This is a genomic window from Bacteroides sp. AF34-31BH, from assembly GCF_003602795.1.
Lineage (GTDB): Bacteria > Bacteroidota > Bacteroidia > Bacteroidales > Bacteroidaceae > Bacteroides > Bacteroides uniformis.
The window spans coordinates 1-57,671 of record NZ_QTLV01000010.1; the positions used below are offsets into that span (position 1 = coordinate 1).

At 45.5% G+C, this 57,671-nt stretch carries 45 protein-coding genes and 1 pseudogene (1 of these 46 running past the window's edge); 13 read left to right on the plus strand and 33 right to left on the minus strand.

Going from position 1 to position 57,671, the window contains the following annotated elements; all coding sequences use genetic code 11:
* The 19 genes and pseudogenes from DWZ67_RS14350 to DWZ67_RS14445 all read right to left on the minus strand — a co-directional run.
* Positions 1-554: pseudogene (locus DWZ67_RS14350) on the minus strand (hypothetical protein); the annotation flags it as partial.
* Positions 536-1,438, minus strand: coding sequence for a signal peptidase I (gene lepB / locus DWZ67_RS14355; protein WP_120139141.1), 903 nt, complete (start codon positions 1,436-1,438; stop codon positions 536-538). The pseudogene DWZ67_RS14350 and the gene lepB (DWZ67_RS14355), both read right to left, overlap by 19 nt.
* A 7-nt stretch (positions 1,439-1,445) precedes the next feature.
* Complete coding sequence (locus DWZ67_RS14360) at positions 1,446-3,446, minus strand: hypothetical protein (protein WP_120139143.1); 2,001 nt, start codon at positions 3,444-3,446, stop codon at positions 1,446-1,448.
* Between the two features lie 12 nt (positions 3,447-3,458).
* Positions 3,459-4,355, minus strand: coding sequence for a signal peptidase I (gene lepB / locus DWZ67_RS14365; protein WP_120139145.1), 897 nt, complete (start codon positions 4,353-4,355; stop codon positions 3,459-3,461).
* Entirely contained in the window at positions 4,352-6,253 is a 1,902-nt protein-coding gene (locus DWZ67_RS14370; RefSeq protein WP_035450051.1) for a hypothetical protein, read from the minus strand. Before DWZ67_RS14370 ends, lepB (DWZ67_RS14365) begins: the two co-directional genes overlap by 4 nt.
* Before the next feature lie 35 nt (positions 6,254-6,288).
* Positions 6,289-7,161, minus strand: a complete 873-nt coding sequence (locus DWZ67_RS14375; RefSeq protein WP_016274093.1) for a DUF1573 domain-containing protein — start codon at positions 7,159-7,161, stop codon at positions 6,289-6,291.
* A 27-nt stretch (positions 7,162-7,188) separates the two neighbouring features.
* A complete protein-coding gene (locus tag DWZ67_RS14380) occupies positions 7,189-8,190 on the minus strand; it encodes a hypothetical protein (protein WP_133302946.1) in 1,002 nt (333 codons plus the stop codon).
* Positions 8,180-9,178 (minus strand): hypothetical protein, encoded by a 999-nt coding sequence (locus tag DWZ67_RS14385; protein WP_016274095.1) that lies wholly within the window; start codon positions 9,176-9,178, stop codon positions 8,180-8,182. Before DWZ67_RS14385 ends, DWZ67_RS14380 begins: the two co-directional genes overlap by 11 nt.
* A gap of 119 nt (positions 9,179-9,297) precedes the next feature.
* Positions 9,298-9,558, minus strand: coding sequence for an NVEALA domain-containing protein (locus DWZ67_RS14390; protein ID WP_016274096.1), 261 nt, complete (start codon positions 9,556-9,558; stop codon positions 9,298-9,300).
* 154 nt (positions 9,559-9,712) lie between these two features.
* Entirely contained in the window at positions 9,713-10,585 is an 873-nt protein-coding gene (locus DWZ67_RS14395) for a DUF1573 domain-containing protein (protein WP_016274097.1), read from the minus strand.
* 16 nt (positions 10,586-10,601) lie between these two features.
* Entirely contained in the window at positions 10,602-11,690 is a 1,089-nt protein-coding gene (locus DWZ67_RS14400) for a DUF4221 domain-containing protein (RefSeq protein WP_230469233.1), read from the minus strand.
* Between the two features lie 59 nt (positions 11,691-11,749).
* Positions 11,750-11,992, minus strand: coding sequence for an NVEALA domain-containing protein (locus DWZ67_RS14405; protein WP_016274099.1), 243 nt, complete (start codon positions 11,990-11,992; stop codon positions 11,750-11,752).
* A gap of 209 nt (positions 11,993-12,201) precedes the next feature.
* Entirely contained in the window at positions 12,202-13,257 is a 1,056-nt protein-coding gene (locus tag DWZ67_RS14415) for a BF3164 family lipoprotein (RefSeq protein ID WP_410492081.1), read from the minus strand.
* Complete coding sequence (locus DWZ67_RS14420) at positions 13,241-13,477, minus strand: NVEALA domain-containing protein (protein WP_117866960.1); 237 nt, start codon at positions 13,475-13,477, stop codon at positions 13,241-13,243. Before DWZ67_RS14420 ends, DWZ67_RS14415 begins: the two co-directional genes overlap by 17 nt.
* 148 nt (positions 13,478-13,625) lie before the next feature.
* Positions 13,626-14,717 (minus strand): transcriptional regulator, encoded by a 1,092-nt coding sequence (locus tag DWZ67_RS14425; protein ID WP_243635171.1) that lies wholly within the window; start codon positions 14,715-14,717, stop codon positions 13,626-13,628.
* A 187-nt stretch (positions 14,718-14,904) separates the two neighbouring features.
* Positions 14,905-16,470 carry an ATP-binding protein gene (locus DWZ67_RS14430; protein ID WP_120139151.1) on the minus strand — a complete coding sequence of 522 codons (1,566 nt, stop codon included), beginning with the start codon at positions 16,468-16,470 and terminating at the stop codon, positions 14,905-14,907.
* Between the two features lie 465 nt (positions 16,471-16,935).
* Entirely contained in the window at positions 16,936-17,748 is an 813-nt protein-coding gene (gene nagB, locus DWZ67_RS14435; protein ID WP_005823882.1) for a glucosamine-6-phosphate deaminase, read from the minus strand.
* Positions 17,749-17,791: 43 nt separating this feature from the next.
* On the minus strand, positions 17,792-18,991 hold the full coding sequence (locus DWZ67_RS14440; RefSeq protein ID WP_016274104.1) for an FprA family A-type flavoprotein: 1,200 nt from the start codon (positions 18,989-18,991) through the stop codon (positions 17,792-17,794).
* A gap of 62 nt (positions 18,992-19,053) precedes the next feature.
* Complete coding sequence (locus DWZ67_RS14445) at positions 19,054-19,983, minus strand: TIGR01212 family radical SAM protein (RefSeq protein WP_117713609.1); 930 nt, start codon at positions 19,981-19,983, stop codon at positions 19,054-19,056.
* Between the two features lie 315 nt (positions 19,984-20,298).
* On the opposite strand from DWZ67_RS14445, the gene DWZ67_RS14450 reads away from it, so the two are divergent.
* From DWZ67_RS14450 to DWZ67_RS14475, 6 genes are all read left to right on the plus strand, one after another.
* Positions 20,299-21,258: an ROK family protein gene (locus tag DWZ67_RS14450; protein ID WP_005823887.1), complete on the plus strand. Its 960-nt coding sequence runs from the start codon at positions 20,299-20,301 to the stop codon at positions 21,256-21,258.
* Positions 21,251-22,402: an MFS transporter gene (locus tag DWZ67_RS14455; protein WP_016274106.1), complete on the plus strand. Its 1,152-nt coding sequence runs from the start codon at positions 21,251-21,253 to the stop codon at positions 22,400-22,402. The genes DWZ67_RS14450 and DWZ67_RS14455 overlap by 8 nt, the downstream gene beginning before the upstream one ends.
* A 31-nt stretch (positions 22,403-22,433) precedes the next feature.
* Positions 22,434-23,195 carry a sugar isomerase domain-containing protein gene (locus tag DWZ67_RS14460; protein WP_005823892.1) on the plus strand — a complete coding sequence of 254 codons (762 nt, stop codon included), beginning with the start codon at positions 22,434-22,436 and terminating at the stop codon, positions 23,193-23,195.
* A 201-nt stretch (positions 23,196-23,396) separates the two neighbouring features.
* Entirely contained in the window at positions 23,397-25,610 is a 2,214-nt protein-coding gene (locus DWZ67_RS14465; RefSeq protein WP_120139153.1) for a S9 family peptidase, read from the plus strand.
* Entirely contained in the window at positions 25,610-26,491 is an 882-nt protein-coding gene (lipA, locus tag DWZ67_RS14470; protein WP_005835250.1) for a lipoyl synthase, read from the plus strand. The genes DWZ67_RS14465 and lipA overlap by 1 nt, the downstream gene beginning before the upstream one ends.
* Positions 26,492-26,537: 46 nt before the next feature.
* A complete protein-coding gene (locus DWZ67_RS14475) occupies positions 26,538-27,656 on the plus strand; it encodes a hypothetical protein (RefSeq protein WP_008665606.1) in 1,119 nt (372 codons plus the stop codon).
* Here the strand turns inward: DWZ67_RS14475 and DWZ67_RS14480 are convergent.
* Genes DWZ67_RS14480 through DWZ67_RS14490 form a run of 3 tightly spaced genes read right to left on the minus strand, consistent with a single transcriptional unit; the run spans position 27,622 to position 29,425 of the window.
* Positions 27,622-28,326, minus strand: coding sequence for an SAM-dependent methyltransferase (locus DWZ67_RS14480; RefSeq protein WP_005835246.1), 705 nt, complete (start codon positions 28,324-28,326; stop codon positions 27,622-27,624). The two genes, DWZ67_RS14475 and DWZ67_RS14480, sit on opposite strands and share 35 nt — an antisense overlap.
* Positions 28,326-29,183, minus strand: a complete 858-nt coding sequence (locus DWZ67_RS14485) for an enoyl-ACP reductase (protein WP_120139155.1) — start codon at positions 29,181-29,183, stop codon at positions 28,326-28,328. The genes DWZ67_RS14480 and DWZ67_RS14485 overlap by 1 nt, the downstream gene beginning before the upstream one ends.
* 8 nt (positions 29,184-29,191) lie before the next feature.
* Entirely contained in the window at positions 29,192-29,425 is a 234-nt protein-coding gene (locus tag DWZ67_RS14490; RefSeq protein WP_225987841.1) for a hypothetical protein, read from the minus strand.
* Between the two features lie 141 nt (positions 29,426-29,566).
* Here DWZ67_RS14490 and DWZ67_RS14495 point away from each other — a divergent pair, with 141 nt between their 5' ends.
* Positions 29,567-30,220: an HAD family hydrolase gene (locus DWZ67_RS14495; protein ID WP_120139157.1), complete on the plus strand. Its 654-nt coding sequence runs from the start codon at positions 29,567-29,569 to the stop codon at positions 30,218-30,220.
* Between the two features lie 153 nt (positions 30,221-30,373).
* On the opposite strand, the gene DWZ67_RS14500 is transcribed toward DWZ67_RS14495, so the two are convergent.
* The 5 genes from DWZ67_RS14500 to DWZ67_RS14520 form a co-directional block, all read right to left on the minus strand.
* Positions 30,374-31,537, minus strand: a complete 1,164-nt coding sequence (locus tag DWZ67_RS14500; RefSeq protein WP_120139159.1) for a metallophosphoesterase — start codon at positions 31,535-31,537, stop codon at positions 30,374-30,376.
* Between the two features lie 18 nt (positions 31,538-31,555).
* Positions 31,556-33,022 (minus strand): RagB/SusD family nutrient uptake outer membrane protein, encoded by a 1,467-nt coding sequence (locus DWZ67_RS14505; protein WP_117866950.1) that lies wholly within the window; start codon positions 33,020-33,022, stop codon positions 31,556-31,558.
* A gap of 20 nt (positions 33,023-33,042) precedes the next feature.
* A complete protein-coding gene (locus tag DWZ67_RS14510) occupies positions 33,043-36,399 on the minus strand; it encodes a TonB-dependent receptor (protein WP_005823925.1) in 3,357 nt (1,118 codons plus the stop codon).
* Positions 36,400-36,417: 18 nt separating this feature from the next.
* The gene (locus DWZ67_RS14515; protein ID WP_120139161.1) at positions 36,418-37,593 is read right to left on the minus strand and encodes a FecR family protein; all 1,176 of its coding nucleotides are present in this window, start codon (positions 37,591-37,593) and stop codon (positions 36,418-36,420) included.
* A 104-nt stretch (positions 37,594-37,697) separates the two neighbouring features.
* The gene (locus DWZ67_RS14520) at positions 37,698-38,264 is read right to left on the minus strand and encodes an RNA polymerase sigma-70 factor (RefSeq protein ID WP_005835234.1); all 567 of its coding nucleotides are present in this window, start codon (positions 38,262-38,264) and stop codon (positions 37,698-37,700) included.
* A gap of 467 nt (positions 38,265-38,731) precedes the next feature.
* Here DWZ67_RS14520 and DWZ67_RS14525 point away from each other — a divergent pair, with 467 nt between their 5' ends.
* The 3 genes from DWZ67_RS14525 to DWZ67_RS14535 all read left to right on the plus strand — a co-directional run bounded on the left by DWZ67_RS14525 (position 38,732) and on the right by DWZ67_RS14535 (position 42,739).
* Entirely contained in the window at positions 38,732-40,123 is a 1,392-nt protein-coding gene (locus tag DWZ67_RS14525; protein WP_005823931.1) for a PTS galactitol transporter subunit IIC, read from the plus strand.
* A gap of 27 nt (positions 40,124-40,150) precedes the next feature.
* A complete protein-coding gene (gene kduI / locus DWZ67_RS14530) occupies positions 40,151-41,107 on the plus strand; it encodes a 5-dehydro-4-deoxy-D-glucuronate isomerase (protein ID WP_005835232.1) in 957 nt (318 codons plus the stop codon).
* A 141-nt stretch (positions 41,108-41,248) separates the two neighbouring features.
* Complete coding sequence (locus DWZ67_RS14535; protein WP_034523103.1) at positions 41,249-42,739, plus strand: MFS transporter; 1,491 nt, start codon at positions 41,249-41,251, stop codon at positions 42,737-42,739.
* 321 nt (positions 42,740-43,060) lie between these two features.
* Here the strand turns inward: DWZ67_RS14535 and DWZ67_RS14540 are convergent, their stop codons facing one another.
* The 6 genes from DWZ67_RS14540 to DWZ67_RS14570 all read right to left on the minus strand — a co-directional run bounded on the left by DWZ67_RS14540 (position 43,061) and on the right by DWZ67_RS14570 (position 52,574).
* Positions 43,061-46,492, minus strand: coding sequence for a DEAD/DEAH box helicase (locus DWZ67_RS14540; protein WP_165852483.1), 3,432 nt, complete (start codon positions 46,490-46,492; stop codon positions 43,061-43,063).
* Positions 46,492-47,313: a twin-arginine translocase subunit TatC gene (gene tatC, locus DWZ67_RS14545; RefSeq protein ID WP_005835227.1), complete on the minus strand. Its 822-nt coding sequence runs from the start codon at positions 47,311-47,313 to the stop codon at positions 46,492-46,494. Before tatC ends, DWZ67_RS14540 begins: the two co-directional genes overlap by 1 nt.
* A 185-nt stretch (positions 47,314-47,498) precedes the next feature.
* Positions 47,499-47,714 (minus strand): twin-arginine translocase TatA/TatE family subunit, encoded by a 216-nt coding sequence (locus DWZ67_RS14550; RefSeq protein WP_005823939.1) that lies wholly within the window; start codon positions 47,712-47,714, stop codon positions 47,499-47,501.
* Between the two features lie 111 nt (positions 47,715-47,825).
* The gene (locus DWZ67_RS14555; protein ID WP_120139165.1) at positions 47,826-50,342 is read right to left on the minus strand and encodes a bifunctional UDP-N-acetylmuramoyl-tripeptide:D-alanyl-D-alanine ligase/alanine racemase; all 2,517 of its coding nucleotides are present in this window, start codon (positions 50,340-50,342) and stop codon (positions 47,826-47,828) included.
* Positions 50,318-51,307 (minus strand): GSCFA domain-containing protein, encoded by a 990-nt coding sequence (locus tag DWZ67_RS14560; protein ID WP_120139167.1) that lies wholly within the window; start codon positions 51,305-51,307, stop codon positions 50,318-50,320. Before DWZ67_RS14560 ends, DWZ67_RS14555 begins: the two co-directional genes overlap by 25 nt.
* A gap of 169 nt (positions 51,308-51,476) precedes the next feature.
* Entirely contained in the window at positions 51,477-52,574 is a 1,098-nt protein-coding gene (locus DWZ67_RS14570; protein ID WP_120139243.1) for a hypothetical protein, read from the minus strand.
* 570 nt (positions 52,575-53,144) lie between these two features.
* On the opposite strand from DWZ67_RS14570, the gene dxs reads away from it, so the two are divergent.
* From dxs to DWZ67_RS14585, 3 genes are all read left to right on the plus strand, one after another.
* Positions 53,145-55,052, plus strand: coding sequence for a 1-deoxy-D-xylulose-5-phosphate synthase (gene dxs / locus DWZ67_RS14575; RefSeq protein ID WP_044468467.1), 1,908 nt, complete (start codon positions 53,145-53,147; stop codon positions 55,050-55,052).
* An 88-nt stretch (positions 55,053-55,140) separates the two neighbouring features.
* On the plus strand, positions 55,141-56,481 hold the full coding sequence (trkA, locus tag DWZ67_RS14580) for a Trk system potassium transporter TrkA (RefSeq protein ID WP_057088557.1): 1,341 nt from the start codon (positions 55,141-55,143) through the stop codon (positions 56,479-56,481).
* 57 nt (positions 56,482-56,538) lie between these two features.
* Positions 56,539-57,671, plus strand: the 5' portion of a protein-coding gene (locus DWZ67_RS14585) for a TrkH family potassium uptake protein (RefSeq protein WP_120139171.1). Its footprint extends 319 nt past the window's final position; only the first 1,133 of its 1,452 coding nucleotides appear in the window; its start codon is at positions 56,539-56,541; its stop codon lies off the right edge, out of view.

Here is a 57,671-nt window from a genome sequence, read left to right on the forward strand (position 1 = left end):
CATGCCGAACGGCTCATTCCTGCCGGAAGCACACAAAGGATAAGCAGCATCACACCACCAGCGACCATAGTTCCAGCCTTATCCATCACCTTTTTCCATCTTCTTCCATCATTCCGGTCAGAGCAGAGAATCTCCCCCCTCTTGGTCAGCCATTGATGCAGACAGACCGGAAGTATCATGGCCAAATAGCCGGAATAAGGCCCCGGATTGAAGAAAGAACCTGTCAATACATACAAGGAATGGTTGGACACAGCATAACCATAAAGCTGCCTCAATCCCCAAACAGCCTCAATGCCAGCCCAAACAACCAATGTCCAGGAAATCACAGAATCCAACGTTATCAAACGATTGCGAGTCATAAAGAAAAATACCAGCAGAATACATCCTGTCCCCCAAAGAGAAGTCTTGTCAAAGTGCACCCATTGCCCGACTGTTTCTCCCGGAAGGAGACCGGAGGCATCAAAGCCAACCAATGAAAATAAGGTCATAGAGACCATCCAAAGCATCACCCATACAGTTATCTGCCTAACTTCACTCAATCTATTTCCTTCCATACCCGTTCCCATTTTATACTTCCTGACCTATCATCCTTCGATTTCCAAATGCGTAGAGCCCTGCCTACAATAAAAGGTTCAGGCAACAATCCCCAATAGCGTGAGTCTTTCGAGTTCTCCATCTTGTCACCGGATACGAAATAATAATTCTCACGGAAACAGTATCTGCTTATAACACTGTCTCCCAATAATACAGTATCCCTCCTGAACGTCAGTTTCTCCTTCTGTTCCCATTCTATCAGATTTCTATAAAGCATCCGGTTCAGTGAATCCATCTCTACCACACTTCCCTTAGCCGGTATATACAATGGTCCAAATTCCGCAATGCTCCAGCCCAGTTCTTTATTAAAAGGATAACTTTCAACCACTATTCCCCTATTCACAAATTCCTCGGAGTCAAGTAATTTTTGCAATTTATCTTGTGCAGCAGTATTCCCCAAGTATCCGTCATGCCCTTTCACCCTATAATGGCAGTCCTTGATTTCCAAAGTGTCTCCCGGAACTGCTATACAACGCTTTACATAATATGACATTACATCAAAGGCAATGCTGTCCCATCTTCCCGGATAAGGGAAATTGAATACAAGCACATCATTCCTCTTGAATTTCCTCCACCCAGGCATACGGTGAATTTTCACCTCCTTCTTTTCCAATGCGGCAAACACATCGAACAGCCTCGCTCCTTTTGAACATTTATCTACCAATATACAATCACCCGTCTGCAAAGACGGTTCCATCGAATCGGAAGGAATCTTGAAGGAAGTAACTATAAAGACTCCTGATACCAAATATACCACAAACAACATACAAAAGAAGAAGATCATATTCAACAATCTGCCTCCCCACACTTTCAACCAACTTTTCTGTCTATCGTTCGTCTCCATTTTCTTTTTACATCAACAACATTTCTCCATCTTTATAAACAAAAATCCGGCCAGTATATTCCTTACCATTTCCCATGTGTCTGTCCAACCTGAACAACCCATTTCCCGGCACATTTTCAAAGAATAAAACGCCACACTTATCCCCTTCCCGTTCTTCCAACAGTTGCCAACCGCTTTCTTTCCATATATACAGCCCATATACACTGTCGTCAGTTATCTGCGACGTCACATAAGGGACTATCACCACCGACGTCAACCGGCATGTTTCTCCCAAGTCTATCTCCAGAACTTTCTCCTTTACTTTTGCCCGAAAACAAGTGGCAGTAAACCTATCGAACACAGTTTCCATCCTGGTTTCCGACAAAGGCTCCAGAGCAGACGAAATACGCGGATTCTTCACCCGTCCCTCCCGGGTATAAAAAGCGAGTTCTCCCAATGCCATGCTATCCGTCGGCAGATGCATCTTGAGAAAACGCACCCCGGAATCATGACATATATCGTATACCATACGCCTTGCCGGAAGTTCTCTGTCAAAATTACACAACGTGTCTTCTTTTCCGTCCTCAGCCTGTACCGTGATACTTGCATCTCTCAGACATTTGGCGTACCTGCTATTCCAATAAGGTGTCAACATCATATTCCTTACTGCCAATGTGTCTTCTCCCGGAGTCTTGCCATCCAGCAATACCGTCTCCCCATCCGCCTTCAACCACAAAGGTGGAGCGGCAGGCAGTATACATCCTTTCCTATAATAAGCAGGTAAGTACACTATGTTCCGCCCCATATCCCTGAACACAGCTTTTCTACCCTCTATTTTTCCAAATTGTACCGGAGCCCATCCTTTAGAATCAGATACACACAGATAGGCATATTCAGCATCTTCCGGTGTGCCCTCTGTCAGCTCCACCTCTACGTCAGTCCCTTCAAAGTATTGTGCCGAAACATCTATCATCTTGAAATTCCTAAACAACGAAGGGATATCCTCCATCACAACCCCTTTGTCCAGCAAGGTAGCCTCTACATGTGTGGCATAAGTCTTCCTATACACTTTTGGACAGCGAAATTCTCCCAACCCAAACATCGCATGTAGCCCCAGATTAGCGTAAAGCCGATTGTGGAACCAATTCCGATGTGTCACAAAGGGATCAAAAGCATAATGTTTCCCATTCATCACCAGCACATTCCACGAATGCTCGCCCGCCCTATTTCCCCACAATGGTACAAAATCGACTGTTATAGGCATACCTAAAGCAGAAAACAACAAAGAGTTGAATACCCCTTTTTCGACACATGTCCCACCACCCATTTTTTGCAGCGCTCCACAACTGACAGCCGGCACATTCGCCCCATTAAAAGAAGAAAAAGCGATCTTTGCTTGCAGACGCATCAACGAGTCCACATCGGCATTGAATGTACTGTTATTGCGGGAAAAGAATCCTTTATACTCATTTGCAAAATCAGCACGCGATCCGTCCAGCACAAAACTGCCTCGATAGAAAGGAAGTATGTACTCACAAAACTCCTCGAAAGGGCAATCCCGTGAATATACATTCTCTTTCCAAACACGAAAGGCAAGGTCAATCTCGGCTATCATCTGGCGTGCCGTCACCACCTGCAAAAGAGGTACAGTACTGATGTCGACATTCCTTCCATCCCGAAAAGCACTCCACAAACTATCCACCCCATTCACCCAACGCATCCGCTGCTTGTCCTTGTAAAGCTCCCGCAAGGTGTCGCATTGTTCATAGAAAGGAGCAAGCCGTTCTTGCACAGCAGAATCCACGACATAAATACCTACCATATTTGCTATCAGAAATTCAGCAGCCTCACGCTTCTCCGCACTGTCTACATAATGCTCCAGCACTTTCTCCAATTCCGCACGATTACTACCCGACAAGGCAAGCATTTCTTCCACTCTGGCTGGATACCGGCTGCACGATGCCACCATGAAACATATCAGCAAACATTTCGTAATCCATCTCCCTATGTAAAAATCCTTATTCTGCATTTCCCGTTTGCCTTATTCTATTTTCTTCCATACCCGTCCCCATTTTATACTTCCTGACCTATCATCCTTCGATTTCCAAATACGTAGAGCCCTGCCTACAATAAAAGGTTCAGGCAACAGTCCCCAATAGCGTGAATCTTTCGAGTTTTCCATCTTGTCACCGGATACGAAATAATAATTCTCACGGAAACAGTATCTGCTTATAACACTGTCTCCCAATAATACAGTATCCCTCCTGAACGTCAGTTTCTCCTTCTGTTCCCATTCTATCAGATTTCTATAAAGCATCCGGTTCAGTGAATCCATCTCTACTACACTTCCTTTAGCCGGTATGTACAATGGCCCAAATTCGGCAATGCTCCAGCCCAGTTCTTTATCAAAAGGATAACTTTCAACCACTATTCCCCTATTCACAAATTCCTCGGAGTCAAGTAATTTTTGCAATTTATCTTGTGCAGCAGTATTCCCCAAGTATCCGTCATGCCCTTTCACCCTATAATGGCAGTCCTTGATTTCCAAAGTGTCTCCCGGAACTGCTATACAACGCTTTACATAATATGACATTACATCAAAGGCAATGCTGTCCCAACTTCCCGGATAAGGAAAATTGAATACAAGCACATCATTCCTCTTGAACTCCCTCCATCCGGGCATACGATGAATCTTAACCTCTTTCCTTTCCAATGCGGCAAACACATCGAACAGCCTCGCTCCTTTTGAGCACTTATCAACCAGAATATAGTCTCCTGCCAACAAGGAAGGTTCCATCGAATCAGAAGGAATCTTAAAGGAAATGGCAAGCAACAACTGAGCCAACAGTCCCCCAAAAGCCACAAAACACAATCCATTGACTAAATTAATGCCCCAAGCCAACAACTTACGCAAGAATAAATTATTCCGAAACCTCATTTCCCAAAATTTGATATGAAAACCTGCTTTCCGTTCTCAATCCGAAATACTTGCTCCTCTTTGCCACGTGTGATGTCATGAAGATAAAAAAGTGCGCCCCTAGGCATGTTGTCATACACCAAAAAAGTATCGGTAGCCTTTTTCTGTCCCAACGAAATCCATCCATCTTTTCCCCCATGATAAAACAACTCATAAACATCGCCTATACGGACAAAATTATCATCATTTCTGGGCATATACATCAATTCATTGAAACATATCTCCTTACCAAAATCAATCACCATAGAAGCACCTCCCTTTTTAGGTAAATAGTAAGTAAGCACGTCACCGTCAATAATATTATCTATTTTAAGATACTTATTTTCCGAAACATCTCCTTCTATTTTCAGAGGATTCACCTTCACTCCATCATAACTGAAAGACAACTCGGCCAATTCAATACGTATATCTTTTGGCGTAGAGAACCTAACATACCGTCCTTTCACCGGTTCTGGCAAATGTATAAAAGTACGGTTGGTATGTGGGGTATCGCAAATACAATAAAATGGTTCATTCCCTGAAAAATCTTTTCTATTTGACACCTCAAATTTACTGCCTACCATGATATTGAAACAGTATCTAATCCAGTCAAAGAAAGCAGCTTTTCTTTTTAAAACGACAGTATCCTTTACAGACAAATCAGGAATGTAAGGATGTGCCTCCTTACCGTCAAAGAAAAAGGGATAACCTATGGGCTTATAGGTTGAATTCTCATAAGCAAGAGGCATATATATCATTTTAGCCTCTATATTATTGAAAGTCGCTTTTCCTTTCCTCAATTTAGCTATATCCACTCCCTCTCCTGCCGTTTGCGGACGAAATACTCCCAAATATACATAGTCGTCTTCTACATCACTTAAATCCAACACCAAATCATCTTTAAAATAATCTTCAGAAACATCCTTCACAAAACAATGTCTGAACAAGGGAGGTATCTCATCTTTCACACTCAGAAACTTCAGTTTCTCTTTTTGTAGACCATAACAATAGCGAAATACCTTCCCTATCCTTCTTCCGTCCACGTCCCACTTAAATTTAGCCACATGGAAAGAGTTTATATTAACAAAATTTCCCAAAGAATCTCTCACTACATCCCAGATATGGCCCATTCGGGATTCCGATTCAAAGAAATACACGTCTGCTGTGGCCGGAATTCCTAATGAGCGCAAAACATAAAGTCCAAAATCACACATGTCCACACATTTTCCGGCCCGATGCTCCAATAGGAAAAGAGCACCCATATGAGGTGAATCAAAGTCATTATTAAACCGAAATCCCCTTTCCCTCAGGTTCTCCATAACAACCTTCGTGGCTTCCATTACATCTGTTCCTATATAAACAGAGTCCAATAAAAACGAGAATTCCTCGCTGTATACACTCCGCCAGTCTTCAAGCGTTTCATCACCGATACGATAAGGAAGAATCAATTCACAGAAATCATCAAAGGAAAGATCTTTATTCCAAGGCCTTTTCTTCCAGACCACAAAGGCTTGATCTATATTACGAATCAGATAATCAGCAGTTATAACATGAATATCATACTCTTTATTCATCATCGAAGCCGGATATTTCTCCCATTTTGCTACTTGACTACTATCAATGATACCAAAAGAATCCGTAGTTGCTTTCCAATATCTCAACGTATCTATCAGCCACCCTTTGTAACTGTAACATTTAGGCATATTCTCAATCAAAAAGCAAGCTGCTTTATATTTCTCCCCACTATCTTTATAGTGGATAAGTACCTTTTCTAACTCGCCCCGATTACTCCCAGCCAGTTCAAGCGCTTTACTCAAACGATGGTTGTTCACACAAGAGCAAAGAAGCAATAATGTAAACAACCACACAGATTTCCTCATACCTTATTAATTTTCGTTTTTACTTTTTTAAACACTCACTGTGCATTACCAGAAACCGTAAGTATTATCGGAGATGACTCCGAATTACAATGTATTCTTACTGTTTTACTAAAATGTTCAGGATGTTCTGCCTTATAAATAATAGACAAATTCAAATCCATTCCCGGACGAACCGGCTCTTTAGAGTACTCTACAGAAATACAGCCACAAGACGTATCCACCCCTTCTATTGCCAACAGTTTATCGCCTACATTTTTCATGATAAAAGTAACCTTCTGTTCTTTTTGCCAGTCGAAATTCCCCATAGATGTCGAAACTTTATCCACATCAACAATTGTTTGAACAACATTGTCTTCATCATCAGATTTTACTTCTCTGCCTTGTATAATCTTCAAATAGAGCTCTCGTACTTTCAAATTATGGATAGGATTACCCATAGCTACAACTCTATTATCATTATCCAACAAAAAAGTTTGAAATGCCATATCAGCAGGAAAATGATTCAACTTATTCAAGTAGTCTCCTTCATCAATACAAATCGGATGTTTAAACCTTTCCACCCGTAAAGTTTGATATATCTCCATTCCATTTTTAGGACACAAGAAAAAAAGGAACTGTACCGTATGAGGTCGTATAGAATCGACTACGGTGATAAACTTTTCCCATTCAGCAAGTTTCAGTTTACAACTGGTACAACCCGTAGAATCAATATAAGTCAATATTTTATATGCGTTTTGAATGGGATATTCTACCGTATCTTTTCCTTGAATCGTAAAAACCGGCCTAGCAGGAAAACTCAATTCTTTTCCTATCCATTTCTGTAACAAAGAAAAAGATTTGTCTTTATTGGATTTTCCACATGAAGCAAATACCACAAAACCTAAGATTATTATTATAAAATTCTTCATAAGTTATCATTTATAAACTACCTTCAATCAATTATCTAATAAATCCATCTTGAAGAATCGTGTACTTTCATAATCAGAGCAACTTCCACAAAGAATTTTTCTCTCTTCATCTACAAATATATCATTGATAAGCACACTGAAACGATATTTAGCGACCAAATTCCCTTCCCAATCCAAAACCAACAAATTGCAATGCGGAAGCAAAGGCCCCGCACCCAACTGATTCGGATTTATCAAATAAATATACCTATCCGTTACAAACGGACAACTAAAATGCCAATACTGCTCTGAAGGGCGAGCGGGAACTACCTTGTAATTTCCCAGCCCACCTTCCAGAAAGACGTCATGCCGCAAATTTTCATTCCGATCATAGATCCGGATACGTCTCAAAGAAGCGTAAGTAACCACAAAAGCACTCCTATCCGGTTTCATCATCAGATAATGATAATAAGCCGATTTAAAGCTTTCCAAATTCTTAAAACGAATATCATTTTCCGGATAATTCCCCCCTGAGACATTCCTTCCCGTCTGAATATCTGTCACATGATATTCAGACACTCCCGGATGTTTTCTCCTATCTGCATATATATACACCCCGGGATTCAACTCTTGCACCGTCCCAATATTTTCACTTACTTTATAAATAAAAAAAGAAGATGTTTTACACAAGGAATCACTTTTCAAGGTATAGGCATCCACTTCTCCTCCCGATTCAAGATACAAACAATCTTTTCCTTGAGAAACAGAAAAACGACCGGGAAGCACCATTTTCTTTATGAATTTTAAATCGGGGTAATCATAGATTCCTACTTCTTCATATCCCCCAAAAGCAATCACCCGATTGTTGATTCTATTCATCCGAGCGGGACGTACCAATTCTTCTGCTGGATATGTCTTAATAGGAAGCATTGTATCTATAGGAAAATGTTCTTTATAGACGACAGCCACAGCATTACGCTGTTCCCCACAAGCCACACAAAGAAGTAGTGCAACGCAAATAACGATTAAATGCCCTATCTTATAATTCATATTTCACCAAGACAAAATCCGGATTCACCCCTATGGCATACAACGTATTACTCTGTTCTTCAGATGCTATACGCATTACGGGAATACCCAAATCAACAATCTTCACTAAATTTCCATCATAATCATACAAGAAAACAGTACGAGGGCATTTGCTTGCATCCCTTCCCACTGTAGATTCATCCGTATCATCTTTACTACGGTCTCGTTGCAATGTAATAATAAAATCCTTACTCATACAGAGTCCCCGGACACCTTTTACCCTGCGGTCAAAAATCACCTCATTGTTCCGAATCTCGTATTCGTCACCATCCGTTCGCCATTCCCATACAAATGAAAATTCATCCTCACCCTGCTGATACAATGCTAAATAAGGGAAATCATAACAAGAACAGACAAATACTCCACGAGATGCATTATATCCTCTCTCTCCCCCTAAATATTGTTTCACCTGCGGAATGGGATAATTGCCAAACGAAGAAGTCTGCCCATGCAATAGGGTTTCAAAACAATGTTCCGCACCAGCATCCGCAATTCCAATATACACATTCTTGGCATATTCAGCCATGGCAGGACGCGATAACCGTTCCTCTTCCGTCATAGGAATAAACGCATCTTTACCTTGCGACAAGCTATCAAGAGACAAGAAGCCACGCGTCTTTCCATTAGCATCCACGGCAAAAAAACGATTGTCGATACATGAGCCATTTATACCTCCTGTGATAAATTCACGCGGACCTTCTCCTACCTTTCCCATCACTCCCACTTTACGACCGGTCTCTTTTTCGTGCACATGTACAAAATAGTCGCGCGCAAAAGGGTCCTCCCACACCAAAAAATCACCGGCTACGCGTAAGGTTCCCGGCATGGTAGTTGCTATTTCATCATCCAGCAACTCATAAGTTGCACTCACATATTCTACATTCTGTTTTTTCTCATTTGCACAGCCGTACAAGAAAAAAAGTATAAGCAAATAATAATATGTTTTCATTATATACTATTTTTTATTAGCGAGCACCGCAAAATAGTTACATAATCCAACGAATTTTATAAATATTCTACAGTGCTCTATTTATAGTCTTTAAGCAACCATTAAGCTGTCAAATTCCACTAATAATGACAATTCTTTCGAGTTTCACAACTATTTTTACCATTAGCATACGCATATGTATGATGTACATTAAAGCAAACACAACATTCCCTATCCCAACTGGGGTCACAACCTGGATTCGATATTTCACTACCTGCCAACGCTTCCACATTAGCCAACATCAAATCAGACATAGCTTCCGATTGTTGGTTAGCATAAACACCATATCCTGCCACTGCTGCAAATGCTGCAACAAAAGCCATTTTCAATATTTTTTTCATTGTTTTCTTTGTTTTTCTTAATCAATAATATTTTGTTTTATCTTCCATATCTATCCTTTCAACGGTCGTGATGCATCAACAAGACGTTTGCTGTCCGTTTCTCTTCATCCAACCATTTTCTCGGTATCACTCGCTCCTTCATCACACCAACCAGCTACTTTGCATCCCCACTAATCTTCAAGATTATCGGAGAAGATTCTGAATTACAATGCACTGTTACCGTTTTACTAAAGTGCTCAGGATAATCCGCCTTATAAATGACAAATATTTTCAAATCCATTCCCGGACGAACCGGCTCTTTGGAGTACTCTACAGAAATACAACCACATGACGTATCTACTCCTTCTATTGCCAGTGGTTTATCTCCTATATTTTTTATGGTAAAAGTAGCCTTCTGTTCTTTTTGCCAGTCAAAATCCCCCATAGTTATCGATACCTTATCTACATCGACAATTGTTTGGACAACATTGTCTTCATCATCAGATTTTACTTCTCGACCTTGTATAATCTTCAAATAGAGCTCTCGCACTTTAAGATTATGCACAGGATTACCTATTGCCATAACTTCATTCTTTTCATTGCATAAAAAAGTATGGAAATTGGCATTCTTAGGAAATTTATTAATAATATTAATCGAATCCCATTTATCTATACATATTGGAAAATCAAATCTATTTTCCAACAATAGTCTCTGAATATCTTGTTTTTCTTTAGGAGTGAAATAAAAAAGAAATTGCAACTCACTAGGGCATAAAGAATCCATAGTTTGAATTATCTTTTTCCATTCAGGTAATTGCAGTTTACAACTAGTACATCCTGTCGAATCAACATAAACCACTATCTTTTTTTTAGCCTGCAAATAATAATCTACAGTATCCCGACCTTGTATAGTAAATACAGAATGAGATGGAAAATATAGTTCCTTTCCCTCCCACTCTCGAAACATAGACATTACCACTTCACGTTGTTTATCCTTACAAGAAAACAGCCCCAATATACCGAATAATACAATAACACAATATTTCATTTACAACTATATTTTATTAGGGAAAAAGAATCACATCTATAGCCAAATCTTCCGTATCATCTTCCTCATCTAAAATATTATCAACAAAAAGTGCAACTCCATTATAAGAAACCGACCAACCTGTAAAATTATTATACCGATGTTCCAATAATTTAGACTCACCCAATACTTTCATCTTTTCATCAAAAATCATTAAATATAAAATACGGTCGTTCATTAGTTCATCTCTTCCTCTCTTTTCATCAAAATCAACTCCTCCTAAATGTAAGCGAACATATTTCTTCAACTTCGGTATATACATCACATCAAAAAAATGAGGATTTTGTATTCTGCACTTTTCTATAGTAGAATAATCTGTTCCCGGTTCAACCCTTTCCACTATATTTTCAGTATATTGGCTCTGAGCCGGAACATATTTTCTTTCTCCAGTTTGTATATCAAGAGTATAAACAGAAGACTCAAACGGATAATTATATATAATATCCGTTGTTGTAAAATTTACATTAGGAGCATTTATAAAGGCATATCCGGAAGTTATATCTGGAATAATTCTAGAGGGTTCCAATTCATAATCTATAGCATCTTTTCCCTTATCCAGAAACAATTCTCTAACCACAAAAGTCTGGGATGCCATTTTTTTGACTAAAAACATTAATGATTGACGAATTTCATTATAATACAAGTGAGAAGTGAACATCGCATGATTAGTGTTAATCAATAATTGTTCTGTATCTTGTAAATACTCTTTCAAATTCACCGTAGTTTTAATCTGTCCTGCATTATCCAACAAGAACACACGTTCCGATTCATCAGACATCCATATCGAATCTAACGAATTGGCATATAATCCGGTCAAAGAAATCACAGCATCAGGACCTTCATCAGACAATATAGTTTGAGTGACCTCTTTCGACTGTAAATTCATATAGTCCAATGAATGCAGCCTATAATTATAACCAATAAGGAAATCTGCCGAATCTGTATGAACTGCAGAAGATAAATAATAAGACTTAAGCTGCAATACAGTTTGTGGAGGAAATTTCATTTCCTCCACTTCTACTTCAACGATATTATTTTTTATCTTATTTTGCGATTTCTGCTCCATGCACGATGCCAAAAACGCTATAAGTATAAAGAATATAAATTTCAAAGACTTCATAACCATTAACAATATGTCAATGTTCCACACCTATTCCCTTCATCATACTTAGTGGAACGACATTCAGAACCCGGACCATTTTTGCAAGGAGCTACATAAAAAGGTCTATCATATTCACTACCTGCCAACGCTTCCACATTAGCCAACATCAAATCAGACATAGTTTCCGATTGTTGGTTAGCATAAACACCGTATCCTGCCACTGCCGCAAATGCTGCAACAAAAGCTATTTTCATTATCTTTTTCATTGTTTTCTTTGTTTTTCTTAATCAATAATATTTTGTTTTGTCTTCCATATCTATCCTTTCAATGGGAAAGCAAACATTTTGCTTATTCAATCCAAATCCGTATCTTTGCCTCGACCTCCTTTCTGGGTGGGTTATGGAACGGACGGCTCATCATGCACCAACAAGACGTTTGCCGTCCGTTCCTCTCCATTCCTATTTATATTTTTCTTTTATTTCATTGTATACTCTATTATCGGTTCATCCTTGTTTACATCCGTAGCAAGAATCGTCCCTTTTTGCTCATTTACAGAGATGCCATAGATACAATGGTCGAGTACATATTTACAGAGAGGTTCTCCTTTCAGGTTGAATACATAAATATATTGTCCACCATCCACTTGGATGCCTTTCCGTGCATTCTGGGCTATTTCTTTAAAAGAACGTCCGTGAAAAACGGCATAAATGGCACTGTCCGTCACTTGCACATCGCTGAAGCCCATGATGCCCGTAGGAATGCCATAGCCTTCTGACAATTTGAATTCCGGCTCGCCATGAGGCCCGATACGTACCACGTGCGTGCTGTCTTTCAAGTTAAAGACTTCAAGCACTTCGCCCAGTTGGGTGACCGCCGCCAGCACTCCGTTTCGGGGATTGTAATCGATGAAGCTGCGCCATGCCTGCGCCAATGCAGGACGAGCATGCTTCATGGCATCCTCATTGGAAGAAAGGATTGCCCCCATTTTATACAACAGTCCGCCTTGCCTGTTCACCCGACAAAAACGGTTGTCTCCCGAATAATCGGGAATAATAAAGGTAGAATCATCCACCATCACAAAGTCCAAAGCCCGAAGAATATCTTTATCCAGGTTCACTGCTTCTTGACGAAACAGTGAATCACCGGATAAATCACAACCAAACCGAGTTAATTCAGACTTGTTGGCATCGAGAGACCACAAAGATTCCCCATACCACCGGATATTTTCGACAGAAATCTGCTCATCAGGAGATTCTCCCCGCTTGCCGAAAGAGGATATGTAGTGAAATTCCGGATAACTGAAAGCATGACAGAAATAGTCTGTCCCATGCAAATCCATCACCACAGCCTTATCTCCCTGTATCCGAATACGGAAAGGGTAACGGAACAAAGCTGTATCCAGCGGAATAACTGTTCCTTTCAGTTCCCGCGTTTGCGAGAAATCTGTATAAGACAATCCTTCACAGTGGGGAGTAGAGGTACATGCCGTTAAAGCAATGAACAAGAACAATATGTTAATAAAGTTCTTCAAAGCTATATTTCGTTGCTACATATTGTACCTTACTATGATTGATCGGACAATCCACAGAACCAACGCCAGCACATCTATAATCGTTCCCCGATTCTCCGGATGCCAAAGCTTCTATATTCTCCAATATCAAGTACTCTAATTTTTTACATTTGGTATTTAATCGAAAGGATGCGACGACTGCTACCAAAAACAAACCAATAAATAAGATTTTCTTTTTCATGTTTTTCATATTAATAACTGCAATTTGAATGATGGTGACAAAGGTGTAGAAAACAAAAGCTTCATCCAAATTTTCGGGCTGACAATAACTGACAATCAAGTAAAAACAGGCATTGTCAGTTATTGCCAACCTATTGTAGAGAGACTACTTACTCTGGGATTTCTTCGATGAAATGGGGATTTTTTAATTGGTAACTGAAGTTTTTATTTTCTATCTTATAATTTGAAATTCGAGATAAATATCCACGTAATCTTTTGATATTTGTATGCAGATTATTCAAAGTACCGTTACCATCCGGCCATAGTAGATTCAGAATTTCATCATTAGACAGTTTGAAGTCTTTGGCATCCAAAAAACCTCGCAGCAATTTGGCCGATAGTGGAGTCAACTTCACACACAAATCACCGTTTTTCAACATATCCAAATCAGCATCAAAACGTAATCCATCCTCCAACCGATAAATATGTAATTGACTTTCATGGCAGACAATTACCGGAACTTCCTTTTCTACAACGACAGATATTTCCTTGACAAAAAGACGATGATAAATCCGACTCATATAGTCGTGCACAAAGTACAGCAAAGTGCAACAGACAATCAAAGCACCCAGCAAAAACATATCCTTCCAAGAAAAAATCATCCACCAAGGACCATAAAGGTATCCGGTGACACCCACTTCGCATCTATATCCTAAATAATGAGTATCCAAACTATCCGATTTTGACAAATAAAGAGAGTCTTCGGAATAACTACAAGCCTCATGCTCCCACCAATCCGTCACAAATATGCGTACTACCGTTTTTCCGGGATACTCAATCTGCCCCAACAATTCCTTCCACAGCAAGTTCAAGGAGTCGGCAATCAAAGGGTGGTCTTCAAGTACAATCGAACGTATTAACCTCCAATCAGAAGGACGCTCTATATTATGAATATGCTTTTCATAAGGTATGATGAAACTTTTTTCTCCATATTTACTTATCATAGATACCTTTATCAGTTCCTTCTTTCGGTCATTGGCATCCATGATGGATAAGTCAATATTCTCCTCCACATAGAAAGGTATCTCCATATTTCTTTTCTGCAACTCCTCTCCCAAAGCCACACGAAAAGTACTCCGTGCCTGCGTTTTCCAGAACTCCATCCGGTTCTGATACAAGAACCAACCGGTAATTATTGCTGCAATAATCCCTATAGCAACGCATGTCAATAGCATTTGTCGTCTCTCTCTTTTCTCGTCCATGTGGTGTGTCTAATACTAATCCGCCCCCAAAGTTAAGCATTTTTTTACAAGGGACACCAATCTTAATCATCTTCTTACCGTGCTCGCCTGATAAGAAATGGTAAGATACCATTGCGCAGCAGATAAAATACTTGAAGAAAAACGAGAAAACCATAAAAATATGGCATAAGCATACTTACAAGAGTTTCTAATCCGCTTTAGCTATTTTCCACCCGCCAATCGTCCGCGTGGCACTGTCAAAATTCACACCAATCTTGACCACACGCCTGCCGTCCGCCCGGTAAGGGAGGGCATACTGCTTGCTGTCAATCTGCGCCAACGCCTCTTCCGGGGTACCGTCGTATTTGAACTCGAAGACATAAACGGCATCCTGCAACTGCACCACCACATCCGCACGGCCTACGGAACTCTTCACTTCCGACTCCACATATTGCCCCATCAACCGGAACAACAAATAGAAAATGGTCTGATAATGCTTTTCGGTCTTGTTCTCCAAATCATTGGGAATGGAGGCAAAGAAGGAACGGGTACGCTCCAGGCAGCTCTCCACATCACCCTTCATCAAGTCGCGAAGGAAAGAGACGACGTAGAAGGTGTTGTTCTGGGCAGGCAAGTGCACGTAAGAGGGAAGCAGGGATTCAATGAACCCTTTACGGACCTCACCGTTGGGATAGGCCAAACGATAGATTTGGAAATTACGGTCATAGCCCTTAATGGTCAGATAACCGCTCTGGTAGAGCACCGGGATGGGACTCGTTATCTGTTCCGTAGGCGCATCAAACTGCTCATCGGTAGCCTCAACACCTTCCAGCGCACGCACATCGAAGTCTGCATGGCGCAGAATATCTATCAGGAAAGTAGGCGTGCCCGTGGAGAACCAATAGTTCTTGTATTCTTTGGAATTGAAAGCATTGAACAGGCTGAACGGGTTGTAAATATCCGCACAAGCCTTACTGAAATGATAACCGTCATATTGCCGCTTCAAATGCAAGCATGCCTCCTCGTAAGTCTCATCATTAGCCTCGGCCATCCGCTCAATATCGGGTTTCAACTGCGTCAGCAGTTCCTCCTCGGTGATGCCGCAGAGGGCACTGAAGTCATCGCGCATACTGATATTTTGCAAATTGTTCAGTTCGCTGAAGATGCTCAGCTGGCTGAACTTGCTGATACCCGTGATAAAAAGAAAACGGAGATATTGCCCCAGCCCCTTGAGAGGACTGAAGAACTTGCGCATCTCGTTGCGAAGCTGTTGTTGCAAAAGGGCATCGGAATTACTGTCAAGCAGAGGAGCATCGTACTCGTCAATCAGCACTACAACCGGCTTTCCGGTCTTGGCGTAGGCACGCAGGATGATGCCTTGCAGACGCTCTGCCGCCCCCTCTTCCTCTTCCTTTTTTCCGTAAATTTCTTCCCAACGAGATAAAAACAAATTCAATTGCCCCGTCAAGTCACGCAGCTCAGTATATTTCGTCAAGCTGAAATCAACGTGCAGCACCGGGCAAACCTCCCATTCCTGCTCCAGACGTTCCATAGCCAGCCCTTCGAAAAGTTCCTTTTTCCCCTGGAAATAGGCCTCCAGCGTAGACACGAGCAAGCTTTTGCCAAACCGACGGGGGCGGCTGAAGAAATAAATTTGGTCTGTATTCACCAATTTGTACACCAGCTCCGTCTTATCCACATACACACAATTCCGCGTACGCAGTTGCTCAAAATTCTGTATCCCTATCGGATAGCGTCTGCCACTCAATTCCATAGCTGCTACTGTTTAAATTACAAGTATGACAAAGATAGCACATATTCCGCAAAAAAGAAAGCACGCCCATGGCTTTTTCATCACAAGCCCTCACTGCAAACCTACTGCACATCTTTTGCAGTAACACTGCAAAGGCGTTGCAGTAGCACTGCAAAACAGTTGCAGTGGCACTGCATCTATGTTGCAGCGGCACTGCAAAAACGATGCACTGGTTTTGCAGTGAGTATTTGGTATCTTTAACATTGGCACCCAAAGCCTTACAGCGGAGCAGAGCCCGTTTTCATCATATAACGCCCTGTCCTGAAAACAGTCAACCAAAATCAGGAGAACAAAAAGGGTGAGGGCAAAATTTGCCCTCACCCTTTTAAATTGCTCTCACTCACCCCTGAAACACCGATGAACAAGCAGATGCAGACAAGCGGTGAGGGTGGTGAGGGTGGAATTGCAAAACTTTTATTAGTTTGCTTATTTCAGCAAGCTTTCCGCATCCAGGTGCTCTGCCTCAATATCCTTGAAGTAGCGGTAAGTACCCACCTTCAATTCTTCGGTGGCCGCATCGTCACAAACGATGATACCCTTTTCGTGCATCTGCAAGGCGCTGATAGTCCACATCTGCATCACGGGACCCTCGACTGCATGATAGAGGGCACGTGCCTTGTTGTGTCCGTTTACGATAATCATTACCTCGCGGGCGCTAAGCACAGTACCGACACCGACGGTCAGGGCAGTCTTGGGCACCTTGTTCACGTCGTTGTCAAAGAAACGGGAGTTGGCAATGATGGTATCGGTAGTCAATGTCTTCTGGCGGGTGCGTGACGAAAGGGAAGAACCCGGCTCGTTGAAAGCGATATGTCCGTCGGGGCCGATACCGCCCATGAAGAGGTCGATGCCGCCGTAGGACTTGATTTTCTCTTCATAGCGTGCACACTCGGCATCCAGGTCGGCAGCGTTGCCGTTCAGGATATTGGTGTTCTCCGGCTTGATGTCTATATGGCTGAAGAAGTTGTTCCACATAAAGGAATAGTAGCTTTCGGGATGTTCCTTGGGCAAACCTACATACTCGTCCATATTGAAAGTCACTACATTCTGGAAAGACACGATGCCTTTCTTGTTCAGGTCGATAAGTTCCTTGTACATGCCCAACGGAGAAGAACCGGTGGGGCATCCCAATACAAACGGTTTTTCAGGTGTCGGATGAGCGGCCTTGATCTTGGCAGCCACATAATGTGCCGCCCACTTTGATACGGATTGATAATCCGGTTGAATGATTAGTCTCATTGTGATTGTTTTATTAGGTTAATAAATTAGGGGTAATTTTCAACTACTTCCTATCCTTCTTCAAACGCTCTGCCATGGCACGTGCCAGGTTTTCGCATTGTTCGTAAGTAATGTCCTTCATGGCCTGCTTCATCTCTACCGGGTCGCCCACAATCTCGAACTTGCTCTTTTCGGCAAACTCGCCCATGCGCTTCACGGCGGCACCCGCCCAGCAGAAGGAGCCGAAGTATCCCAGATAGCGTCCCTTCACTTCGCGTACCAGAATCTTGGAGAGCAAGGATTCTATCTCAGGATAAATCTGGTTGCTGTAGGTGGGGCTGCCGATGATAAGTCCGCGATACTTGAATATGTCGGCAATGATATAAGAAGGATTGCTCTTGCTCACATTGTGCATCACGATGTTCCTGATGCCCTGTGCAGAAAGTTCCGCCGCAATGGCTTCCGCCATCTGCTCCGTGTTGCCGTACATGGAACCGTAAGCAATGACCACACCTTCGTCAGCGGCGTAGCGGCTCAACTTGTCGTAGATGCCGATAACCTTGGCTATGTTTTCCGTCCACACCGGCCCGTGCGTGGAGCAGATGGTGGAAATGGGCAGACCGCCCAGCTTGGCAAGTGCCTTCTGCACCGGAGAGCCGTACTTGCCCACGATGTTGGAATAGTAACGCACCATCTCGTCCCAGTATCTGTCCAGATTGATGCGCGTATCCAGGAACCCGCCGTCCAACGTACCGAAACAGCCGAAGCCGTCACCGGCGAAAAGGACTCCTTCCGTTTCGTCAAAAGTCATCATCGTCTCGGGCCAGTGCACCATCGGGGTCATATAGAAACGGAGCTTATGATGCCCCAAAGCCAGAAAATCCTCGTCCTTCACCATGTACTGTTCGCCCGTCACGCCATAAAAGCCCTCTATCATGCCGAAGGTCTGCTTGTTGCCCACGATGATGATGTCGGGATAATGCTGCTTTATCAGGCGGATAGAGCCCGAATGGTCCGGCTCCATATGGTTGATGATGAGATACTGGATGGGGCGCTCGCCGATAATGCTCTTTATCTTGCGCAGATACACCTCGAAGTAGCAGATGTCTACCGTATCGACCAAAGCGACCGTCTCATCATCTATCAGGTAAGAGTTGTAGGAAACCCCGTACGGCAACGGCCACATGCCTTCAAACAAATGCTTATTGCGGTCATTCACTCCCACGTAGTGGATTTTTCCTTTTATCACTGTTTTTGGGTTCATAACTGTATCTTTATTTAGATTGATTCCACATTTAAAGTTGCGGCAAAAATAATTCTTTTTTCTCACATTTCATACTTCTTTCCCTGATATGCACCGAGTTCTTTCATTCTTTTTTGAACCCGGTGATTAAATTCATAATTTTTTAGTCCCCAGTCGGGTGCAATGAGTAGTTCCTTGGGAGACTGGGAAACGAAACGCTCCAGTACCAAGTCCGGCCGCAGATGCTCGATATAGTCTATCACGAGGTCGATATATTCCTCCACACCGAACAGATGGAAATCTTCGGGATGCTGCCGGTACTCCAGAGCCATACGGGTGCCCCTTATCAGTTGCAGCTGATGCATCTTCAAGGTAGTGAGCGGCAGACGGGACAGTACGCCGGCTTGTGCCACGATGCTTTCGTGCGTCTCGCCCGGCAGTCCGAGGATGACATGCCCACCGGTCAGGATTCCGCGCGAAGCGGTTCTTTCCACCGCATCGGCGGCGGCATGGAAAGTATGCCCGCGGTTGATGCGGCAAAGTGTCTTGTCGTCGGTACTCTCTATGCCGTACTCCACTAAAAGGAAGGTATGCCGGTTCATCTCCTCCAGATAGTCCAGCAGGCTGTCGGGCATACAGTCAGGACGGGTGCCGATGACCAGGCCCACCACCCCGTCTGCCGACAAGGCTTCCTCGTATTTCCGCTTCAGGTCTTCCAGTTCGCCATACGTATTGGTATAGGCCTGGAAATAGGCGAGATACTTCATCTCCGGATATTTGTGTGCAAAGAACTGCTTGCCCTCTTCCAGCTGGCGGGTAATGGATTTCTCCGTACGGCAATAATCGGGGTTGAAGGTCTGGTTGTTACAATAGGTGCAACCGCCGACTCCTTTGTTTCCATCCCGGTTGGGGCACGTAAAACCGGCATTCAGCGATATTTTCTGTACCTTATAGGAAAAATATCGCTTCAGAAAAAGAGGGAACTCATTATAGAGCGTAGATTTGGTTTCCATACATATTCCTTATGTAAGTGGCAAATATAGGATTTTTCCGTGGGATGAACCTGCAAAAACAAGAATACTTTCCACCCGATTTGTTAACGAACATAAAACAAAGAATTTCCACCTGTACTAAAAAATGTTTCATCCACTGATATATAACTAATTAATTGAGAAAGAGTACATCCAAGCGCAATTACATTAAACACAATTTAGTGATTAGACACTCTTTTTACACACAATTTCCTCAGTTTATACACCTCAAGAATGAAATAAATTCATAGCTTTGCATACAACCTTAATGAATCAACCTATAAATACTATAACACCATGGCAACAATCGCATTGGACATAGGCGGCACAAAAATAGCCAGCGCCATTTTCTTTCCGGACGGAAGCATGATGTTTAACCGCAAACGGCTCCTGAAAGGAAGAACCGGTCACGAAGTGGGCAAGCTCGCCGCGGATATCCTCGCCAAACTTCTTACCGTAGCACGCAGAAGCCGTATACACGTCGACGGAATAGGTGTCTGCATCCCCGGTATCGTTTACTCCCAAACCAACCGGGTATGGGCCCCCAACATACCGGGCTGGGACAACTACCCCCTCTATGAGGAGCTGCGCAGTGTAACGCCTCCGGGCATCGAGATATACATCGACAGCGACCGTACCTGCTATATGTATGGAGAGATGTGGCAAGGTGCCGCCAAAGAATGTCACAGTGCCATATTCATTGCCGTGGGAACCGGTATCGGTGCCGGCATCATCATCGACGGGCACGTGTTGCACGGAGCCAACGACATTATCGGCGCCACCGGCTGGATGGCCCTGCAACCTCCCTACCGGGAAGAGTATGACGCATGCGGATGTTTCGAATATTACGCTTCCGGCAATGGTATCGGGGCACGGGTACGCGATGCCGTACGCGCCAACAAGGCATACAAAGGAAAACTGCGCCAGAAACCCATCTGCCGCATATCGGCCTATGATGTGTTCAGTGCCTATAATGAAAAAGACCCTATTGCCATCTCCGTATTGCACAAAGCCGTCGAGATGTGGGGCATGGCTTCCGCAAATCTGGTCAGCCTGCTCAACCCGCAGAAGATAATTTGGGGCGGAGGCGTATTCGGCCCTGCCGGTATCTTTATAGATGACATTTACAAGGAAGCCTGCAAATGGGCGCAACCGCTCAGCATCAAGCAGGTGGAATTTGTACCTTCTCAGTTGTCCGGTAATGCCGGACTGATAGGAGCAGCGTTTCTTGCCATCAAAAATCACTTGTATGAGTAACAGTTATCACAAGAATCTCGTATTCACGGCAGCGTGCATCGGGATGTGTTTCTTCGGAGTCTCCATGATTACATTGGGAGCAGTGTTGCCATCCCTCATAGCCAAGCTGAATCTGAGCGGGTTGCAGACAACCTCACTGGTCACTTTCCTGCCTCTGGGCATGCTGGCCGGTTCCCTGATTTTCGGTCCCATCGTAGACCGGTTCGGACATAAAGCCCTGCTGGTGCCCAGCTGCATCATCGTACTGCTGGGGATGGAAGGGCTTGCCTTCTTTGAAAGCGTACCACTGCTGCAAGCTTCCATCGTCGGCATCGGCCTGGGCGGAGGCATCCTCAACGGAGAAACCAATGCATTGGTATCCGACATCTCAGGAGAATCCGAAAAAGGCTCACGCCTCAGTTTTCTGGGCATGTTCTACGGACTGGGCGCATTGGGCATACCGATGTTGCTGGGCTCCCTTTCCAGACATTATTCATTCGAAACCATCTTGCTGGGAATTGGCGTAGTGATGCTTGCGGGCATTATATTCTGTATCCCCGTACGCTTCCCCGCCCCTAAGCAGGCGCAAGGTTTCCCGGTAAAAGAGGGATTGGGACTGCTGAAAGAAAGCAGCTTACTGCTACTCAGCTTCATTCTTTTTTTCCAAAGCGGCATCGAGGGTGTCTGCAACAACTGGTCCACGAGTTACTTTGGGCAGATGACGGATATTCCGGCCAATCAGGCATTGATTGCACTGACCTGCATGGTAGCGGGACTGACCGTAGCACGTATGATGCAAGTTGCGATATTCAAGAAGATAAAACCGGAAACCGTACTGCCCTACAGCCTTACGCTCACTGCCATAGGCTTCTGTTTCCTTATGTTCTCGCCGGGTTTTGCACGTGCGGCAGTCGGCATGGTGCTGGTAGGTATGGGGCTGTCGGCCACGTATCCCGTGATACTCAGCATTCTTGGAAGCCGGTACCCGTCCTTATCGGGAACAGCATTCAGCGTGGCGCTTGCCATAGCCCTCATTGGCCAGACTGCAATGAACGGCCTGATGGGAATGGTTTCCCAATACACCAATGGCATCGGGCTTTATCCTTATCTGATGATTGCCTCACTTGCCGTCATGCTCCTTTTGTATAAACGCTCACTCAAATAAATTTATTAACTTCTTAAAAAACAAAAAAGTTATGTTAGCACTCGAATGGTTAAAGAATGCCCATGGCATTATGGAAAAACTGGAGGCTACCCAGTTGGAAAACATCAAAAAAGCAGCCACTGTTATGGCAGATTCCATCGAAGCCGGTCGTTGGGTCCACACGTTTGGTTGCGGCCACGCAACAATTCCCGTAGAAGAAATGTATCCGCGTATCGGCAGCTTTGTAGGATTCCACCCGCTTTGCGAATTGCCTCTGACATTCTTCACGCAGATTATCGGCCAGATGGGTATTCATCAGTTCCTCTTCCTGGAACGGGCAGAAGGCTACGGCCAGGAAATAATGAAGAATTATGATTTTGATTCCAAAGACTGTATGTGGATTTTCTCACATACCGGTATCAATGCCGTCAATATAGACATGGCATTGGAAGCCAAGAAGCGCGGCATGAAAGTTATCGTATACGGTTCAGCCAGCGAAACGGGCGACAAGGCCAGCCGCCACTCCAGCGGAAAGAACCTCTTCCAGTTGGCAGATATCGTAGTGGATTCCTGCGTTCCCCTGGTAGACGCCTCCGTACCTTTGAAGAACCACTTCGACAAGGTAGGTCCGTTGTCTACATTGAGTTTCGTCACCATGGTATGGATGACCATCACTACCGTTGCCGAAATCCTTGCCGACCGTGGCGTACACTTGTACATCCATCCGTCGCACAACGTTCCGGGTGACACAACCGCCCACGAACGACTGGATGCAGCCATTGCAGAATATCAAAGAAAAGTCAAGTGCTTGTAACGAAAGATATTCCAATCATCATCTCATCCAATCATCATCTATGAGTGACGGAGGCCCGTCCCTGCTTCGCCCCCAAGAAGCAGGACGGGCTTTTTCTGTTCAAAAAGAATAAAATCGGCCCACTGCTTCGATAAATCTTCCCTTTGTTGTATATTTGTTCCCCAGAAAAAATAGGGAAACAGATAAGCATAAAAGATAGATATGAAACAGATAAGCATCGCACTTCTCCTCTGCCTCTGTACGCTGGCAGGTTTCGCCCAAAGTGGCAAGGCGCTCGATTTGAAAGAAATCGTATCGGGCAAGTTCACTCCGAAGAATATTTCCGGCGTTATCCCCATCCCGGGAGACGGGGAACATTATTCGCAGATGAATGCGGACAGGACACAAATCATCAAGTACTCCTTCAAAACGGGAAAACCCGTGGAAGTGCTGTTTGATACCGCTACCGCACGCGAATGCACGTTCAAGACATTCGACAGCTACAGCTTTGCTCCGGACGGCAGCAAGCTGCTCATTGCCACCGAAACAACTCCCATCTACCGTCATTCCTATACGGCTGTGCATTACATCTACAGCCTGAAGCGCAACCTGGACGGTAAAATCAACAATATTGTGGAAAAGCTTTCGGACGGCGGCCCGCAGCAGGTGCCCGTATTTTCACCGGACGGCAACCAGGTGGCTTTCGTACGCAACAACAACATCTTCCTTGTAAAACTGCTCTATGGCAACAGCGAAAGCCAGGTGACGGAAGACGGGAAACAGAACGAGGTGCTGAACGGCATCCCCGACTGGGTTTACGAAGAGGAGTTCTCCTTCAACCGTGCGCTGGAATTCAGTGCCGACAGCCAGATGCTGGCTTTCATCCGCTTCGACGAGAAAGATGTTCCCTCCTACTCTTTCCCTCTTTTTGCCGGACAAGCCCCCCACTTCACCCCTTTCGAGAAGTATCCGGGAGAGTATACTTACAAATATCCTAAAACGGGAGAAGTAAATTCCAAAGTGTCCGTACACACCTTCGACATCAAGTCGAAAGTGACCCGCAAGATAAACGTGCCGGTAGATGCAGACGGCTATATTCCCCGCATCCGCTTTACCCAAGACCCCAACAAGCTTGCCGTCATGACACTGAACCGCCATCAGAACCGGTTCGACCTATACTTTGCCGACCCTCGCAGCACGGTAGCCAAACTGGCTCTGCGTGATGAAAGCGATACCTATATCCGCGAGAATGTATTCGACAACATCGTCTTCTATCCGGAAAATTTCAGTTTTGTCAGCGAAAAGAGCGGATACAACCATCTGTACTGGTATAGCATAGGCGGCAATCTGCTGAAACAAGTGACAGCCGGACAATATGAAGTGCAGGAGTTCCTGGGTTATGACCCCGAAGAAGGAAGCTTCTACTTCAGCAGCAACGAGGAAAGCCCCATGCGCAGTGCCATCTACAAGATTGACCGGAAAGGTAAAAAGACCAGACTATCGTCACAAGCCGGAACAAACAGTGCGCAGTTCAGTGCGAACATGAAGTACTATATGAACCGTTATTCCAATCTGGACACTCCGACCGTCATTACGCTGAACGACAATACCGGCAAGACTCTTGCCACCCTGATGGACAATGCGGCATTGAAGCAGGAAATCAGCGGCTATGACATGCCACGGAAGGAATTCTTCACTTTCCAGACTTCCGACGGAACCACATTGAATGGCTGGATGATGAAACCAGCCGACTTCTCTGCCGGCAAGAAATACCCGGTACTGATGTACCAGTACAGCGGCCCCGGTTCACAGCAAGTGCTTGACAAGTTCAGTGTAAGCTGGGAAACCTACATGGCATCACAAGGCTATATCGTGGTTTGCGTAGACGGGCGTGGCACCGGAGGACGGGGTGCCGAATTCGCCAAATGCACCTATCTGAACCTGGGTATCAAGGAAGCCAAAGACCAGGTGGAAACCGCCCTCTACATGGGCAACCAGCCTTATGTGGACAAAAACCGCATCGGAATCTGGGGATGGAGTTACGGTGGATACATGACCATTATGAGTATGAGTGAAGGAACACCGGTATTCAAGGCCGGAGTAGCCGTAGCTGCCGTTACCGACTGGAACTACTACGACACCGTTTATGGCGAACGCTTTATGCGCACACCGAAAGAAAACGCCGAAGGCTATAAGGCCAGTTCCACCTTTACCCGTGCCGACAAGCTTCACGGCAACCTGCTGCTGGTACACGGCATGGCAGACGACAATGTACACTTCCAGAACTGTGCCGAATATGCCGAACAACTGGTACAACTCGGCAAACAGTTCGATATGCAGGTTTACACCAACCGCAACCACAGTATCTACGGAGGAAATACCCGGTTACACCTATACACGCGGTTGACTAACTTCTTCAACAAAGAATTGAAATAATGCCCGAAAGAGTACGTAAGCCTGAGTGGCTCAAAATAAGCATCGGTGCCAACGAGCGCTATACCGAGACCAAACGCATTGTCGAATCGCATTGCCTACATACCATCTGTAGCAGCGGCCGTTGCCCCAATATGGGGGAATGTTGGGGGAAAGGCACCGCAACCTTCATGATTGGGGGAAATATCTGCACCCGGTGCTGTAAGTTCTGCAACACGGCAAGCGGGAAGCCCTTACCACTGGATGCCGATGAGCCTACACATGTGGCAGAGTCCATTGCCTTGATGAAACTCTCCCATGCAGTCGTCACCTCCGTAGACCGTGACGACCTGCCCGACTTAGGCGCGTCGCACTGGGTACGTACCATCCGGGAAATCAAGCGGCTCAACCCTGACACCACCGTCGAAGTGCTGATTCCCGACTTCCAGGGAAGAAAGGAACTCGTGGCACAAGTCATCGATGCACAACCGGAAATCATTTCGCACAACATGGAGACTGTCCGTCGCATCAGCCCCCTCGTACGCAGTGCCGCCAAATATGAGACAAGCCTGGAAGTGTTGCGGCAGATTGCAGAAAGCAATACTACCACCAAGTCCGGCATTATGGTGGGATTGGGCGAGACTCCGGAAGAAGTGGAAGAACTGATGGACGACCTTCGCCGGGTGGGCTGCCACATACTGACCATAGGGCAATACCTTCAACCCACACACAAGCATTATCCGGTAGCAGCATATATTACTCCCAAACAATTTGCACTCTACAGAGAGAAAGGATTGGAAAAAGGGTTTCAGCAAGTGGAAAGCGCTCCATTGGTACGCTCCTCTTATCATGCGGAAAAACAGATCCATTTTATACAAAAAAGAAGTAAAATAGGAAACATTTAAATTTCCCAGTTGTTATGATGTAAACGACAAAATCATAATACGGATAATGAGCCATCAAAGAATTCTATCATCAAGATTCAATATGTCGCTGGGATTCATCCCCGTTATAATATCCATCATATTATGCGAGTTTATAACGCAGGACATGTCCATCTACATCGGTGCAGGTGTAGGACTCTTGTTTAGCATCTATTCGGTGAGGCATAGAGGAACGCATGTTCCGCAAATCATACTTTACTGTACTACCGGAATGTTACTGCTGTTATCGGTAACAACCCTATTCCTCGTAAACTACTGTCCCCGTTTCATGCTTCCGTTCACGCTGGAAATCAGTGCCATCATTCCCCCATTCGTCATCTACCTCAATAGGAGAAAATTTCTGGACTACCACATGTCTCAGACACAGAAATGCTGCAAGCAGCTTTTTGCACAAGGGGCAGAAGCCGCCATCGTATCCTCACGCGTAATCCTTATCATAAGCCTGCTGCATTTTCTGATTATCTTCTTGGCGGTTCTGGTCAGTTACCCTTTGGGAGACACTACCCGCCACATTCTGTTTTATGTGGCGCCTCCCCTCGTCTTTATATCAGGCATTCTGTTCAATCAGTTCGGCATTTTCTATTTCAATATAGTGATGAACCACACGGTTTTCGTACCGATAGTCAATACCAAAGGAGATGTCATGGGGAAAGCCATCGCCTCAGAAGCCATCAACCGGAAAAACGACTATATCAATCCGGTCATCCGGATTGCCGTTGCCTCACACGGCATGCTGTTTCTCCTCCCCCGCCCCAAATGCAACGTTTTCGAGAAAGACAAAATCGACTTGCTGATGGAGGGTTACCTGATATATGGAGAAACATTGGAACAAGGTGCACACAGAATTTTACGGCAAACGCTTCCCACCGCCCCATTAGACCATTTGCACTTCAACTTCATGTATCATTTTGAGAATGAAGCCACCAACCGCCTGGTCTATCTCTTCACGCTAGACCTGGACGATGACTCCATCTTATGCAATAAGAATTTCAAGGGGGGAAAGCTATGGACATTCCAGCAAATGGAACACAACCTGGGACGGAACTTCTTCAGCAGTTGCCTGGAATATGAATTCGAGCACCTGGAAGCTATTATTTATACAAGAGAAAAATACAAGGAATCTTAGAAAGGTCGGGGGTCTTGCCCTGCCACTCCCTCACTGTCTTGGTTTTGATATACTCCCCTTCACAAGTAATGTTCGCCGCAATGCAGAGCTTGGTCTGCGGACGGCAGTTATGAAGAATATCCTCTATCATCTTATTATTGCGGTAAGGCGTTTCAATGAAAAGTTGGGTTTGGTGTTCATTGTAGACGCGTTGTTCCAGCATTTTCAGCTTTTTGGCACGCTCTGCCGGTTCTATGGGAAGATAACCGTGGAAGGCAAAGCTCTGTCCGTTGAAGCCGGAACCCATGACAGAGAGGATAATGGAAGAGGGTCCCACCAAGGGGACCACTCTTAAGTTTTTCCGTTGTGCAATAGCCACTACGTCCGCTCCCGGGTCGGCCACAGCCGGACAACCGGCTTCGGAGATTACGCCCATCGGCTGCCCCTCCACCAGCGGCTTCAGATAGCCGGAGATGTCTTCGGGCGACGTATGCTTGTTCAACGTATAGAATGTCAGCGCATCAATATCTATTCCCTTGTCCACCTTCTTCAGAAACCGGCGTGCCGAACGCACATCCTCCACGATGAAATGGCGGATTCCCAGTATTATCTCCTTGTTATAAGGAGGCAACACCGTTTCAATGGGCGTATCGCCCAAGGTGACCGGCAAAAGATAAAGTGCGAGTTCCATTAGCCGTAGATGATATTTCCGTTTTCGTCCTTATACTCATCCAGTCCCTTCTCGTAAGTAGCCATGGCGCGAAGACTCATACCTACGCTGGAGAAACCTCCATCGTGGAACAAGTTCTGCATAGTGACCTTGCGGGTGAGGTCGGAAAACATCACGATACAGTAGTCTGCACACTCGTCGGCAGAAGCATTGCCCAGAGGAGACATGCGGTTGGCGAAGTCGAACAGCTTGTCCATACCCTTCACACCGGAACCGGCAGTGGTCATCGTAGGAGACTGGGAAATGGTGTTGACACGTACATGGTGTTCGCGTCCGTAGATGTAACCGAAACTGCGGGCAATGGATTCCAGCAGTGCCTTGGCATCTGCCATATCGTTGTAACCGTAGAACGTACGTTGCGCAGCCACATAACTCAGAGCCAGGATTGAACCGTAGTCGGCAATGGCGTTGAGCTTCTTGGCAGCTTGTATCATCTTGTGGAAAGAGACAGCGGAAATATCCAGCGTCTTTTCCAACATATCGTAATCCAAATCATCATATGTACGTTTCTTACGCACATTGGGAGACATACCAATGGAGTGCAGCACAAAGTCGACCGGGCCACCCAATACTTCCATAGAGCGTTTGAATACATTTTCCAAATCTTCTACACTTGTAGCATCTGCAGGAATCACCTCGCAGTTCAGTTTCTCCAAAAGAGCGGACACTTCGCCCATACGGACGGCAACCGGCGTATTCGACAAAGTGATGGCTGCACCTTCTTCTACTGCTTTTTCTGCTACTTTCCAGGCAATGGACTGCTCATTCAGAGCACCGAAAATAATGCCTCTTTTTCCTTTCAACAAATTGTAACTCATACCTATTTTTAGTAAAATTCGGCTGCAAAGATAGGAAGTTTTTGCATAAAAAGCCCGAAAGTGTGCAAAGAAAAGGGAAGAACGGCAAAAAATACACCGATCACCCACTGCAAAACTACTGCAACGCTTGTGCAGTACCACTGCAATACAGTTGCAGTCACGCTGCAAAGCAGTTGCAGTATCACTGCAAACATATTTGCAGTAACGCTGCACTCCATCTGCAGTACTACTGCAAAACGCATGCAGCAGGAATGCAGTAATAATGCACTGATTATCAGCCCAGGGCTTCCTATTCTGCAAATACCTGATGAAACCCGAGACAGCATTTGAACATGAGCGCAAAAAGCCCTATATTTGCAGCAAACTAAAAAATAGAGAAAGCAATGAAGAAGTTGATTATATTTGACCTGGACGGAACTTTACTGAATACAATAGCCGATTTGGCACAAAGTACAAACTATGCCCTGCAAGCGCTCGGCTATCCCACTCACCCGGAATCGGACTATAACTTCATGGTTGGCAACGGAATCAACAAACTGTTCGAGCGCGCCCTCCCGAAAGGGGAAAAGAGCGAAGAAAACGTCCTGCGCGTCCGCAAGGAGTTTGTGCCTTATTATGACGTGCACAATGCTGATAAAAGCCGCCCTTACCCCGGCATCCCCGAACTGCTGGAACAGTTGCAGGAGAAAGGGATAATATTGGCAGTGGCTTCCAACAAATATCAATCGGCTACCGTGAAACTGATTTCACATTATTTCCCCAACATACGTTTTACCGCCGTCTTCGGACAACGGGAAGGGGTCAACGTGAAGCCCGACCCAACAGTGGTGCATGACATTCTGGACATCACCCGGATATCCCGTGAAGACGTACTATATGTGGGAGACTCCGGAGTGGATATGCAGACGGCCGCCAATGCCGGAGTCACTGCCTGCGGAGTCACCTGGGGATTCCGTCCCCGCACAGAACTGGAAGAGTTTCATCCGGCACATATCGTAGACAATGCTGCGGACATTGCCGTTATCGCCGCTCTTTGAGAGGACACTCCCTCCCCCGGCTATCCGAGAGCGCATATTTACATTATGATATTTTTTAGGCGCGGATTACGCGAAAAACGCGGAGTTTTTCTTTGTCTCTCCGTGAAATCCACGTACTTCCACGCCTAAAAAATAATCAGAAAGAAAACAGCCTCAGAACAATTTCCGCATCGTTCCTTTATCTCCCACCACAAGATAGGTATTCCCGTCAATCAGTAAAGCGCGCCCACGTTTCTTCTTTCGGTTTTCCTCGTTATCCACATTCACTCCAATCACCCGTCCATCATAGAAAGTGGAAATGTCCTTAAAGATGGTATGCCCCACAATGATATGTTCGACGTCATAACGTTTCAACATCAGTTGCAGGGAGTCTTGTGCCAATGGATGGTATTTTGCATCTGTCCGTACCAATCCACGATACCAGATAGGGCCGCTATTACCATATAGGAAAGCCGTGAGAGGCGATAGAGCCTTACGTTCCTTCTTGCTCATGAACAATGCACGGCTCATTTCCTCATTCACTGTGGGAATATTCAAGTCACGGTCATAAAACTCCTTTCCCAAACCTGCATGCACATACAGATTAGGTCCGATGGTCTGCATCGTATTACGGGTACCAAGCCATTTGCCAAGTTCTGTGTCCGGACCGAACAATGCCGGATAATCCATACCCAGTTTTCGGGCCAATGTCTTGTACTTTTCTTTGGTATAACGCAAATCATTTGCCGTCACAAGCGGTTCATGGTTACCCAACAGAAACGAAACATGACCACCTGCATCTGCCGCCTCCTTCTCCAATTTATAGAACAGCCAAAATATCTGCGGCACATCTTTGCCACGGTCAAATATATCACCGATAACCACCAGATGGTTGGTTCCAAAACTCCAATGGTAGTCTTTATCAATGACATTGTTGCCTCGCAGCAAGCTCATCACGCAATTCAACTTGCCATGGGGGTCAGACATCACAAACACTTTATCCGGTTGTCTGTATTGCCATTCCGGACGTTTGACCGGATGCAGCTTCACATCAAACGGATAACGCCCTTTGTGGTCCGTGACATGAAGGGTGAAATCCTGAGGAAGCACCGTATAAGTCGTATCTTCTATCTGCCCTTGGGCTGTAACGCTTATGACGCGCACCTTGCCGTCCGGTTCATAAATCATATAAGGTCCGTCTGCCGACAATTCCTCCTTCTTCTCCTTATCCTTCTTCTTACCGTCTAAACCAAGAGTTCCGGCACTTAGGCCGGAACTGATGAAGGTTAGAATAAATACAGTAAAAAAAGACTTTATAATAGTAGTCTGATACTTCATATTCTCGCTTTTTTGGAATTAATCACCATAAGTCGGATTCTGCTGCATATTCGGATTGGAATTCATCTCCGCCTTAGGAATGGGCAATACTACACGATAATAGTTCCAATCAAAAGATACGCTCTCATCCACCATCTTCAGATGTGAAGTCTCGGCTATTTCCGGGAATTCCTTGGTCGACTCCTTGCGCACGATAGTCTGATGATTACGAAGGGCGTCGAAGAAACGGTGTCCTTCACCGAACAACTCTTTACGGCGTTCCAACAGAACATCATCCAACGTCACCGTCTTACCCTGCACGGTCTTTTCCGGGTTGGCACGGCTGACAATGGCATCCAGATACTTCACTGCCTTGTCATTGTTATTAAGCTTTGCAGCCGCTTCGGCAGCAATCAGATAAAGTTCGGACAGACGAAGTACCGGAATATTGGAATCTTCCACAGCCTTGCCGCTCTGCGGCTGATACTTGGCTATGTAAGCTCTCTTTGTCTTAGGAACAACCGTATATGCCTGATTTCTGACATCATCCGGATCTTCCTGCATCAGTTCATAGAAAGAACTGGTCAGGCAATAATCATCATAACCCGCCTGCCAGCAAAGGTAAGCCACACTTTCTTTGCCAACGCCGTCCACTGTCAGATTCACCAACTCAAACAAGACTTCTCCCGGATCGGAAGAGGCAAAATCAGTTCCCCATATCGTGCCATACTCATCATTGGTCCACAAACGGTACTTATTCTTTTCCGCTCCCGCAATGGCAGCTTCAGCCGTAATCAAGGCATTCTGATTATCTTCCATATACAAATAGGCTCTACTCAGCAACAGCATTGCCGCCCACTTATTAATCTTACCCTTGTTGAATTCTTCATCCAGCAGGTCAGCACCTTCCTTCAAATCCTTGATGATTGCCTCATAACACTGGGCAACGGTATTGCGCGACGGCTTGTTTTCCGTATTGGATACTTCGGTCACAATAGGCACTCCCAAAGAAGCTCCTCCATCCTTGGCATACGGATAGCCGAAGAAACGGGTCAGGTCGAACAAGGCAAATCCACGGAGAGCCAAGGTCTGGCCTTTCAGGTCGTTGAAGTATTCCGTATCATCCTCACTGACATCCAATCCGTCTATTTGAGACAAAATGATATTACAATTCTGGATAATCTTATAGGCATAAGACCAGTGGGAAGACGGACCGGAATCCTTTGTATAGTCCAGCATATAGTAGCTGGTGGTACGCTTTCCGGTCTTTATGGACTGCGCATCGTCACCCGTCACGTCTCCGTAATAAATCATACGGCCCGAGTAATAGTTGGTACTGCGCATCACGTCGTAGATACCGTTCAAGCTATATTCCACATCATCCAGATTCTGTATGGCGGTTTCAGTCGGAATCTTTGTACTGGATTCAACATCAAGCCAGTCATTGCCACAGGAGGCGGTCAGGCTGACCAACATCCCCATCATCATATATTTTAATGCTTTCATTGTGTTTCTTTATTATGAGGTTAGAAATTCAAATTAAGACCGAAAGTTACTGTTTTCAAAGGAGGTGTTCCCCAGCCGGCTGTACCTGCACTGACTGATTCCGGATCATAGAAATCGTAAGCCGCCCAAGTCCACAAGTTGTTGGCAGATGCGTAAAGGCGCAGGCTGTTTACGCCGATTTTCCGAGTCCATGTTTTAGGAACGGTCACACCGAAAGTCAACGTTTTCAGACGGATAAAGTCCGTGCTGTGCAAGCGGCGGGTAGTGGTAACGCCATTCATGGCTACCGCCGGCTTCTCTATAAACACTTCATATTTACTGATATCTCCCGGTTGCTTCCAATTGTCACGATAATAGGCCGGAATATTAAGAGTAAAGTCCTTGCCGCCATGTTCTGTTTTCTGTGCCCAGTTATCATATCCATAAGCACCGAACTGATAAGAGAACATGAAGCTCAAATCGAACCACTTGTAACGCAAAGTATTAGAGAGACCACCGGTCACATTGGGCTCGGCATGCTTCTTCAGAGGAATGGCTTTGGCATCCTTGTTATTCTCTGTGATTTCCTTAATATAGTTTCCATTCTCGTCCACGTCGTTGGTATAGAACTGAGGTGCACCGGTCTCGGGGTTGATTCCGGCAAATTCTATCATGTAGAATGTACGGTAGGACTTGCCAATCATGTGAATCTGCGAGCCGCTGATAATCTGGGTCTGTTCGCCGTCCAGTTTCACAATCTTATTCTTGTTGTGCGAAAGGGTGAAAGAGGTAGACCAGTCAAAGTCTTTGGACACAATGTTCTTGGAATTGATTTCCAATTCCACACCCTGGTTCTTCACCTCACCGATATTCATCAGATAGGAACTGAAACCGGTAGTCATAGATACGGGACAGTCCATCAAAAGGTTCTTAGTAGTACGGGTATAGTACTCCAAAGTGAAGTTCAAACGGTTGAAGAAGCCGAAGTCCAGACCGATATTCAAGTTGTAATTCGTTTCCCATTCCAAATCCCTATTTTCAATCTGCGACTGAATCAATGCGGGATTCTCCATATAGCCGCCACTAAGGCTCGTCAAGCCCATATAGCCGTATAAGTCGGAGGGCAACGTACCATTCACACCGTAGGATGCACGGAGTTTCAAATCGGTCAGCCATTTGGACGTGGGTTTCATGAAATCCTCTTCGATAATACGCCATGCTCCTGAAACAGACCAGAAACTTCCCCAGCGATTATCTCTGTGCAAACGTGAACTGCCATCCATACGATAGCTCCCACCCAGATAATACTTGTTCTTGTAGTCATAGTTGAGACGGGTGATGTAAGAAACCATTCTTGACCTCTTGGAAGAACCATCTATGCTCTCCAAAGTCTGCCCGTTGGCAATGTCATTCTTTATCGGAGTCAGGAAGTTAGTAGCATATCCCGACAAGAAATCATTGTACTTGGAATCGATTTCATATCCGACAAGGGCATCCAAATTGTGGTCCTTTTGGATAGTAGTCTTGTAAGTCAACTGGTTTGACCACACCAACTTGTTATATTCACTATATGCCTTTTCGGCTCCACCATTATTCTTCTCACCGTCGGAGGTACGGGAGTCTTTCCATTCTTTACCCTTACTGATGTTATAGTCATAGCTCAAAATAGACTTTAACTTCAAGTCCTTGATAAATTCATATTCGGCATTAATCGTATTGAACATACGGGTAACATACTCACGCTGGTAATTGTACTCCTGGGCAAGAACGGGATTTCTTCTTGACAACGAAATCAAGTCCTGGTTATAGCTTCCATCTTCATTGTAAACCGGATCTGAAGGCGTCAATTTGCTTACGCTGGAGTAGAAAGGAGCAGTATAACCGGTTCCTTCACTATATACATCCTGATTCAGATTGGTAAACATGATGTTGGCACCGAATTTCAATTTATCCGTAGCCTGAAAATCAACATTCAAACGTCCGGTAATTCTTTCCAGACCCGATGTTTTTACAATACCCTCTTGGTTGAGATAGGACAATGAAGAATAGTATTTGAATTTGTCGGTTCCTCCGGATATGGAAGCCTCATAACTGGAATGGCTTCCTTTCTTGAACAGATAATCTCCCCAATCCGTATAGCCGCACCAGGGAACCGGAGCATATTTGTCGATATTCTTATCAGCATAAGCTATGGCATCCGCATCCGATTTGCCGCTGCGCTGTTGTCCAAGCACCATACCATTGTATATGTATTCGCGACGTTCTGCTCCGCTCAAAGTAGGACGATAATCCATAGCAAAGTCACTGAATCCCCAATCGGCTTTCAAACTGATAGAAGCCTTACCGGTTTTACCTTTCTTCGTCGTAATCAGAACCACACCATTCGCAGCGCGCGAACCGTAGAGTGATGCAGCAGCGGCATCCTTGATAATCGTAATATTCTCAATATCCGAAGTGTTGACGGTTGACATGGCATCCAGACCACCATCCGAACTGATGGAGTTTATCGAACCGGAAGTAACGGGCACTCCATCAATAACATACAGCGGAGAGTTGGAGGCATTGAAAGAGCCCATACCACGAATACTCAAAGAAGCTGAAGAACCCGGCTGGCCAGAAGCAGAAGTAAACTGTACACCCGTAGCATTTCCCTGCAACAAATCCTGGAAAGAAACGGAAGGCACATCGGCAATCTTTTCATTCTTCACACTGGCAGCCGAACCCGCATAAGCAGATTTCTTGAATGTACCGTAACCGGTTACAACCACCTCTTCCATCATATTTGCATCCGGCACCAATACAATCTTCAATATCTTACCCGAAGTAGCTTTCACTTCCTGACGAACATAGCCAACATAAGAGACAAGCAAGGTAGCCGATGCATGCTCCACCTTGATAGAGAAACCTCCATTCAAATCGGTAATCTGGCCGTTTGTAGTACCTTTGACCAAAACATTGGCTCCAATGACGGGCTCACCGGTCTCATCCACCACTGTTCCGGAAATAACATTAGCTTGTTCTACTGCCTTCACAGCATTCACTTCATTGGCTGGACGGATAGCAATGGCCCCGTCTTTTACGACATAAGCCAATCCGCTATTCTTAAGACATTCATCCAGCACTGCTGCGATTTTTCCATTCGTGACCCTCAAATTACGTACCTTGACATTCTTTACGTCATTTGTACTATAAATGAAAGTAAAATCCGTCTGGCGTTGAATTTCCCATAACACGTCACTTAAAGTGGCGTCCTGCACATTTACAGTAACTGTTGTCTGGGCAAACGCCGTATTGGCGGCCTGCACAAAGCCAATCATAATAAAACTGAAAAACAGGAATGTAATCCACATACGTTTACTACCTTCCCAAAACCTGGTGTAGCTCTGTTCCTTAGTCATAATTAAATTATTAAATGGTTATTTATAGAATATAATAGTTTTACCGTTGATTTTGACATGTATGTTTTCCGTCGCTTCCAGTAGCTCAAGGAAAGGAGCTATTTCCTCATAACGGTTCACATAGCAACCGAAACGCAGGTTCTTTAACGCTTCGTCTGAATAGTCCACTTCAATATTATACCACCTTGAAAGGATTCTCATAATATCTTCCAGCCGTTGATCTTTAAAATTGATTTTTCCCTTCACCCATGATGTATAGAAGGCAGTATCTACTGTACGCACTTGTATATTCCCGCTCCCGGGAATTAATGATGCCTGCTGTGAAGGTTTTAAGACAAGACTCTGTCCCTCCCCGGTGTCCACCTTAACAGAACCACTGACAAGAGTCGCCTGATATTCTTCACCCGGATAGGCCGAAATATTGAAAGTTGTTCCCAACACCTCAATCTGCATACCTTGAGTCGATACAATGAAGGGATGACCGGTCTTATTTACTTCAAAATAAGCTTCTCCCGCCAATTCCACTTCCCGCTTCCCTGCTTCGAAAGCAAGCGGAAAACGTAGACTGCTCATTGAATTCAGATGTACTTTTGTACCATCATTCAGAACAAGTGTATACTCACCGCCTCGAGGCACTTCAACTTTATTATATGCCAAAGCTGACTGCACAACCTGCCCGTCTGCAGCGCTGTAGTTCAAGGTCGTCGAATCTATCTGTATTTGTTTACCAGCCAACTGCAACTGCCGCCCATCGGCATTCTCATCCAGATAAACCGTTTCCCCATTATCCAATGTAAGAATAGCTTTGGCTCCACCCGGCAGTATTTGCTGGGCAGCCAATAATTGATTGCCATCCATGACATGGGGTACAGAAATATCCTGAAGTGCAAAAACCAATACCAGCACCGGTGCAATAAAAAGAGCAACGTACCGTAACAGTTTCAAATGTCTCCTTCTGAGCTCCATCCTCTTGATACGTGCTTCGACACCTTTCCATCCAGCCTGCGAATCAAACTCCATTTTATGAATTTCGTGCTGTGCATAATATTCATCACTACAAATCTTTTGGAAAAGCTGCTCATGGCTTTTGCTCTCTTTGCGCCATTTATCCAAAAAACGGTTTTCTTCCGGTGTTACTTCACCGGATAGGTGCCTGGAAATAAGATGAGCTATATGAAAGTACTCTTTTATCATAATTTGGCATGTTTTAGTCTATCTTTAATGATAATACAAGCCAAAATAAAAACATGGTGAATCGATAAAGACTTTTTTTTGAAAAAATAGAAAAAAATGTGCTTTTAGATAAATAACAGAAGGCAATAATAATAATCGGTAAGGAATGCACGAAGCTTTTTATAAGCCACTTTTTTAAGAGTATGTACCGTTTCGGAAGAGACATTGAGACGCTCTGCTATTTCTGCATTCTTTTTGCCTTCCAAAGCCAACTGCATGATGGCTCTCATTTGGGTAGGAAGTTTCTCTATAGCTTCTGACAGAATCCGGAAAGTCTCTTCTTCCACAATCGCATCACGAAAAAAAGCATCTGCTTTTTTGGCTATAATCTTTTGCTCGTATTCATGAGCTACCTTCGAATGCTCAAGTTCGTTCAAGGCATGGTTACGTACGGCCGTATAAAGAAAAGCTTTCACCTGATGAAGATAAAAGAAATCGTCTCTTATCTGCCACAACTTGGCAAATACGTCTTGTACTATATCTGCTGACATATCCGCATCCTCCATGTATTGGAACGCGAAAGAACAAAGCGCCGCATAATATTCCTTAAAAATATTATGAAACTCTTGCTCATCCAGCTTAATGCTTACAACAGAGTGGGATTTATCCTTTTTTATCAGATTTAGCGCCATATTTATGCTTTTCGGGCGCTAATATAGTTAAATTTTCAGAATATAACCAATATAACTATCAATCCTCTAAATCTTTTCCCCATAAATCAATATCGGATGGAGCTTTCCATAAGCTCCATCCGACCAATAGTCCTATTGCCAATAAAAAAATCAAATATATCATTATAGTCCGGTTTGTTTCAATGTCTTATAATAACACAGTAAACTGGATTAAAGTTCACTCCACCCAAAATTGTTGTTTTTCCTATGTATACTTTTCAATGCAGAGAGTGTATTATTTGGTTTTCGTGTACGAAAACGAGCAATTTTGTGCACGATAACGACCAATTTCGTCCAAAATTGTCCCATTTACTAAATAATTATGCTTTTCGAGTTTGATTAATTGAGAAAAGGTCTTATTTTTGACCCGGTTTTTAATTCATACTATTGCAAAAACAAACTCAATTACCTAATTAAATCACAAGAGAATGGAACAAGTTTTCGGCTATATCATCGGCTTAGGAGCAGCAGTGATGATGCCTATAATCTTTACAATTTTGGGAGTATGCATCGGCATCAAATTCAGTAAGGCGCTAAAGAGCGGTCTGCTGGTAGGTGTCGGTTTCGTAGGTCTGTCAGTTGTCACTGCGCTGTTGACCAGCAGCCTCGGTCCTGCTCTGAGCCAAGTCGTTGAAATTTACGGTCTTCAGTTGAAAGTATTCGATATGGGATGGCCTGCAGCTGCGGCTGTAGCCTATAACACATCGGTGGGTGCATTCATCATTCCGGTATGTTTGGGAGTAAATCTTCTGATGTTATTAACGAAAACGACCCGTACGGTCAATATCGACCTTTGGAACTACTGGCATTTCGCATTTATCGGCGCAGTCGTTTATTTTGCCAGCGACAATATCTGGTGGGGCTTCTTCGCCGCTATCATCTGCTACATCATTACCCTGATTATGGCCGACTATACCGCCGACAAATTCCAGGGATTCTACGACAAGATGGAGGGTATCTCCATTCCCCAGCCTTTTTGCGCAGGTTTCGTTCCATTTGCCGTAGTCATCAATAAAGCATTGGACAAAATCCCCGGTTTTGACAAATTGAACATCGATGCGGAAGGCATGAAGAAGAAATTCGGCTTGCTGGGTGAGCCTTTATTCCTGGGTATTCTGGTCGGTTGCGGTATCGGTGCCTTGTCTTGCAAGAACGGTCAGGAACTGGTAGACAAGATACCTTATATATTAGGTTTGGGTATCAAGATGGGCGCCGTAATGGAGCTGATTCCGCGTATCACCGCTTTGTTCATCGAAGGCTTGAAGCCCATTTCCGATGCTACCCGCGAGCTGATTGCCAAAAAATTCAAAGGTGCTGTCGGCCTGAACATCGGTATGAGCCCCGCATTGGTTATCGGCCATCCTGCAACGCTGGTGGTTTCCCTGCTGCTGATTCCCGTAACCATACTGCTGGCTGTCATCCTGCCGGGTAACCAGTTCCTGCCTCTGGCGTCGCTGGCCGGAATGTTCTACCTCTTCCCGCTGGTACTGCCCATCACGAAAGGAAATGTAGTAAAGACGTTCATCATCGGACTCGTTGTACTGACCATCGGTCTTTATTTCGTAACAGACCTCGCCCCCTATTTCACACAAGCAGCCCACGATGTATACGAGAAGACACAAGATGCTGCCGTGAATATCCCCGCCGGCTTTGAAGGCGGTGCACTGGACTTTGCATCCAGCCCCTTTGCTTGGGTCATTTTCCACCTGACCTACTCGTTGAAATGGATAGGCTCCGGTATCCTTGTATTATGCACATTGTTCCTGATGATTATGAACCGTCGTGCCATTATCAAATACCAGAAATCAATCAAAAATTAAAAGTTAAAAATTAAATAGTAACAAATTATGAAAAAGTTAGTACTTGCATTTATGATGGGAGCAGTTGCCATGGCAGCCAATGCCCAAGTGAATTACAAAGTGCAGACCGCCTGCCATCCGCAGGACGTGAAGCATTATGACACGGAACTTCTGCGCAGCAGATTCATGATGGACAAAGTGATGGCTCCGGATGAAATCAACGTAACCTACACCCTCTACGACCGATTGATTTACGGTGGCGCCATGCCGGTGAACAAGACATTGAAGTTGGAAGTGTTCCGTGAACTGGGTCCGGAAATCACTTACTTCCTCGAACGCCGCGAACTGGGTGTCATCAATACCGGTGGTGACGGAGTGGTTACTGTAGACGGTAAGGAATACCCCATGAAGTATAAGGAAGCACTTTACGTAGGCTGCGGAAATAAGGAAGTAACCTTCAAGAGCAACGACGCTACCAATCCCGCCAAGTTCTACATCAACTCGGCTCCGGCCTACAAGCCCTATGTTACTCAGCTGATTACTACCGATGCCAAGCTTCAGAAAGCCAACCCCAAGAAATATGCACTGGGCATCTCCGACCATTATGGAAAAATGGAAGACAGCAACGACCGCATCGTAAACCAGCTGATTGTGAAAGATGTACTGGAAAGAGTGAAAGACGGCGGTACCAACCAGTTGCAGATGGGACTCACGGAACTGGCTCCCGGCTCTGTATGGAATACCATGCCTGCCCACACACACACTCGCCGCATGGAAGCTTACTACTACTTCAACCTGAAACCCGGCAACGCTATCTGTCACCTGATGGGCGAACCGCAGGAAGAACGTTTGATATGGCTGCACAACGAACAAGCCATCACTTCTCCCGAATGGTCCATCCACGCTGCTGCCGGAACCAGCAACTATACTTTCATCTGGGGTATGGGCGGTGAAAACCTGAAATACAGCGACAAAGACGAAATCAAATACATCGATATGAAATAAAGTTGCTCTGCAACGTCCGATAGGCATGGACTTAAATAATCCATGCCTATTTTTGTCATTTTCTACATCCTTTTTACTCAATATTACACCTCGAACAACACACAAACCCCTACATTTGCATCAAAATATAAATCTATTATCATGAGTACATTTCAAAACACCGCAGGGCGGATGACCAATTACCGTTGGATTATCTGCGCCATGCTATTCTTCGCGACAACCGTCAACTACCTCGACCGCCAGGTTCTTTCATTGACCTGGAAAGATTTCATCTCCCCCGAATTCCACTGGACCGATACACACTACGGCTACATCACAGCTATCTTTTCCATTGTCTATGCCTTAGGCAATCTGTTTGCCGGACGTTTCATCGACTGGATGGGAACGAAAAAAGGGTATTTATGGGCCATTGCCGTATGGTCTATCGGCGCTTGTATGCACGCCCTCTGCGGACTTGCCACAGAAATGACCCTCGGCATTGAAAATGCCGCCAACATGATTAGCGCTACCGGTGCATTGGCCTCTACCATAGCCATCACCAGCGTTTACTACTTCATTGCCGCCCGTATCATACTGGGCATCGGTGAAGCAGGAAACTTTCCTGCCGCCATCAAGGTGACTGCCGAATATTTTCCAAAGAAAGACCGTGCCTTCTCCACTTCCATATTCAATGCCGGCTCTACCATCGGAGCACTGATAGCCCCATTGTGTATCCCTACCCTGGCCCGCTACTTCCAACGCATGGGCGTGGGTAACGGCTGGGAAATGGCTTTTATCGTTATCGGCGGATTGGGTTTCATCTGGATGGGACTGTGGATATTCATGTACAAGAAACCTGATGAAAATCCACACGTAAACGCAGCTGAGCTGGCATATATAGAACAAGACAAAGACAATGAGGAGGATAAAAAGGCGACTACTCCGACAACCAAGGATGAAAAGAGCATTTCTTTCCTGCAATGTTTCAAATATCCGCAAACCTGGGCTGTATTTTTCGGCAAATTCATGACTGACGGTGTATGGTGGTTCTTCCTCTTCTGGGCACCCGCATACATTTCGGACGTTTACGGATTCTCCTCAGATACTCCCACGGCACAGATGCTTATCTTTGTGCTCTATGCCATCACGATGTTGTCCGTCTATGGCGGGAAATTGCCCACCATCATTATCAACAAAACCGGTAAGAACCCCTACGCCGCACGCATGCAGGCCATGTTCATCTTTGCACTGTTCCCGCTATTGGCATTGTTTGCACAGCCATTGGGCAACAAGGAAGTATTTGGCGAACAAGCCTATTGGTTCCCGATTATCATCATAGGTATTGCAGGCGCTGCCCATCAGTCCTGGTCGGCCAACATCTATTCTGTGGTAGGTGATATGTTTCCCAAGAGCACCATTGCCACCATTGTGGGAATCGGAGGTATGGCGGGCGGTATCAGCTCATTCCTTATCAACATGAGTTCCGGTTTGCTGTTCGACTATGCCGACAAGACACAAATGGTATTTCTTGGATTCCAGGGCAAGCCTGCCGGATATTTCATCATCTTCTGTGTATGTGCAGTGTCCTACCTGATAGGCTGGTGCATCATGAAGGCACTGGTTCCGAAGTACAAACCGATTATAGTGGACTAATCAGAAGTCTCTATATAGATATTCAGAATCATGCGGAGTTTGCAAACTGCATTACATGCCTTGCAAACTCCGCACAAAAAAAGCCTTTTCTCACGAAATGGCTTTTCTTCGTTCAATTACAGTCAAAAACAAAAAACTGTAAATGGAACACAATTTAAGATGAAAAAAAGGGAAGTCTCACGACTTCCACAATTCTTCTAACCTTAAATCTAAATCTCTATGAAAAAAACGTGATGCAAAGATAATGGTTTATCTCACACAGCGTTATTAATAAACTCTATAAAGAAGCAGAAAATATTTAAGATTTACTAAATAAGACGGTTACGAATGGCAAACTACAGACAAGAGCTCGGCATAAATAGGATTAAGTTTCAATAGTTGCGGCACTCCTGTCATAAACATCTGCCTGCGGGCACGAGTAAGGGCAACATTCAATTTCCGGTCAATCCGAGTACCGTTTTCCTCCGTCATATTTGCCAGAAACTTCAACTGATAAGCCCGGTTCACACAGAAAGAGTAGATAATGACATCCCGTTCGCTACCTTGGAAGCGTTCCACGGTGTCTACCAATATATCCTCCAAAGGAGCAATACCCAAAGCGGCAATCTCTTTCTTAATCAAGGCTATCTGACTGCGATAAGGAGTGATGACACCTAAAGTGACAGCCGGGTTGAAACCGGAAACAGCTGCATACTGCCGATAGATAGCCGCTGCCAACCGTGCCACAATCCGCGCCTCCGAATGGTTCATCTTGGCCGACTGTGCCGGCGGTTCGACTGCGGCAGGCAGAAAAGCGACACGACGAGTCAGCAAGCCGGCAAACTCACAATCACACAGCTCAGGAGCAAGAATCAGCTCTCCCTGCTGGTGCGGCAGACCAACCGGTTCCAACAGACCACCGTAAAAAGCCCGGTTAGGAAACAAAGCTACCTCGATATTCATACGACCCTGACGGCAGAGCATGTCGTAGGAGGGATGAGGGACAAAAGATGAAGAATGAGAGGTTGATGCCTGGCGATTGGCACTTTCCTTGGAGAGATTCCTATAAAGGCGTTCGAAAAGGGAATCTTTCAAATTATACAATCCGATGGCCTGCAAAGCTTCGTCACACACTTCCGACTGCTCGGACGACTGCAAGACCACTGCGGGTAGCTGCTTATGGTCACCTATCAAAATAAATTTGCCGATGGCATCCGCGCCTGCGGGATTGCGGGTACAGAGTAACCCCAGCAGTTGTGGTTCCAAAATTTGGGTAGCCTCATCCACAATCGCTACATCAAAAGTCTTCAACCGGAAAAGTTCGGTCTTGGAAGAAAGCGTGGCAACCGTACCGACAAAAACACGGCAACGGGCAATGCGCTCCTGCACCTGCCGCCGAGTGGCACAAGGTTCCAACACATTCTCAATCAGATACGGGCGGAATGAGTCATCGCAAGACAACTCACTGCCTAAACGGATAAAGTCTATTTCAGGCTCAATGGAAGCCAGCGCCTTACTGATTTCATCTACAGCACGATTGGTATACGAAAGCAGTAGAATCTGTTTCCCCTCCCGGTAAAAGGCTTCTACCATGCCCCGCAGCGCGCGAGAGGTCTTGCCGGTACCCGGCGGACCGATTAAAAGGAAATAGTCGCGGGCAGCCTGCGCTTTCAGAATAATCCGCGAAAAATCATCCGGAGCGGTCGCAATACCAGTATCCAAAGAAGCATCGAACTCGGGAGGGCGCTGCCCCAACAACAAATCACGCCGTCTTTGAGTGGCAGAAAGGAAAGCGGAAAGTCCCAGATACATGCTACGAAAGGAGGTGTCCATATAGTCGTGCTCTATGGCATAAAGGCTAGCAGCAGGCAATACACCCGCATTCTGCTGAGTGGCACGAAGACGGATACAGACCTCGTTATCGGATATGCGCTCTATATTACCTTTAAACACCATCTTGTTGGTAACGTTGTCGGTATCCGTATTCCGTTCGTAAAGAACCACCGCATCACCCTGACGGAAATTGGGCAGAACCCGCTCCTGCCGGGAAGCAACCATTTGCTTCGTTCTGAGTGACAAATACGGTTTATGCGCATCTGCCGCATGATTCTCGCAAATAGCCAAATCGTACAGAATTTCACCTGCCTCACATTTCTCAGCCAGTGTGGAAAGCCAGAGGGCGGCAGCACCGGTACGTCCTTCATAATCCACATCTCCAGATTTGGAGGTATAGAGTTCCTTGGTTATAAAGTTATAGAGCGTATAAAAATAGCTTTGTTCCAACGACGAAAGCGAACGGATGCGTTGCGCTACGGCATCGATGGAGGGGCAAAGGAAGCGTTTCCACAAGGTATTGTCCAAACCGCGCTCATTCAAGGTATCCGGATGGATGTCTTTCAGGCGCTCTGCCGTATACTGTGGGCTATTCCGTAACTGGATGCCATATTCATTGGCTACAATCCGGTTACGCACATCCATCACACGGCGCACCATTGCCCACGAAGGACGCGCCGGATAAAGCAACGGATAACGGGTATAGAGCAGATAAGCCTTTACACGTCGATGGTCCATTCCCATAGAATACTCCAACACAGCCTGATAGAGCAACATCTGTACCTTATTGTTTTCTTTAGGCTCCACCTTACCACGGATGGAATACTCGTCCGCCTTACCGGACTTCATTTCAATGAACGAGGTCATATCCCGCTGCATGTAGTCCAGACGCCCTTGCAAACCCAATGCTTCACAGATGTAAGAGGGTTCCAGCACGGCATCAGTCCTATCGAGTTCATAGCCGGATGCACGGAATGTTTCTGTCACCGTCCGGTGGATATTGTCGAAATGGCGCTTGCAATCGGAAAAGAATTCGGCTTCCTTCTCCCGGTCGCGCAGGTCGGCACATGCTGCCAGCTCGATGGGATAAGAACGGAAGGCCTTCTTCATGCATGCCAAATAATCGGGTGCCTCCTTGGCATGAATCCATTCGTCCAGAAAGAGGTTGGCAATATTACCCAACAGTAACGGACGGGTATTGTCTGGCGACTGGAGCCGTGCCAGAATATAGTTGGCAGGATGATGCCCGTAATCCTTGAAGCATTCGGCAAGCGAACTGATGTCTATCAAGTAATCGGGCTCAAGTATAATAAAGGAAGGGGTGAGTATACCGACTTCGTCCACCGTAACATCCAGCAGATTGACCTGGGCATGCCGCCACAGAATCCGGCAGGTTTCTGCAAACTCTTCATTAATCTGAGGTACATTATAACGGACACGCAACGGCTCATCGGCCACAGTGTCTACGGGCAGTACATATAAATAAGTATCATCGGCATACTGAAAACAGACGCGCATGCGCTTTATCCGCTCTTTGACAGGCGGTGCCACTATATAGGTGGCATCCGCACGAGGTAGCAGGCGATAAAGTTCGGCAGGTATCTCCTCCCCCGTCAAGCGCTTGACAAAGAATGCCAGTGTCTTGGCATCACGCAACAACTGTTCACGTTGCGGTTCCGCCTGGCGGTTCAGAATAGCATTGGAGGTCAGCCGGAAGGTATGCAGACGGTTCTGTTCCACGGTGGAAAGTCCGACCTTCGAAGCCACGAAACTGATACGTGCAGAAAGGTCCGTCATCTGCAAGCTGCTGTCGGGCATCTGTGTACGGCACAAACGCTCCAGCAACTCGCGCAATTGCCGATAGGCCACGTCCAAGGAGATTTCCTCAACGTAGCAGGCTTCCAGCAATATACTAAAATATTCCTTTACTTCACAATCCATCATTCCTCTGTCTCCACTTCTTCCGCTTCATCATCAGTCTTTTTATCCTTTATCATCAGGATACTCAACTCATAGAGCAGATAAAGCGGCACCGCCACTACTGTCAAGGTAAACGGGTCACCGGTCGGAGTAATGATGGCCGAGGCAATAACAATGATGACAACAGCATGACGGCGGTATTTCCGCAAAAAGGTCTTGTGCACCAGTCCCAGCAGGGAAAGCAGCCATGTCACCAGCGGCAGTTCGAATGCCAGTCCCATGCAAAGCACCAACATCATGAAATTGTCGATGTACGAGTTCAGGGAAATTTGATTCTCGATGGCTGCGCTCAATTGATAAGTGGAAAGGAAACGCAATGTCAGCGGATAGACCATAAAATACCCCAGCAACACACCGATAAAGAACATCACCGTACCTATACCCAGCGCTTTCCTCACCCCTTTACGCTCGTTTGGATAGAGTGCAGGGCTTACAAAGCGCCAGATTTCATAGAAAATATAAGGAGCAGCCGTTACCACCGACATCCAGAAAGCGGTAGACATGTGGACAAAGAACGGTGCGGCAAGATTGATATTGACGAGCTTCACATGAAACTCCTGGGTAAAGAATTCATCCTGCAAGTCCAGTCTCTGCCCTATCCAGCGCAGCAAGTCATAGAAAATGAAGTCGTTATGGCAAGGAGCCAATATCACATTGTCAAACAGATAAGGCATGGCAATAAAATAACCGATAGCCAATACAAACCACACACCGAGTACACGAAACAACACCCGGCGCAACTCGTCCAAGTGGTCCCAAAAGGTTAGTTCTTTTTCTGACATAAAGGGATTTACTATTTGACAATTTACTATTTACTATTTGGGCTGCGCTGTGGGGATTTACTATTTGACAATTTACTATTTGGGCTGCGCTGTGGAAAAGGCAACAAGCCTACCCATACTCCTGAACTTCTCAGAGTATCAAATAGTAAATAGTAAATTGTCAAATAGTAAATACCCTTGTTCCTTTATTTCTTTTCAGCCGGTTTATCCAAATCTTCCTGAGCCTTGTTTATCTCTTCTTTGGCTTCATTCACGCCATCCTTGAAGCTCTTCACTCCTTTGCCCAAACCACGCATCAATTCGGGAATTTTCTTACCACCAAACAACAGTAAGATGACCAATGCAATAATTATCCATTCGGAACCGCTGGGCAGAAAGCCTAATAAAAGTAAGTTTGTCATAGTTATATCTGATTAATTATAGTGCAAAGATAGGAAAATTAAGGATTAGGGATTAAGGATTAAGGATTAATTTTATCGCAATCCCTAATCCCTAATCCCTGCCCCCTATCTTCAGTCTTGATAATAAATACGTTTTACCCGCGTAGAAACGCTTGTCAACACCTCATAAGGAATAGTTTCGAGTACATCGGAAAGAACGGTTATAGGCAGATGGTCACCAAAAATTTCCACACTGTCACCCTCCTTGCAATCAATGTCCGTCACGTCAATCATACAGACATCCATGCAGATATTCCCTACATAGGCTGCCCGTTGGCCGTTTACAAGACAATAGGCATGTCCATTTCCAAGATGGCGGTTCAGGCCGTCGGCGTAACCGATGGGAAGAGCCGCTATACGCGACGGACGGGTGAGATGCCCTTTCCGGCTATACCCCACCGTATCCTCTTCGGGAACATCACGTATCTGGAGGATGGTAGTCTTCAACGTGCTCACATTATTCATAATGGAATTGTCTATGGGATTGACACCATAGAGGCCGATACCCAGGCGCACCATATCGAATTGCGCCCCCGGGAAACGCTCGATACCTGCGGAATTGCAGATATGGCGAAGTATCTTATGCGGAAAAGCCTCCTGCAATTCCATGGACGCTTTCTCGAACATTTCTATCTGCCGGCGTGTAAAACTGTCGAATTGTTGCGAATCGCTCCCTACCAAATGCGAGAAGACGGAACGGGCAATCACGGCATTCTGTCCCTTCAGCCGCTCTATCAGCCGGGGCATGTCCTCCGGAGCAAACCCCAGGCGGTGCATACCGGTATCCAGCTTTATGTGGATGGGGAAGTTTGTGATACCTTCCTTTTCCGCTTCTTTAATCAAAGCGTCCAGCAGATGGAAGCTATATACTTCGGGTTCCAGCTTGTAATCGAACATGGTCTTGAAAGCAGTCATCTCAGGATTCATGATAATGATGTTCGCAGTGATGCCCGCTTTGCGGAGTTCGGAGCCTTCGTCGGCAACCGCCACGGCAAGATAATCGACATGATGTTCCTGCAAAGTCTTGGCTATCTCATAAGAACCTGCACCGTAAGCGGAGGCTTTCACCATGCAGACCATCTTTGTTTCCGGCTTCAGCCTGCCACGATAATAGTTCAGATTGGCAATCATCGCTCCAAGATTAACCTCCAGGATGGTTTCGTGCACCTTTTTCTCCAATACTTCCGTCAAGGAGTCAAAACCGAACTTACGTGCACCCTTAATCAGAATAATTTCGTTCTCAAGGCGAAGTTCCCCACGCTGGATGGCACGTATCAAGGCCGCCGTATCCTGATAAAAGGTCTTCTCTATATTAAAACGTGCGGTGCAGGAAGATATTTCATTTCCTACACCTATGATGCGTTCAATGCCGCGGCTGTTTACCAGCTGTGCCACTTGTCGGTAAAGTGTCGGCGTGTTCTGACCGGTCTCCAATATATCCGAAAGAACCAAAGTCCGCCTCAATCCCTTACTTTGCGAACGGCGGTAAAGAAAATCGAGTGCAATATCCAATGAGCCAAGGTCAGAATTATAACTGTCGTTAATCAACAGACAGTTGTTTTTTCCCTCCTTGACTTCCAGCCGCATGGCGATGGGTTCTAGCCTTGCCATACGTTCTGTAATCTGTTCGGCAGGAAGCATCAGATAGAGGCATGCGGCCAGGCAGTTCAGCGAATTCTCGATGGAAGCATCATCTATGAACGGTAGAGTAAACGTATTATCCATATCCAGATAGCGATAGGAAATGACAGTACAGTCATCCCGTTTCTCCACCTTACTTATATATAGAGGACGTTCCATATCTTTCCGGCTCCACGCAATCTCACGTGCAGACAGCATGGACTTCGCCACACAGTTGCTGACGAACTCATCGTCACCATTATAAATCACTACATCACAATTCTTGAAAAGCGTCAGCTTCTCCATGCATTTCTCCTGCAACGAGAAGAAATTTTCCTGGTGAGCCCCTCCTATATTGGTCAGGATACCTATGGTAGGCTTGATGATGTTCTGCAAAGCACGCATTTCCCCCGGCTCGGAAATACCGGCTTCAAAAATAGCAAGTTCGGACTGTTCGTTCATCTGCCACACAGACAAAGGCACTCCAATCTGGGAGTTATAACTGCGGGGAGAACGGATAATGGCACGTTCCGGACTGAGCAACTGGTGCAGCCATTCCTTCACAACAGTCTTACCGTTGCTTCCCGTAATACCGATGACCGGTATCTGGAACCGGTTCCGATGCTGTTCCGCCAGTTTTTGCAAGGCTTTCAGCGGGTTGGGAACAATGAGATAATTGACAATTGACTGCGCATCATCACGCTGCATAGCATTGTCAATTGTCAATTGTCCATTGTCCATTAATCTAAAGCTTTCTTCGCTAAGCACAAAATTACGTACTCCACGGGCATATAAATCTGCAATATAGCGCGCACCGTCATTCCTCTTGGTGGTCAAGGCAAAGAATAATGTTTCCTCAGGAAAATTCAGGGAACGGCTGTCAGTGAGCAGCCAGTCTATGGTAGCCGGCACGTTTCCCATACGCCGTGCGCCAATACTTTCGGTTATGCTTTCAATCGAATACGACATATTTCTCTCTCTTTTTGGAAATCTAAGTACGGGTATTTTCCGTTAAGTTGGTCTATTTTTAACACAATTTGTCCTAAAAAACGCTTATACTCTTCTGAAGCGGGATAAAATGGCTTATGCAACAACATCTTACGGATATTTTCACTTTCTTCCATAATCCGTAACGCATCGGCAGAGATGCACGACTGGGTAAACCGTTCCCAGACATAGCGAATGGCCGTTTCGGAAGGATGCACCATGTCTTCTGCATAGAAGCGATAGTCACGAAGCTCGTCGAGCAGCAACTCATAAGCCGGAAAATAGAAAACATGTTCTGGGAAAGTGGCTTGCAACTGGTTCACGGCAAGCAGCAAGGTAGCTTTACTGAGCTGGTTGGCATGCATTCCGTCACGCCCGTGGCGGATGGGGCTGACGGTGAACAACACTTTCAACCGGGGAATCCGCGCCAGCAAGCCGGAAAGCAAAGAGGTGTAGTCAGATACTATTTCACTGACAGAAAGCATACGGCGGGTAAAGCAGGACTCAGGTTGCTTATGACAGTTGGCAACTACAGTTCCCGTCTTTTTATTTTCATAAACCCAGGCAGAGCCGAAAGTCAGCAGCAGACAATCCAACCGGTCCAGCCTTTCATGGGCGCTTTTCAAACGCCCGTTAATGCCTGCCAATGTTTCCTCTGCAGAGACTGAGGAAAAGCTACCATGATGCATGGCACTGTGCCAAAGTTCATGAAAGAGGAAAATATCGTTTTCATTGTAGCATCTGCCCGCAATGATTTCACGCAATGCCGCAGAAATGGAAAACGGATTATAAAGCACACCATAAGGATTGACGTCACAACGGAACTTGGCATCCGCCAGCCTTTGCCCCATCTCGGACGCAAAACAAGAACCCATCAGCAACAGATTATTCTCTTGCGAAAGAAGGGGCATACTGGAAACTACTTCTACAGGCGTATAAAGATTCATAAGCTCGGAATAAATAAACCATTCACTTTCTCGAAAAAAATGATGTACCAACTGCTTGCTACGCCACAAAGATAGTAAATTTCAATATATAACGGTCGAAACATAAAAAGGCAGATGATATAACCTTTCATTATATCATCTGCCTTAAATAAAAATACTATATGTTCTATTAATACCAATTAGCCGTAGGATCAGCCACCCAATCTGCAAAACCTGGATATTTATCATTAATATCCTGACGTTCAGCAGTCCATTCATATCTTGTCTCTACACGTATTTTCTGCGGAGCTTTGCCTATCTCTGCTTTCAGTATATACACTTCAGCATTTTGGCCTTCCACTTTGATATTTACGGCACCGGTACCGTTAACTCTGTACATCACCGGAGCCTTAGTTGCTCCAGCATCCGTATTTACCATTGTAGTATTAGAAACACCAAAGAGTTCATGAACTTCACGGCTATCACCGCCTACCTCAATATACAAAGGCAAAGTACCACCCGCAGCCTGCAGGGTAATGATAGTTGCTCCCCCATTGGTCGCTACATCAAACACGACATCGTTGAAGTCAAAATCATCACTGTCTCCAAGGTCTTCTGCTATGATTCTGTACGCATTCGTATATACGGCCGGAGAAATCTTCACAATCCAATCACTATAATACCCATCTGCATCCACTTGTTGATTTGGGTTCTGTCCGGTAGCTTCAAAGTCAAATCCCACATAATAAGCACCCCCAATATATTGTATAGTATAATTATAGTGCATTTTACTATCCAAAGAAGCCCTATAGCCAAAAGAAGACGTTCCACTATTCTGCATTAGCATTATAGCCCCCTCAGTAGCATTAAAATTATTGACATGGTCATCTGATGCTGCAACCAAAAAATCCATATTAGAGTGTGAGCCACTTACATGTTGAACAAAAAAGTCGGTCCAATCCACACCAATGGATTGTGGATTCTGATGTGTTTTAAACCATTCCGTAACCACTTCTTTTTCTGTAGCCGTAATACCCTCGGGTACTTCCGTAAAATCTTTCCATTGATTGCTATTAGTGTTAGCAACACGCGTTGTCGGTGTTGCCCCAAATCCCCAATCCTGATCAACTGCAATTTCTCCATACTTCTGCACGAAAGCCGATGCATACTGTGCCTCTTTCTTAGCCGCCGCCTTTTCCGGGTCGAACAAATCGCTATCAGAACCGCAAGCGGAAAATACCACTACGCCCATAATAGCCAAAATTCCAAAGTTGAGCTTTTTCTTCATATCATTCATTGTTTATTCATTTAACAATTCGTGATTACACCCCATTCCGACACATATTACAACCAAGAATACCATCACATACAATTCAGAATTGTATAACATATTGATAAACAGGACATATTCCACTTCGCAATATACATAATATTATATCAACAACAACCAAAGCTTCTAAAAAGTTGCAATAAATAATTTATAAAATTACATTTTTCAACAAACATCAAGTGTAGAGCAGCTCTTATCACAGACGGTCACGTGCGAGAATAAAAGTCAATCTTTGGAAGGATTAATATCCTTGTCTACTAACACCAAATCATTCCTATATGGAGAAAAAATCGTTCCACCATGGTGGAACGATTTTTCCCCCAGGATGGAACAATATTTTCTCCATGGAGGAACGATTTACTATCAGGCATCTTTTCCCTTAACCATAGGCAGGCTGAACGAGAAATGTGGCGTATGCAAAGAGAAAGCAAAAACAGAAGTGAACAAAAGAGGCTTTTTTTCCTTCTAAAACTTCCCGCCATCCGTTTTCTTTTGCTATTTTTGCATTTTGTAATCTTCAGATTAGAAATGAGAACAGAACCAACAACATATAACTTGCTTAACACCATTACATTTCCCGAGGATTTACGCCAACTCAGCGTAGAAGAGCTTCCTGAAGTCTGTAAAGAATTGAGGCAAGACATTATAAAGGAGGTTTCGTGTAACCCCGGACATTTCGCTGCCAGCCTGGGCACGGTAGAGCTGACCGTTGCCTTGCACTATGTATTCAATACTCCGTACGACCGCATAGTCTGGGATGTAGGCCATCAGGCGTACGGGCACAAGATACTGACCGGACGCCGTGAAGCATTCTCCACCAACCGTAAATTCAAGGGAGTTCGTCCTTTTCCCTCACCAGAGGAAAGCGATTATGACACATTCACCTGCGGACATGCGTCAAATTCAATCTCCGCCGCCCTTGGCATGGCTGTTGCCGCTGCCGAAAAAGGCGAAAAGGACCGCCATGTAGTGGCCATCATCGGCGACGGAAGCATGAGCGGCGGCCTAGCTTTCGAAGGACTGAACAACGCTTCGTCTACCCCTAACAACCTTCTTATCATTCTCAACGACAATGATATGTCGATAGACAGAAGTGTAGGCGGCATGAAGCAGTACCTTTTCAACCTGACTACCAGCAACCGCTATAACCAGCTGCGCTTCAAGACATCCAGACTGCTGTTCAAAATGGGACTTTTGAACGAGGACCGCCGCAAAGCGCTGATTCGCTTCGCCAACAGTCTGAAATCAATGGCCGCCCAACAGCAGAATATCTTTGAAGGGATGAACATCCGCTACTTCGGCCCTATCAACGGACACGATGTGAAAAACATAGCCCGTGTCCTACGGGACATCAAAGATATGCAGGGACCGAAAATACTGCATCTGCACACTGTAAAAGGAAAAGGATTCGAACCTGCTGAGAAGAATCCCGATATCTGGCATGCACCGGGCAAGTTCGATCCGGAAACCGGAGAACGCCTCAAGGCGGACACCAGCAATTTGCCTCCGCTTTTCCAGGACGTGTTTGGGGAAACGCTGGTAGAACTGGCAAAGGAAAATCCGAAAATCGTCGGAGTAACCCCCGCCATGCCCACCGGCTGCTCCATGAACAAGCTGATGGACACCATGCCCGACCGTGCCTTCGATGTGGGTATTGCCGAAGGGCATGCAGCCACTTTCTCGGGCGGTATGGCTAAAGAAGGAATGCAGCCTTTCTGCAACATCTACTCCTCCTTCATGCAGCGGGCATACGATAATGTCATCCATGACATCGCCCTGCTCCGCCTCCCCGTCGTACTTTGCCTGGACCGCGCCGGACTGGTAGGAGAAGACGGACCGACACACCACGGAGTTTTCGACCTGGCCTATTTCCGTCCGATTCCCAACCTGACCATATCTTCACCGATGGACGAACATGAATTGCGCCGTCTGATGTACACGGCACAGTTACCGGACCAAGGTCCGTTCGTCATCCGCTATCCCCGCGGACGCGGCGTATTGCTGGATTGGAAATGTCCGCTGGAAGAAATCCCCGTAGGCAAAGGGCGTAAACTGAAAGAAGGCAAAGACCTGGCAGTCATCAGCCTCGGTCCCATAGGCAACGTAGCCGCACGTGCCATAGAGCGTGCGGAGAAGGACAAAGGAATCTCCATAGCCCACTACGACCTGCGTTTTCTCAAGCCGCTCGACGAAGCGCTACTGCACGAGGTAGGACTCAACTTCCAGCATGTTGTCACTATAGAAGACGGTGTCAAAAAAGGAGGAATGGGCAGTGCCGTACTGGAGTTCATGGCAGACAATGACTATATTCCCCATATCAGGCGTATCGGTGTACCCGATGCCTTCATAGAACACGGCACCATACAAGAGTTGTATCATCTTTGCGAAATGGACGAAGAAGGAATTTATACATTATTAATTAAGAATGAGGAATGAGGAATGAAGAATTCAGCTACGCGATGCAAGCACGCCGCATGGCAAATTCTTCATTCTTCATTCCTCATTCTTCATTTCCATAAAGAAAGTGAAAATAATTATTGCAGGTGCCGGCGCAGTAGGCACACACTTGGCCAAATTGCTGTCCCGCGAGAAGCAGGACATCATTCTGATGGACGACAACGAAGACAAGTTGAGCACACTGAACTCCAACTTTGACTTGATGACGGCTACGGCCTCCCCTACCTCCATAAAAGGCTTGAAAGAAGTGGGAGTGGGAGAGGCAGACTTGTTCATAGCCGTCACCCCCGATGAAAGCCGGAACATGACCGCATGCATGCTGGCAAACAATCTGGGAGCACAAAAGACCGTAGCCCGTATTGACAACTACGAATACCTGCTGCCCAAAAACAAGGAATTTTTCCAGAAGCTGGGTGTCGATTCACTCATCTATCCGGAAATGCTTGCCGCCAAAGAAATCGTATCTTCCATCCGCATGAGCTGGGTACGCCAATGGTGGGAATTCTGCGGAGGAGCCTTGATACTGATAGGTACCAAGATGCGCGAAAAAGCCGAGATACTGAACATCCCCCTCCATGAGTTGGGCGGACCGGAGCTGCCCTATCACGTGGTAGCCATCAAACGGGGAAGCGAAACACTGATTCCCCGTGGTGACGATACCATCAAGCTACATGACATCGTATACTTTACCACCACACGAAAATACGTCCCCTACATCCGCAAAATAGCCGGCAAGGAAGATTATGCCGATGTGCGCAACGTGATGATTATGGGTGGAAGCCGGATTGCCGTACGCACCGCCCAATATGTCCCGGACTACATGCAGGTGAAAATCGTGGACAACGACCTGAACCGCTGCAACCGCCTGACCGAGCTGCTTGACGACCGTACCATGATTATCAATGGCGACGGACGGGATATGGACCTGCTTGTGGAAGAGGGACTGAAAAATACGGAAGCCTTCGTTGCCTTGACCGGCAACTCGGAGACTAATATCCTGGCCTGCCTTGCCGCCAAACGCATGGGAGTCAGCAAAACCGTAGCGGAAGTGGAGAACATCGACTACATAGGCATGGCCGAAAGCCTTGACATCGGCACCGTCATCAACAAAAAGATGATTGCTGCCAGCCACATCTACCAGATGATGCTGGATGCGGACGTCAGCAACGTGAAATGCCTGACCTTTGCCAATGCCGATGTAGCGGAATTTACCGTTAAGGCCGGCTCGAAGATTACCAAACATCCGGTAAAAGACCTCGGCCTCCCGAAAGGAACCACCATCGGCGGACTTATCCGTCAGGGGGAAGGCGTCGTGGTTATGGGTAACACCCTGATACAGCCGGGTGACCATGTGGTGGTATTCTGCCTGAACATGATGATTAAGAAAATCGAAAAATACTTTAACTAATGGAGAATGGACAGTTGGTAATTCTCAATCGCCAACTATCAATTATCAACTGAATAAATGATTAACTTTAAGACAATCATACGGATTATCGGTATTCTGCTATTGCTGGAAACAACTATGTTCCTAGTTTGCTCGGGCGTGTCTTTCTACTATAGAGAAAGTGACATGCTCGATTTCTGGAAAGCGGGAGGCATCACAGCAGGAGTAGGTCTGTTGCTGGCATTTCTCGGCAAGGGAGGCGAACGGCAACTGACGCGCCGTGACGGATATGTATTGGTCAGCTTTGCCTGGGTGGCATTCTCCCTTTTCGGAATGTTGCCTTTTTATATAGGCGGATACATTCCCGACATTACCAATGCATTCTTCGAGACCATGTCCGGTTTCAGCAGTACGGGCGCCACCATCTTGAATAATATCGAATCACTCCCCCATGGAATATTGTTCTGGCGCAGTATGACACAGTGGATTGGCGGCTTGGGAATCATCATGTTTACCATCGCCGTGCTCCCCATCTTCGGAATCAGCGGTTTGCAGGTATTCGCCGCCGAAGCAAGCGGTCCTACGCATGACAAGGTGCATCCGCGCATCGGCATAACCGCCAAATGGATTTGGAGTATCTATGCCGGCATAACAGCTCTGCTTGTCGGCCTGCTGATGCTTGGAGGTATGGACTGGTTCGACAGCATCTGTCATGCTTTTGCCACTACCGGCACCGGTGGTTTTTCCACCAAGCAGGCAAGCGTCGCCCACTACAATTCTCCTTACATAGAATATGTAATCTCCATTTTCATGTTCATCTCCGGCATCAACTTCACCTTATTATTATTGTTCGTCAACCGGAAATTCAAGAAGTTCATCAGCAATGCCGAGCTGAAATTCTATTTCGGTTCAGTCGTACTCTTTACCGCCATCATAGCGCTCGTACTCTATTATACCAGTTGCATGGGAATGGAAGAGTCCTTCCGTAAATCCCTGTTCCAGGTGATTTCCCTCCAGACATCCACCGGCTTTGCAACAGACGACTACATGAAATGGACACCCGTACTTTGGGGACTGTTTACCATTATCATGCTGATGGGGGCTTGCGCAGGCAGTACCACCGGCGGCCTGAAATGCATACGCATGGTGATTCTTACCAAAGTATCGCGAAATGAGTTCAAGCATATCCTACATCCCAATGCTGTTCTTCC

Coding starts and splice junctions, on each gene's coding strand:
- lepB (WP_120139141.1), bottom strand. CDS start 1,438: ATGGAGACGAACGATAGACAGAAAAGTTGGTTGAAAGTGTGGGGAGGC.
- DWZ67_RS14360 (WP_120139143.1), bottom strand. CDS start 3,446: ATGCAGAATAAGGATTTTTACATAGGGAGATGGATTACGAAATGTTTG.
- lepB (WP_120139145.1), bottom strand. CDS start 4,355: ATGAGGTTTCGGAATAATTTATTCTTGCGTAAGTTGTTGGCTTGGGGC.
- DWZ67_RS14370 (WP_035450051.1), bottom strand. CDS start 6,253: ATGAGGAAATCTGTGTGGTTGTTTACATTATTGCTTCTTTGCTCTTGT.
- DWZ67_RS14375 (WP_016274093.1), bottom strand. CDS start 7,161: ATGAAGAATTTTATAATAATAATCTTAGGTTTTGTGGTATTTGCTTCA.
- DWZ67_RS14380 (WP_133302946.1), bottom strand. CDS start 8,190: ATGAATTATAAGATAGGGCATTTAATCGTTATTTGCGTTGCACTACTT.
- DWZ67_RS14385 (WP_016274095.1), bottom strand. CDS start 9,178: ATGAAAACATATTATTATTTGCTTATACTTTTTTTCTTGTACGGCTGT.
- DWZ67_RS14390 (WP_016274096.1), bottom strand. CDS start 9,558: ATGAAAAAAATATTGAAAATGGCTTTTGTTGCAGCATTTGCAGCAGTG.
- DWZ67_RS14395 (WP_016274097.1), bottom strand. CDS start 10,585: ATGAAATATTGTGTTATTGTATTATTCGGTATATTGGGGCTGTTTTCT.
- DWZ67_RS14400 (WP_230469233.1), bottom strand. CDS start 11,690: ATGGAGCAGAAATCGCAAAATAAGATAAAAAATAATATCGTTGAAGTA.
- DWZ67_RS14405 (WP_016274099.1), bottom strand. CDS start 11,992: ATGAAAAAGATAATGAAAATAGCTTTTGTTGCAGCATTTGCGGCAGTG.
- DWZ67_RS14420 (WP_117866960.1), bottom strand. CDS start 13,477: ATGAAAAAGAAAATCTTATTTATTGGTTTGTTTTTGGTAGCAGTCGTC.
- DWZ67_RS14425 (WP_243635171.1), bottom strand. CDS start 14,717: ATGGACGAGAAAAGAGAGAGACGACAAATGCTATTGACATGCGTTGCT.
- DWZ67_RS14430 (WP_120139151.1), bottom strand. CDS start 16,470: ATGGAATTGAGTGGCAGACGCTATCCGATAGGGATACAGAATTTTGAG.
- nagB (WP_005823882.1), bottom strand. CDS start 17,748: ATGAGACTAATCATTCAACCGGATTATCAATCCGTATCAAAGTGGGCG.
- DWZ67_RS14440 (WP_016274104.1), bottom strand. CDS start 18,991: ATGAACCCAAAAACAGTGATAAAAGGAAAAATCCACTACGTGGGAGTG.
- DWZ67_RS14445 (WP_117713609.1), bottom strand. CDS start 19,983: ATGGAAACCAAATCTACGCTCTATAATGAGTTCCCTCTTTTTCTGAAG.
- DWZ67_RS14450 (WP_005823887.1), top strand. CDS start 20,299: ATGGCAACAATCGCATTGGACATAGGCGGCACAAAAATAGCCAGCGCC.
- DWZ67_RS14455 (WP_016274106.1), top strand. CDS start 21,251: ATGAGTAACAGTTATCACAAGAATCTCGTATTCACGGCAGCGTGCATC.
- DWZ67_RS14460 (WP_005823892.1), top strand. CDS start 22,434: ATGTTAGCACTCGAATGGTTAAAGAATGCCCATGGCATTATGGAAAAA.
- DWZ67_RS14465 (WP_120139153.1), top strand. CDS start 23,397: ATGAAACAGATAAGCATCGCACTTCTCCTCTGCCTCTGTACGCTGGCA.
- lipA (WP_005835250.1), top strand. CDS start 25,610: ATGCCCGAAAGAGTACGTAAGCCTGAGTGGCTCAAAATAAGCATCGGT.
- DWZ67_RS14475 (WP_008665606.1), top strand. CDS start 26,538: ATGAGCCATCAAAGAATTCTATCATCAAGATTCAATATGTCGCTGGGA.
- DWZ67_RS14480 (WP_005835246.1), bottom strand. CDS start 28,326: ATGGAACTCGCACTTTATCTTTTGCCGGTCACCTTGGGCGATACGCCC.
- DWZ67_RS14485 (WP_120139155.1), bottom strand. CDS start 29,183: ATGAGTTACAATTTGTTGAAAGGAAAAAGAGGCATTATTTTCGGTGCT.
- DWZ67_RS14490 (WP_225987841.1), bottom strand. CDS start 29,425: ATGCGTTTTGCAGTAGTACTGCAGATGGAGTGCAGCGTTACTGCAAAT.
- DWZ67_RS14495 (WP_120139157.1), top strand. CDS start 29,567: ATGAAGAAGTTGATTATATTTGACCTGGACGGAACTTTACTGAATACA.
- DWZ67_RS14500 (WP_120139159.1), bottom strand. CDS start 31,537: ATGAAGTATCAGACTACTATTATAAAGTCTTTTTTTACTGTATTTATT.
- DWZ67_RS14505 (WP_117866950.1), bottom strand. CDS start 33,022: ATGAAAGCATTAAAATATATGATGATGGGGATGTTGGTCAGCCTGACC.
- DWZ67_RS14510 (WP_005823925.1), bottom strand. CDS start 36,399: ATGACTAAGGAACAGAGCTACACCAGGTTTTGGGAAGGTAGTAAACGT.
- DWZ67_RS14515 (WP_120139161.1), bottom strand. CDS start 37,593: ATGATAAAAGAGTACTTTCATATAGCTCATCTTATTTCCAGGCACCTA.
- DWZ67_RS14520 (WP_005835234.1), bottom strand. CDS start 38,264: ATGGCGCTAAATCTGATAAAAAAGGATAAATCCCACTCTGTTGTAAGC.
- DWZ67_RS14525 (WP_005823931.1), top strand. CDS start 38,732: ATGGAACAAGTTTTCGGCTATATCATCGGCTTAGGAGCAGCAGTGATG.
- kduI (WP_005835232.1), top strand. CDS start 40,151: ATGAAAAAGTTAGTACTTGCATTTATGATGGGAGCAGTTGCCATGGCA.
- DWZ67_RS14535 (WP_034523103.1), top strand. CDS start 41,249: ATGAGTACATTTCAAAACACCGCAGGGCGGATGACCAATTACCGTTGG.
- DWZ67_RS14540 (WP_165852483.1), bottom strand. CDS start 46,492: ATGGATTGTGAAGTAAAGGAATATTTTAGTATATTGCTGGAAGCCTGC.
- tatC (WP_005835227.1), bottom strand. CDS start 47,313: ATGTCAGAAAAAGAACTAACCTTTTGGGACCACTTGGACGAGTTGCGC.
- DWZ67_RS14550 (WP_005823939.1), bottom strand. CDS start 47,714: ATGACAAACTTACTTTTATTAGGCTTTCTGCCCAGCGGTTCCGAATGG.
- DWZ67_RS14555 (WP_120139165.1), bottom strand. CDS start 50,342: ATGTCGTATTCGATTGAAAGCATAACCGAAAGTATTGGCGCACGGCGT.
- DWZ67_RS14560 (WP_120139167.1), bottom strand. CDS start 51,307: ATGAATCTTTATACGCCTGTAGAAGTAGTTTCCAGTATGCCCCTTCTT.
- DWZ67_RS14570 (WP_120139243.1), bottom strand. CDS start 52,574: ATGAAGAAAAAGCTCAACTTTGGAATTTTGGCTATTATGGGCGTAGTG.
- dxs (WP_044468467.1), top strand. CDS start 53,145: ATGAGAACAGAACCAACAACATATAACTTGCTTAACACCATTACATTT.